The sequence below is a fragment of the Nitrospirota bacterium genome (genome assembly GCA_040757335.1).
GTDB lineage: Bacteria > Nitrospirota > Nitrospiria > 2-01-FULL-66-17 > 2-01-FULL-66-17 > JBFLXB01.
Genome location: JBFLXB010000020.1, coordinates 1 through 57,671, shown reverse-complemented (window position 1 = coordinate 57,671; position 57,671 = coordinate 1). Strand labels below are relative to the sequence as shown.

53 protein-coding genes and 1 pseudogene (1 of these 54 running past the window's edge) are annotated in these 57,671 nt (G+C 62.1%); 23 read left to right on the top strand and 31 right to left on the bottom strand.

The window, feature by feature from the left end:
• Both AB1451_11450 and AB1451_11445 read right to left on the bottom strand, forming a co-directional pair.
• Nucleotides 1-943: the 5' portion of an ATP-binding protein gene (locus AB1451_11450; GenBank protein ID MEW6683518.1), read on the bottom strand. The gene continues 500 nt to the left of window position 1, outside the view; only the first 943 of its 1,443 coding nucleotides appear in the window; the start codon lies at nucleotides 941-943; the stop codon falls past the left edge of the window.
• A gap of 167 nt (nucleotides 944-1,110) precedes the next feature.
• Complete coding sequence (locus AB1451_11445) at nucleotides 1,111-1,302, bottom strand: DUF1778 domain-containing protein (protein MEW6683517.1); 192 nt, start codon at nucleotides 1,300-1,302, stop codon at nucleotides 1,111-1,113.
• A 708-nt stretch (nucleotides 1,303-2,010) separates the two neighbouring features.
• Here AB1451_11445 and AB1451_11440 point away from each other — a divergent pair.
• The 6 genes from AB1451_11440 to AB1451_11415 all read left to right on the top strand — a co-directional run bounded on the left by AB1451_11440 (nucleotide 2,011) and on the right by AB1451_11415 (nucleotide 7,429).
• Nucleotides 2,011-2,307, top strand: coding sequence for an AbrB/MazE/SpoVT family DNA-binding domain-containing protein (locus tag AB1451_11440; protein MEW6683516.1), 297 nt, complete (start codon nucleotides 2,011-2,013; stop codon nucleotides 2,305-2,307).
• Nucleotides 2,304-2,549 (top strand): type II toxin-antitoxin system RelE/ParE family toxin, encoded by a 246-nt coding sequence (locus AB1451_11435; protein ID MEW6683515.1) that lies wholly within the window; start codon nucleotides 2,304-2,306, stop codon nucleotides 2,547-2,549. Before AB1451_11440 ends, AB1451_11435 begins: the two co-directional genes overlap by 4 nt.
• Before the next feature lie 329 nt (nucleotides 2,550-2,878).
• Entirely contained in the window at nucleotides 2,879-5,326 is a 2,448-nt protein-coding gene (locus AB1451_11430; protein MEW6683514.1) for a DEAD/DEAH box helicase family protein, read from the top strand.
• Entirely contained in the window at nucleotides 5,323-5,724 is a 402-nt protein-coding gene (locus AB1451_11425) for a hypothetical protein (protein MEW6683513.1), read from the top strand. Before AB1451_11430 ends, AB1451_11425 begins: the two co-directional genes overlap by 4 nt.
• 109 nt (nucleotides 5,725-5,833) lie before the next feature.
• The gene (locus tag AB1451_11420; GenBank protein MEW6683512.1) at nucleotides 5,834-6,982 is read left to right on the top strand and encodes a hypothetical protein; all 1,149 of its coding nucleotides are present in this window, start codon (nucleotides 5,834-5,836) and stop codon (nucleotides 6,980-6,982) included.
• 135 nt (nucleotides 6,983-7,117) lie between these two features.
• Nucleotides 7,118-7,429 carry a DUF433 domain-containing protein gene (locus AB1451_11415; protein ID MEW6683511.1) on the top strand — a complete coding sequence of 104 codons (312 nt, stop codon included), beginning with the start codon at nucleotides 7,118-7,120 and terminating at the stop codon, nucleotides 7,427-7,429.
• Nucleotides 7,430-7,852: 423 nt separating this feature from the next.
• On the opposite strand, the gene AB1451_11410 is transcribed toward AB1451_11415, so the two are convergent.
• Nucleotides 7,853-8,365: a hypothetical protein gene (locus AB1451_11410; protein MEW6683510.1), complete on the bottom strand. Its 513-nt coding sequence runs from the start codon at nucleotides 8,363-8,365 to the stop codon at nucleotides 7,853-7,855.
• Nucleotides 8,366-8,624: 259 nt separating this feature from the next.
• On the opposite strand from AB1451_11410, the gene AB1451_11405 reads away from it, so the two are divergent.
• From AB1451_11405 to AB1451_11395, 3 genes are all read left to right on the top strand, one after another.
• The gene (locus AB1451_11405) at nucleotides 8,625-9,164 is read left to right on the top strand and encodes an AraC family transcriptional regulator (protein MEW6683509.1); all 540 of its coding nucleotides are present in this window, start codon (nucleotides 8,625-8,627) and stop codon (nucleotides 9,162-9,164) included.
• A gap of 445 nt (nucleotides 9,165-9,609) precedes the next feature.
• Nucleotides 9,610-9,987, top strand: coding sequence for a cupredoxin domain-containing protein (locus AB1451_11400; protein MEW6683508.1), 378 nt, complete (start codon nucleotides 9,610-9,612; stop codon nucleotides 9,985-9,987).
• 255 nt (nucleotides 9,988-10,242) lie between these two features.
• On the top strand, nucleotides 10,243-12,342 hold the full coding sequence (locus tag AB1451_11395) for an FG-GAP-like repeat-containing protein (GenBank protein MEW6683507.1): 2,100 nt from the start codon (nucleotides 10,243-10,245) through the stop codon (nucleotides 12,340-12,342).
• Between the two features lie 84 nt (nucleotides 12,343-12,426).
• On the opposite strand, the gene AB1451_11390 is transcribed toward AB1451_11395, so the two are convergent.
• The 4 genes from AB1451_11390 to AB1451_11375 form a co-directional block, all read right to left on the bottom strand.
• Nucleotides 12,427-12,795 (bottom strand): hypothetical protein, encoded by a 369-nt coding sequence (locus AB1451_11390; protein ID MEW6683506.1) that lies wholly within the window; start codon nucleotides 12,793-12,795, stop codon nucleotides 12,427-12,429.
• Between the two features lie 43 nt (nucleotides 12,796-12,838).
• Complete coding sequence (locus tag AB1451_11385; protein ID MEW6683505.1) at nucleotides 12,839-15,382, bottom strand: ATP-binding protein; 2,544 nt, start codon at nucleotides 15,380-15,382, stop codon at nucleotides 12,839-12,841.
• Between the two features lie 62 nt (nucleotides 15,383-15,444).
• Nucleotides 15,445-16,158, bottom strand: a complete 714-nt coding sequence (locus AB1451_11380; protein MEW6683504.1) for a response regulator transcription factor — start codon at nucleotides 16,156-16,158, stop codon at nucleotides 15,445-15,447.
• Between the two features lie 570 nt (nucleotides 16,159-16,728).
• On the bottom strand, nucleotides 16,729-18,006 hold the full coding sequence (locus AB1451_11375) for a DUF481 domain-containing protein (protein MEW6683503.1): 1,278 nt from the start codon (nucleotides 18,004-18,006) through the stop codon (nucleotides 16,729-16,731).
• A gap of 242 nt (nucleotides 18,007-18,248) precedes the next feature.
• On the opposite strand from AB1451_11375, the gene AB1451_11370 reads away from it, so the two are divergent.
• Complete coding sequence (locus AB1451_11370) at nucleotides 18,249-20,594, top strand: AsmA-like C-terminal domain-containing protein (protein MEW6683502.1); 2,346 nt, start codon at nucleotides 18,249-18,251, stop codon at nucleotides 20,592-20,594.
• A 154-nt stretch (nucleotides 20,595-20,748) separates the two neighbouring features.
• Nucleotides 20,749-21,897, top strand: coding sequence for a BamA/TamA family outer membrane protein (locus tag AB1451_11365; protein MEW6683501.1), 1,149 nt, complete (start codon nucleotides 20,749-20,751; stop codon nucleotides 21,895-21,897).
• Here the strand turns inward: AB1451_11365 and AB1451_11360 are convergent.
• From AB1451_11360 to AB1451_11345, 4 genes and pseudogenes are all read right to left on the bottom strand, one after another.
• A complete protein-coding gene (locus AB1451_11360; GenBank protein MEW6683500.1) occupies nucleotides 21,894-22,688 on the bottom strand; it encodes a hypothetical protein in 795 nt (264 codons plus the stop codon). The genes AB1451_11365 and AB1451_11360 overlap by 4 nt on opposite strands.
• 35 nt (nucleotides 22,689-22,723) lie before the next feature.
• Nucleotides 22,724-23,065, bottom strand: coding sequence for an MliC family protein (locus AB1451_11355; GenBank protein ID MEW6683499.1), 342 nt, complete (start codon nucleotides 23,063-23,065; stop codon nucleotides 22,724-22,726).
• Between the two features lie 30 nt (nucleotides 23,066-23,095).
• On the bottom strand, nucleotides 23,096-24,016 hold the full coding sequence (locus AB1451_11350) for a transporter (GenBank protein MEW6683498.1): 921 nt from the start codon (nucleotides 24,014-24,016) through the stop codon (nucleotides 23,096-23,098).
• A gap of 206 nt (nucleotides 24,017-24,222) precedes the next feature.
• Nucleotides 24,223-24,753 (bottom strand): annotated as a pseudogene (locus AB1451_11345) (hypothetical protein).
• Between the two features lie 123 nt (nucleotides 24,754-24,876).
• Between AB1451_11345 and AB1451_11340 the strand changes: the two are divergent.
• On the top strand, nucleotides 24,877-25,098 hold the full coding sequence (locus tag AB1451_11340) for a hypothetical protein (GenBank protein MEW6683497.1): 222 nt from the start codon (nucleotides 24,877-24,879) through the stop codon (nucleotides 25,096-25,098).
• Here AB1451_11340 and AB1451_11335 read toward each other — a convergent pair.
• From AB1451_11335 to AB1451_11325, 3 genes are all read right to left on the bottom strand, one after another.
• Nucleotides 25,023-25,769, bottom strand: coding sequence for a phospholipase D-like domain-containing protein (locus AB1451_11335; protein ID MEW6683496.1), 747 nt, complete (start codon nucleotides 25,767-25,769; stop codon nucleotides 25,023-25,025). The genes AB1451_11340 and AB1451_11335 overlap by 76 nt on opposite strands.
• A gap of 48 nt (nucleotides 25,770-25,817) precedes the next feature.
• A complete protein-coding gene (locus tag AB1451_11330) occupies nucleotides 25,818-26,993 on the bottom strand; it encodes an ATP-binding protein (protein ID MEW6683495.1) in 1,176 nt (391 codons plus the stop codon).
• A gap of 67 nt (nucleotides 26,994-27,060) precedes the next feature.
• A complete protein-coding gene (locus AB1451_11325) occupies nucleotides 27,061-28,269 on the bottom strand; it encodes a patatin-like phospholipase family protein (GenBank protein MEW6683494.1) in 1,209 nt (402 codons plus the stop codon).
• A gap of 145 nt (nucleotides 28,270-28,414) precedes the next feature.
• Here AB1451_11325 and AB1451_11320 point away from each other — a divergent pair, with 145 nt between their 5' ends.
• The 3 genes from AB1451_11320 to AB1451_11310 all read left to right on the top strand — a co-directional run bounded on the left by AB1451_11320 (nucleotide 28,415) and on the right by AB1451_11310 (nucleotide 30,571).
• Nucleotides 28,415-29,548: an ATP-binding protein gene (locus tag AB1451_11320; GenBank protein MEW6683493.1), complete on the top strand. Its 1,134-nt coding sequence runs from the start codon at nucleotides 28,415-28,417 to the stop codon at nucleotides 29,546-29,548.
• Nucleotides 29,549-29,951: 403 nt separating this feature from the next.
• Nucleotides 29,952-30,182 (top strand): hypothetical protein, encoded by a 231-nt coding sequence (locus AB1451_11315; protein ID MEW6683492.1) that lies wholly within the window; start codon nucleotides 29,952-29,954, stop codon nucleotides 30,180-30,182.
• Nucleotides 30,179-30,571 (top strand): type II toxin-antitoxin system VapC family toxin, encoded by a 393-nt coding sequence (locus AB1451_11310; GenBank protein ID MEW6683491.1) that lies wholly within the window; start codon nucleotides 30,179-30,181, stop codon nucleotides 30,569-30,571. Before AB1451_11315 ends, AB1451_11310 begins: the two co-directional genes overlap by 4 nt.
• A 12-nt stretch (nucleotides 30,572-30,583) precedes the next feature.
• On the opposite strand, the gene AB1451_11305 is transcribed toward AB1451_11310, so the two are convergent.
• A complete protein-coding gene (locus AB1451_11305; protein ID MEW6683490.1) occupies nucleotides 30,584-32,737 on the bottom strand; it encodes a carbohydrate-binding family V/XII in 2,154 nt (717 codons plus the stop codon).
• A gap of 140 nt (nucleotides 32,738-32,877) precedes the next feature.
• Between AB1451_11305 and AB1451_11300 the strand changes: the two genes are divergently transcribed.
• The gene (locus tag AB1451_11300) at nucleotides 32,878-34,038 is read left to right on the top strand and encodes an ATP-binding protein (GenBank protein ID MEW6683489.1); all 1,161 of its coding nucleotides are present in this window, start codon (nucleotides 32,878-32,880) and stop codon (nucleotides 34,036-34,038) included.
• 262 nt (nucleotides 34,039-34,300) lie between these two features.
• Here the strand turns inward: AB1451_11300 and AB1451_11295 are convergent, their stop codons facing one another.
• Genes AB1451_11295 through AB1451_11285 form a run of 3 tightly spaced genes read right to left on the bottom strand, consistent with a single transcriptional unit; the run spans nucleotide 34,301 to nucleotide 38,076 of the window.
• The gene (locus AB1451_11295; protein ID MEW6683488.1) at nucleotides 34,301-36,202 is read right to left on the bottom strand and encodes a DUF3604 domain-containing protein; all 1,902 of its coding nucleotides are present in this window, start codon (nucleotides 36,200-36,202) and stop codon (nucleotides 34,301-34,303) included.
• A gap of 60 nt (nucleotides 36,203-36,262) precedes the next feature.
• On the bottom strand, nucleotides 36,263-37,243 hold the full coding sequence (locus tag AB1451_11290) for a HupE/UreJ family protein (protein MEW6683487.1): 981 nt from the start codon (nucleotides 37,241-37,243) through the stop codon (nucleotides 36,263-36,265).
• Nucleotides 37,240-38,076 (bottom strand): peptidylprolyl isomerase, encoded by an 837-nt coding sequence (locus AB1451_11285; protein ID MEW6683486.1) that lies wholly within the window; start codon nucleotides 38,074-38,076, stop codon nucleotides 37,240-37,242. Before AB1451_11285 ends, AB1451_11290 begins: the two co-directional genes overlap by 4 nt.
• A gap of 800 nt (nucleotides 38,077-38,876) precedes the next feature.
• On the opposite strand from AB1451_11285, the gene AB1451_11280 reads away from it, so the two are divergent.
• Together AB1451_11280 and AB1451_11275 are read left to right on the top strand one after the other, a co-directional pair.
• Nucleotides 38,877-39,140 (top strand): AbrB/MazE/SpoVT family DNA-binding domain-containing protein, encoded by a 264-nt coding sequence (locus tag AB1451_11280; GenBank protein ID MEW6683485.1) that lies wholly within the window; start codon nucleotides 38,877-38,879, stop codon nucleotides 39,138-39,140.
• A gap of 10 nt (nucleotides 39,141-39,150) precedes the next feature.
• Entirely contained in the window at nucleotides 39,151-39,582 is a 432-nt protein-coding gene (locus AB1451_11275; protein MEW6683484.1) for a putative toxin-antitoxin system toxin component, PIN family, read from the top strand.
• A 565-nt stretch (nucleotides 39,583-40,147) separates the two neighbouring features.
• Here AB1451_11275 and AB1451_11270 read toward each other — a convergent pair.
• The 7 genes from AB1451_11270 to AB1451_11240 all read right to left on the bottom strand — a co-directional run bounded on the left by AB1451_11270 (nucleotide 40,148) and on the right by AB1451_11240 (nucleotide 51,299).
• Entirely contained in the window at nucleotides 40,148-40,666 is a 519-nt protein-coding gene (locus tag AB1451_11270) for a BTAD domain-containing putative transcriptional regulator (protein MEW6683483.1), read from the bottom strand.
• 65 nt (nucleotides 40,667-40,731) lie between these two features.
• The gene (locus AB1451_11265) at nucleotides 40,732-40,935 is read right to left on the bottom strand and encodes a hypothetical protein (GenBank protein ID MEW6683482.1); all 204 of its coding nucleotides are present in this window, start codon (nucleotides 40,933-40,935) and stop codon (nucleotides 40,732-40,734) included.
• 47 nt (nucleotides 40,936-40,982) lie between these two features.
• Complete coding sequence (locus tag AB1451_11260; GenBank protein MEW6683481.1) at nucleotides 40,983-45,299, bottom strand: SBBP repeat-containing protein; 4,317 nt, start codon at nucleotides 45,297-45,299, stop codon at nucleotides 40,983-40,985.
• 25 nt (nucleotides 45,300-45,324) lie between these two features.
• The gene (locus AB1451_11255) at nucleotides 45,325-45,471 is read right to left on the bottom strand and encodes a hypothetical protein (GenBank protein MEW6683480.1); all 147 of its coding nucleotides are present in this window, start codon (nucleotides 45,469-45,471) and stop codon (nucleotides 45,325-45,327) included.
• Nucleotides 45,472-45,519: 48 nt separating this feature from the next.
• Nucleotides 45,520-46,554, bottom strand: coding sequence for a carboxypeptidase-like regulatory domain-containing protein (locus tag AB1451_11250; GenBank protein ID MEW6683479.1), 1,035 nt, complete (start codon nucleotides 46,552-46,554; stop codon nucleotides 45,520-45,522).
• A 96-nt stretch (nucleotides 46,555-46,650) separates the two neighbouring features.
• Entirely contained in the window at nucleotides 46,651-49,377 is a 2,727-nt protein-coding gene (locus AB1451_11245; protein ID MEW6683478.1) for a PKD domain-containing protein, read from the bottom strand.
• Nucleotides 49,378-49,985: 608 nt separating this feature from the next.
• Nucleotides 49,986-51,299, bottom strand: a complete 1,314-nt coding sequence (locus tag AB1451_11240; protein MEW6683477.1) for a PKD domain-containing protein — start codon at nucleotides 51,297-51,299, stop codon at nucleotides 49,986-49,988.
• A 332-nt stretch (nucleotides 51,300-51,631) separates the two neighbouring features.
• Here AB1451_11240 and AB1451_11235 point away from each other — a divergent pair, with 332 nt between their 5' ends.
• The 3 genes from AB1451_11235 to AB1451_11225 all read left to right on the top strand — a co-directional run bounded on the left by AB1451_11235 (nucleotide 51,632) and on the right by AB1451_11225 (nucleotide 52,632).
• Nucleotides 51,632-51,931: a type II toxin-antitoxin system Phd/YefM family antitoxin gene (locus tag AB1451_11235; protein ID MEW6683476.1), complete on the top strand. Its 300-nt coding sequence runs from the start codon at nucleotides 51,632-51,634 to the stop codon at nucleotides 51,929-51,931.
• Between the two features lie 66 nt (nucleotides 51,932-51,997).
• Nucleotides 51,998-52,243 (top strand): hypothetical protein, encoded by a 246-nt coding sequence (locus tag AB1451_11230; protein MEW6683475.1) that lies wholly within the window; start codon nucleotides 51,998-52,000, stop codon nucleotides 52,241-52,243.
• Nucleotides 52,240-52,632, top strand: coding sequence for a type II toxin-antitoxin system VapC family toxin (locus AB1451_11225; GenBank protein MEW6683474.1), 393 nt, complete (start codon nucleotides 52,240-52,242; stop codon nucleotides 52,630-52,632). The genes AB1451_11230 and AB1451_11225 overlap by 4 nt, the downstream gene beginning before the upstream one ends.
• Nucleotides 52,633-52,660: 28 nt before the next feature.
• On the opposite strand, the gene AB1451_11220 is transcribed toward AB1451_11225, so the two are convergent.
• A complete protein-coding gene (locus tag AB1451_11220) occupies nucleotides 52,661-52,819 on the bottom strand; it encodes a hypothetical protein (protein MEW6683473.1) in 159 nt (52 codons plus the stop codon).
• Nucleotides 52,820-52,920: 101 nt separating this feature from the next.
• Between AB1451_11220 and AB1451_11215 the strand changes: the two genes are divergently transcribed.
• Nucleotides 52,921-53,157, top strand: coding sequence for a hypothetical protein (locus AB1451_11215; GenBank protein MEW6683472.1), 237 nt, complete (start codon nucleotides 52,921-52,923; stop codon nucleotides 53,155-53,157).
• Entirely contained in the window at nucleotides 53,154-53,549 is a 396-nt protein-coding gene (locus AB1451_11210; protein ID MEW6683471.1) for a putative toxin-antitoxin system toxin component, PIN family, read from the top strand. Before AB1451_11215 ends, AB1451_11210 begins: the two co-directional genes overlap by 4 nt.
• A gap of 3 nt (nucleotides 53,550-53,552) precedes the next feature.
• Here the strand turns inward: AB1451_11210 and AB1451_11205 are convergent, their stop codons facing one another.
• The 5 genes from AB1451_11205 to AB1451_11185 form a co-directional block, all read right to left on the bottom strand.
• Nucleotides 53,553-54,722: an outer membrane protein transport protein gene (locus AB1451_11205; protein MEW6683470.1), complete on the bottom strand. Its 1,170-nt coding sequence runs from the start codon at nucleotides 54,720-54,722 to the stop codon at nucleotides 53,553-53,555.
• Between the two features lie 139 nt (nucleotides 54,723-54,861).
• Entirely contained in the window at nucleotides 54,862-55,128 is a 267-nt protein-coding gene (locus AB1451_11200) for a bacterial transcriptional activator domain-containing protein (protein MEW6683469.1), read from the bottom strand.
• 66 nt (nucleotides 55,129-55,194) lie between these two features.
• Entirely contained in the window at nucleotides 55,195-55,680 is a 486-nt protein-coding gene (locus AB1451_11195) for a DUF3368 domain-containing protein (protein MEW6683468.1), read from the bottom strand.
• Nucleotide 55,681: 1 nt separating this feature from the next.
• On the bottom strand, nucleotides 55,682-55,933 hold the full coding sequence (locus AB1451_11190) for a UPF0175 family protein (GenBank protein ID MEW6683467.1): 252 nt from the start codon (nucleotides 55,931-55,933) through the stop codon (nucleotides 55,682-55,684).
• A 136-nt stretch (nucleotides 55,934-56,069) separates the two neighbouring features.
• The gene (locus AB1451_11185) at nucleotides 56,070-57,491 is read right to left on the bottom strand and encodes a BTAD domain-containing putative transcriptional regulator (protein ID MEW6683466.1); all 1,422 of its coding nucleotides are present in this window, start codon (nucleotides 57,489-57,491) and stop codon (nucleotides 56,070-56,072) included.
• Between the last annotated feature and the right edge of the window lie 180 nt (nucleotides 57,492-57,671).

Sequence of the window (57,671 nt, the reverse complement as noted above, 5' to 3'; positions counted from 1 at the left end):
GGTTCGCCTGCTCAAGCAGCATGAGGTGGTTTGCCACGGTGCCAGTCGTGGTCTCCAGGGCCGTGGCCGCGGTCTTGTGCGCGAGAATGCCGCCGGTGTGCAGGCAGAGGTAGATGAACAGCTTCTCAAGGTCGTTGACGTTGCGTACGCCAAACAGCGCGGTCATATCGCGCTTGAGCACTCGCTCGACCACGTCCTCGCGTAAGAGGCGCTGACACAAGCTGATATCGTCCTGCTTGGCGGTTTCCGGAAACCCGCCGACCAGCAGGTAGCGTTGGAAGAACGGCAACAGCGGCCGCACACTTGCCGCGATTGTGGTCAGGGTCGCGGCGTCAGCCTCGAACAGGTCGCCTGGACGGAGCCTGGGATCGATCGCCGGTTCCGGTTCGCCGCGCAGACGGGTGAATTCGTAAAACGACAGCGTGGGCACCGGCACCGTGATCCAGCGTCCCACTCCGCTTTCGGCAAGCCGTTCCTTATGGACCACGCTGGCCGATCCCGTGGCCACGATGCGATAGTCCGGGTGGTGGTCGACGAGCAACTTGATCTCAGTTTCCCACTCGCGGGAGTACTGGATCTCATCCAGTAACAACGTGGTCGGCTGTCCCTCGGGATGGATGTGCTCGTGGTACACGGCGAGAATATTTCGCAACGAGAGGAGCTTGAGGATCGGATGATCCAGGCTCAAATACAGGATGCTCTTGGGGTCCTGGGCGTCCCTGATGAGCCCGTCGACGACCTGTTGCAAGATCGTTGTCTTGCCGACTCGTCGTGGACCGGAGAGCAGGATGGCGCGCTGCAGCGTGGGGTGCCCTAAGTAGCGACGACAGGCGTTGTAGGCGAGGCGCCGGAACTCGGGGACACGAACCGGTCTCCCGCTCCACCACGGATTAAAACCGTGCAGGACCGCGATAATCTCCGCCCGGTCAACAAGATCCTTCAATTCTCGCTCCCAACTCGATAAATACCACATTTTTCCAAGAAGTGAATGACACACTATGCACTTAATTATTAGAAAATCAAGTTATTGAGATGCCAGTGAGACTTTGAGGACGAACGAAAGGCGACTTTCAAAGCCGTTCCAGCTTTGAAAGAGAACCCCATATTTCTTCAAAGCCGCGCACGGTCCTTGTAGCGCTTCGCCGCCTGCCGGAGCGCCTTGCCGGGCGCGGCGGGCTGGAGCAGCGCCGCCACAAAGGCCTTGCGGTCATGCTCGCTCAGCGTCTGTACGGCGCTGACCCGCGCTTCAAGTCGTTTATACCGAGCCCCCTTCCCCGGCTTATCTCTGTCTTTCGTACTCATGGTGGTCCCCTTCCCACCGCTAAATATGCGGTGATATACCGTACAGGTCAAAGGAACGTCACGGTCAACTCCCTGTGGACAGGGGTTAGGGGGGGCAACGAGTAGGGCATTTGACACGGTGTCAATTGCCCCACCCGTTTGCCCCCCCGGAGATCCGATCACCGACCCAAGGGCTTCTTCCAGTTCCGTCAGCCTCGGCCCAGAGCATTAACGGACGACGTCCGACACGGGGTTCTCTTCCGCTTGTGTGCTGCAGGACAATCGGTGGCACGCTTTCGTCGTTCGCTGCCCGGGACGGACGGCAATGTTGATCATGGGCGCTTGGCCGGTACGAGGACAGGGGCGGTTGTTTGACCCGCAGTCCCGCCTGGAGCGTCTGCCAATAGCCCACGGCCAAGCACAGGGATCCAATGCTTCCGGCAGATCTTCTTGAGACCGACATCGGACAGATGAAAGCGTGCCGCGACCTTGGTCATGGGCTCGGCCCACACCAGAGCGTAGAGCTCTTCGCTGGAGAGACGCCTTATCTCAGGCGGCATTCACTTGGGGGCCCACCGCCAGTTCAAACGAACCGAACGCGGACCGCGACCCTTCTAACGTTTCGGAGCCGGTCAAGTCGCAGGCTCTGGCGCCATCGCCGCACCCCTTGACCTGGTCCGCAATCGTGGTAAAATCAGAAAGTCAAAAATTCTAACAGAGGAGCGATGCATGTCGATCGTCAAGGTCAAAGATAAGTTCCAAATAACGGTGCCGGTGAACCTCCGCGCGCGCCTTGCCCTGAAGGTGGGCGATCTTCTCGAAGCCGAGATCAAAAACGGCGTTTTGGAACTCTCCCCTAAAGACCTCGTGAACCGCGAGATCGATCTTGCGCGCGAGCAAATCAAGGCAGGCGAGTACCTCGGCCCGTTTAAAACCGCTGGGGAAGCCTCCCGCGCCCTGCGGCGCGTCGCGAAGTCCCCTCGTGCAAAGGCCAGCACGCCCGCCAGGCGCCACCGCACCGCGTGAGAGCCCTTTTCTCCCCTCGGGCGGCCGAGCAGTATGCCGCGCTCGCTGAAGACCTGAAAGCCAAGTTTGATAAACAACTTGGCTTTCTTCTTATGAATCTCCGGCACCCTTCACTGAAAGCCAAAAAATACGCGGAGCGTGCGGGGGTGTGGCAGGCCCGCGTTGACCGCAATTATCGGTTCTATTTCGAGATCCACGGGGACACGTACCACATTCTCGCCATCATTCCTCACCCCAAGTAAGGAATCCGCGATCGCGCACCGCTAACGCCCCTAAAAAGAGTCTCTTCGTCAGAACCCTGGGCAGGAGCATGAAGAGGACGCCTTCTAACACGGTGTCGCATGCCATTCTAATCTGGACGTTGGGTCCGGCTCCAGTATAGGACGCTTGTTCCAATCGACCAAGCATGGTGCCGTAGCCAGATGGCGAAGCGTTATTCGATTCTGTTCGCGGTCCGTGACCGCGCATCGGCAGCACTCCTGGGTCAATTGACGCGAGAGAGAAAACTCTTTAGGCTCCAGCCATCAACCGAGCACATCAGTCTGCACCCCGCTCAGTGCAACGAGGACAGGTGACTGCGCCAACCCCCAGACGCGAGGACGCGCTCCGTGAAGCCATCGCCAAGGAAGAAGCGCAGCTTGCCGAGTTGGAGCGAGCGCGGCAGGCGACGAAGGCGCGACTCGACTCTCTCAACGCCGACCTGGCGTCGTGCGATGCCGAGCTGGCCATCCGCGTGCGGTTGCCCGTCCTCCCACCCCCGGCGGCGCCCACGACGCCTCTTGAGAAGGTGGCGTTGTTTCGACAGCGGTTTCGTGGGCGGGAGGATGTCTATCCCAAGCTGTGGACCAACGCCAAGTCGGGCAAAACGGGATACGCGCCGGCTTGTTCCAATGAGTGGGTGCGTGGGGTCTGCGAGAAGCCGCGAGTCAAATGCGGCGAGTGCCCCAACCAGGCGTTCATCCCGGTTTCGGATCAGGCGATCCTCGATCACCTCCAGGGCCGTCACGTCATCGGCGTCTACCCCCTCCTCGCTGATGAGACCTGTTGGTTCCTCGCCGCGGATTTCGACAAGCGTTCCTGGACCGAGGATGTCGCCGCGTTTCGGGAGACCTGCCGGCATGCGGGCCTCTCGGTTGCGGTGGAGCGCTCGCGATCGGGGTGCGGCGCGCATGTCTGGTTCTTTTTCGCAGCACCCGTCGCCGCTCGCACTGCCCGCGCGATGGGCTGCGCCCTGATCACGGACACGATGGCGCGGCGCCATGAACTCAGCATGGAGTCGTATGACCGCTTGTTTCCGAACCAGGACACCATGCCGCGCGGCGGCTTCGGGAACTTGATCGCGTTGCCGTTTCAACACGAGCCGCGCCAGCGCGGCCACACGGTGTTCCTCGACGAGCAGCTGGTCCCCTACCCGGACGAGGACCAATGGGCCGCGCTCGCCTCGATCCCGCGGATCGATCCGCAGGCCGTCGAGCTGATCGCCCGAGAGGCCACGCACCAGGGGCGCGTGATCGGCGTGCGCATGGCCGAGGCGCCGGAGGACGATGACCACGAGCCGTGGGCGCGGCCCCCATCCGGTCGCCCGCTCGCCGCGCAGATCACGGGAACGCTTCCCACATCGATCCGAGCCGTGTTGGGCCAGCGCCTCTTCGTGGAGAAAGCAGGCTGTCCGCCCGCGCTGCTGAACCAGATCAAGCGCCTCGCGGCATTCCAGAATCCCGAGTTTTACAAAAAGCAGCAGATGCGGCTTTCCACGGTCACCACGCCCCGCGTAATCACCTGTGCGGAGGAGTTTCCCGAGCATCTCGCACTCCCTCGCGGTTGCCTCGGAGAGCTGGAAGACCTGCTTCGCGCCTACGAGATCTCGCTCACGGTTGACGATCAGCGGCTCATGGGTGACGAGGCCAGGTGGACATTCCACGGCGCGCTGACACCGGTCCAGGCCCAAGCGGCGGACGCCCTCCTCGCCCACGATCTCGGCGTCTTGGTCGCGCCACCAGGCGTGGGGAAGACGGTAGTCGGCACCTACCTCGTCGCGCAACGTGGTCGCAGCACGCTGGTCTTGGTCCATCGGCGTCCGCTCTTGGACCAGTGGGTCGCGCAACTGGCCCTGTTCCTGGGTATCGAGCCCAAGGCGATCGGCCAGATCGGCGGCGGCCGTCGCGCGCCCACTGGCCAGCTCGACGTGGCGATGATCCAGAGCCTCGTCCGGGAAGGGCGGGTGGATGATCTGGTCGCCGGGTACGGACACGTGATCGTGGATGAGTGCCACCATGTGCCCGCGGTCTCCTTCGAGCGCGTGCTCTCCGAGGTCAAGGCCCGCTTCGTGACCGGACTCACGGCCACACCCCAACGCCGGGATGGACACCACCCCATCGCCCAGATGCAGTTGGGGCCTGCTCGCTTCGTGGTCGATCCGAAGCATCACGCGGCGCGCCGGCCCTTCGCTCACCGGTTGATCGTCCGGGACACGGTGTTTCACGGGGTCGATTCCGAACCGACGCGTGGCATCCAGGCGCTGTACGCGCAGCTCGCGACCGACGAGGCGCGGAACGAATTGATCCTCAACGACGTGATCAGCGCTCTGCACGAAGGCCGGACACCCATGGTGCTGACAGAGCGCAAGGACCATTTGGACTACCTGGCCACTCGGCTCCGCCCGTTCACCCGCCATCTGATCGTGTTGCAGGGCGGGATGACGGGCAAAGCCCGGGAGGAAATGAGGACGCGGCTTGCCACGCTCCCGGGCGATGAGGAGCGCCTCGTGCTGGCGACGGGGCGTTACGCCGGGGAAGGCTTCGACGACGCGCGGCTGGACACGCTCTTCCTGGCCATGCCCATCTCGTGGAAGGGCACGCTGGTGCAGTATGCCGGCCGGCTGCACCGACTGCGTGTCGGCAAGACCGAGGTGCGCATCGTCGATTACGTAGACCGCCAGGTTCCCATGCTCGCTCGGATGTTCGAGAAACGCCTGCGGGGTTACCGAGCCATCGGATACACCGAAACGGAACACTCATGAGCCCCAAACCCAGAACCCGCTTCGCGCCAACGGCGCGACAGGCAAAGAGCTCCCTCCGCTCAGGTGGCGCAGCAACCCGCGGGCCGGCCCCGACCGGAACACGCCTGCGCAAACTGATCGAGGAAGCCACGGTCGACTGTTATAACGAGGCCGAGGAACTGACGGGCCTACTCACCATGATCCAGGAGCACCTTCAGGTCCCGTTCGAGACAACGGTCCTCGGCGCAACCGTGACGGTGGAGCGCGTGGATTTCAACGATGCGGACGAGATCGTGGCGTTCTGCCGACGCGGTCGCGAGCGCCAGCGGATCCCGGTCGTGGATCTACCCCTGCCTTCGCCGCCACCCCGGGGAGCCGAATGGATCGCCGCGTATCGACGCTGGCGGCGCGGTGGGTGACGGTTAACGGGCGGCACACACCTCCTCCCCCACACGACTACCCGCAGGCGCGGAGTGGATCGATGCCTTTCGGACTTGGCCCTAGTGGGTCACCGCATGGAGGATACCTGTGAGTGAGTACCAGTACTACGAGTTCCAAGCCATCGATCGGCCGCTGACCGAGCGCGAGATGCGCGAACTGCGCGCGTACTCCACGCGCGCCACGATCACGTCCACCCGCTTCGTCAATCACTACGAATGGGGCGGTTTCAAGGGCAACCCGTCACGGTGGATGGAACGGTACTTTGATGCGTTCCTTTTTCTGGCCAACTGGGGCACGCACGAACTGATGCTGCGCGTCCCCAAGACGTCGTTCGATCTCCGGACCGCCAGGCAATACTGCCGGAGCGAGTCGGCCGCCGTTCGGGCCAGCGGCGAGTTCGTCATTCTCGAGTTTTGTTCGGACGACGAGGAAGGCGAGTGGACAGACGACGGGAGCGGCTGGCTCTCCTCGCTCATCCCCTTGCGTCGGGATCTTGAAAGCGGTGACCACCGGGCACTCTACCTCGCGTGGCTGCTCGGTGTGCAGCGTGGGGCGCCCGACCACCACGCGACCGAGCCGCCGGTTCCTCCGGGCCTGCGCCAGGTGACCGCGCCGCTGACGGCGTTCGCGGAGTTCCTGCGAATCGACGGTGACCTCATCGCCGTCGCCGCTGAACACAGCCCAGATCTGAGCGGAGCGGTGTCATCGAAGGATTTCGCACGCTGGGTCCAGACGCTACCCGATTCCGACAAAACCGAATTCCTCGTACGACTCGCAGCGGGGGATCAGGCCCCGGTCCAAGCCGAGCTGCTGCGTCGATTTCAGAAGGGCCGCCAGGCCCTCCGCGCTGGCGGCGCCCCGAAACCGCGGACGGTCGCGCAGCTCCTGGCCGCCGCCAAACAACGCGCCGACGCGCGCAGGCGCGTCGAGGCCGCACGGGCTGCCCGCGAGCAACGCCGCCGTGAGCGCGAAGAGACTCAACGTCGCAGGCGGTATCTCGACGATTTGGCCAAGCGCGAGGACGAAACCTGGCACAAGGTCGATATCCTGATCGCGATGCGGCGGCCGCAGGACTACGACGAAGCCGTCAGGCTCCTCAAGGACCTTCAGGAGCTCGCGCAGCGGGACGGCCGCGGCTCAGACACCCGAGTACGCATCCAGGCGCTCTACGAGCGGCACGCGACGAAGCCCAGCTTCCTGGGAAGACTTCAAAAGTCTGGTCTCGTGAAGGGCTGACAATAACGGGCGACACCGGACAGGAAGTTAATAATAGGGGGGACAGGTGGTAACCCTGCTCCCCTGACCTACAAAGGTCTGCGGTGAGGGCCTAAGGACGCCCAGGCAGGACGTGTATTAAAGGACAAGTCGTCTGTGGTATTCTTGCTTCGTCTATATAGACGAGGACGCTCCGTGCCCCGGATCGGCCATCCCCTTATCACCAGCCACCCGCAGATTGGCGGAGGAAGCCCTGTGATCGCCGGGACGCGATTTCCCGTCCGATCGGTCATGATATACGTGTTGAAACACGGCCTCACCCCTGAGGAACTGGTCGAACAGTTTCCGTACCTGACGCTGGCCCAGACCCACGACGCGCTCGCGTATTATTACGACAATCGCGAGGAAGTCGATCGCGACCTCGCGGAGAATACCGAAGAGGCCGTGCGCCAGCGCTACTCGCTCTGAACCGAGACATCGTCCCGCGCCGACGTTCCGCAGCCCTCAGACGGACGCGAACCCATGCCCGTTGCCAGCCACTCCGATCTGCACATGTGGGTTAGGCGGTCAGCAGAAGGACTACCGCTCCGGATCGACCCAAGGAACAGTGACGCGGATGTTTTATGGATCAGCTTGCGCTGTGCCTAAATTGTGTCTGAACACGTCGAAATCGATCGAAACAGCCGGACGCGATCGAGCCAGATATAAATGCGAAGCGCCTTGATTTTCGTAGTGAATCGGGAAACCAGGCCACTTATCAAGAAACTGCGATTTTAGGTCCCAACGCCCTCATAACCCGAAGGTCGTGAGTTCAAATCTCACCCCCGCAACCAAACAAAGCAACGGGCTGGCTCTTCGGGGCCAGCCCGATTTTTTTGGGAATCTGCTCGCCTACAACAAGCTCACCTCTCGGTCGTACGCCTTCCTCTCCTCGGAGAATCCCCAATCAATCGCGTACAAGTCCGCGCGACGCTCGCAGGCTGCGCGGATGGAGGCCGGGCCCGAGGGATCGGATTCCGGCGAGACCACGATGCCCGAGGCGCGGCAAGCCGCAACGTACCCGAGTTCACGGGCAATGACCCAACGGACGGCCTGATCCGACAGTTGGTCCAGCACACGCCGATGCAGCGTGACCGTCCAGCACTCAACGGTCTCAAACCGCTCCGCCGCGGCTGAAGCCACCACGACGCACCCGCTCTGCGTCAAATGCACGTCCTCGGTCAGCTCGATTTCCCATTCGACGCTGGGCGCGTCGCCCTCCAACTCGCACGCCAGCCACCTCGGCGGCAATCGCTGCGAAACCTCGTTCGCGAGCTGCTGATAACGTGGAGGAAGACGCTTCATGGTGTCGGTCGGCTTCTCGCCGCGTGCCCCCAGTTTGATCCCTGGAACGGTGTAAACCACCGCGCATTGATCCACAATCGCAAACCGATGTTCGAGACCGAGACCCTGTGGCGTGAGTTGACGTTTCCAGCGTTTTCTTGACCACCTGCTCATAACCCCCTCACTTGGAGCATCGGGGTTGCGCCACCGCTGCGCCTGATGGCCTTGCGATTTCTGTACGCGATCTTTATCGACCCACGGACAGTTCTTATCGAGCGCTGACATCAGGGGGCTAGGCTGGTAACCAGAAAAGCTGCCACCCTTTGAGAAGGAGCTCGCCATGTTATCCACCCACAAACACTCCACCAAGACAGCCGGCCGCGTCGACCACGGGTCCCTCGGGTCGAGCCCGAAAACACCGTCCTCTCTGAGTCCGAAGATTTGGCGCGTAACCATGTTCCTCGATCAGTTTTTCGCGCGTCCCCTCTCCCTTCGCGATGCGGCCGCCGTAGTCGACCTTCATCCCGACTACCTCAGTCGCCGCTTCAAGTCCGAGACCGGGGTGGGGTTCCATGAGTACCTCGTGACGGTTCGCCTTCGACACGCGACAACCCTCCTCGTGACCTCGACCAAGAGCATCAAAGAGATCGCGTACGAGGTGGGCTTTCGCGCGCCCGAGGTGTTTTCCAAAGCCTTCGCGAGACACTTTTCCTGTGCGCCCAGCACCTATCGGAACCATAACCTCGTCTTCTACGGAACCCGGTCACCCCACGGCTCTCGGATCGATCCCGCGTTATCGACCGTCGATCCCGCGCAGGACCGATCCGATCTGACGGACTGCATCGTGGACTGCGAGGAACTCACCGGCGGTTGTGACTGAGCTCGTCTGAAGGGCGCTCTCCCAGGTTCATCCGCGGCCTCCCAACCCCGAACGTCAAGAACCAACCGAGAAGGTCTGCCGCAACCGCGAAAAGTCTGCCAACCACCGGCGTTTCAAATTGTAACTGGGCCGCAATAGGTTTACACCTTGACTTGCAAACAGGCGGTACCTCAACGCCCACTGGAACTTCCCATGAAACCAGGAGGCCCGCACATGGATCCTCAGCCTGGTCAGATGACTATCTGGTTGGTTGTACCTTCCGGACTCTCGATGGGTGATGAACTGACCGCCCTGCTGGTTGGCGCGGTCAGCGGCCTTTCAACGGCCGTCGTCGCAGCGCGCGAGATGAGCGGCCGCGAAGAGGGCCCACCCGCTCAGCGCCACAATGACGCCCCGCACGGCTTGGTTTCAGCATCCTGTCGTGGTGGGCAAAGGGGGTGATCGTATGTCTACGAACGGTCCGACGGCCCTGATAGTTGTCAGCGTCCTGCTCGCGGCGTGGGGGGTAGGTGACGTCGCTGACGCCCGGGCGGCAACGCTCAAGGTTCTGGTCAAGGCCGGCGTCGAAGAGTTTACCCCGCAGCGATTGACGATCCGAGCTGGAGACAAGGTGACGTGGGTCAATCAAGACGACGAACTTCACTCGCTGGTATCAGCCGGTCTGGTTTCACGCCAGTCCACCACTGAACCAAGCGAGCCCTTTATCAATACGCCTCTCCCGAGCGGGGCCAGCTATACACAGGTATTTACCCAGCCCGGGACCTATCACTACTTCTGCGCGAACCATATGCAAGTGTGGGGAGTCGTCGTGGCTGAAGAGTAACGCGACGGCCACCCAACGCGGGGATGACGCGGCGCGCTGGTGGGTTCGGGTCGCAAATCACAAGGAGACGAAAGGGAGGATGCCATGAATCCCGATGTCAGTTCGGCAACAGTGAGCCGCTGTGTTGCTCACGATCGACAAGGTGGATGCGGTGGGTTCTGCTGGAGGATAGGGTTAATCTACTTCGCGGCGGTGGGCTGGGCCGTAACGTTCTCGGTGCCGAGTGGGGCTCAACCCCTTTCCTTCGCCCCCCCGTTGAGCTACCCCGCCGGAGACAATCCGCAAGCGATAGCGGTCGGCGACCTCAACCAAGACGAAGAGGCCGACCTGGTGATTGCCAATTCCGGGAGCAACAACGTGTGGGTGCACCCCGGTAACGGGGACGGGTCGTTTCTCGATCCCACCCTGTGTGATGTCGGAACCACCCCTGTGGCCGTCGCTATCAGCGATCTTAACGGAGACGGGAAGCCGGATATTGTGGTGGCAAACGCCGACAGCGACGACGTGTCGGTCTTGTTGGGTACCGATGCCGGGCCGTGCAGCCCAGGGGCCAGTATCCCTACCGGGAATGGTCCGTATTCGGTCGCGATCGGCGATTTCAACCTGGACCAAAAGCCTGACCTGGCCACCGCCAATTTCTTCGGCAACTCCGTTTCGATCCTGCTGGGTGACGGCACGGGTGGCTTTTCCCCACGCAGCGATCTTGCCCGGGATCGTCCGGTTGGAAACGGAGCCGCGTCGGTTGCGATTGGGGATCTGAACGGTGACGAGAAGCCGGACGTGGTCGTCGCCAACTTCTACAACGACAGGGTCGCGATTCTGCTTGGGGATGGGATGGGCGACTTTGGACCGCCGACCGAGTTCAACGCGGGTCCAGGTCCGACGTTTGTGGCCATCCGGGATCTCAATTCCGACGACAAACCCGATCTTGCTGTCGCCACGGCCTATGCTCCCGCGGTGTCGCTTCTGTTCGGGGACGGGCTGGGGTCTTTTGCCGCGCCGACCACCGTTCCGGTCTTGACCGGGCCTCAGAGTATCGAGATCAGTGATTTCAACGGGGACGGCCTGGTGGATCTGGCCGTGGCCTACACGCTCCAGAACGTCGTGTCCATCCTGCCGGGCAATGGCGCCGGTATCTTCGGGCCCGCCATGCACTGCATCGGAGGGAGCGGGCTTTCGTCCTTCGATCTGTTGGCTTCGGGGCAGTTCAACCAGGACGATGCGTTGGATTTGGCGGTGGTCAATTCCAACAGCGACACGGTCTCGATCCTGCTCAACACCACTGATTCGGCGCTGCAGACCGCCGCAGTTCCTGATCTGCTGGTGTCGCAACTCTCCGCGTCAGTTTCCGGGAGCACCGTTTTGATCGGGGATACCCAGCAGAACATCGGGGCCCAAGCCGCAGGAGCCTTTTCCGTGGCATTCTACTTTGCCTCGAACCCGGCGTCCCCGGCTGGCGGGACCTCCATCGGAACGCGAAGCCTCACCGGGCTTGCGGCAAACGGGGCGGTGAACACCGCGTCGACCTCGTATGCGATCCCGGCCAACACGCCGACGGGCACGTACCACGTGTGCGCGATCACGGATTCCGGCGGAGCCGTCAATGAAGCCGACAAGACCAACAATTCCCGCTGCACGACGCAGACCTATCCAGTCGGCCCGGACCTCACCGTCTCCAGCGTCTCGGCCTCGCTCGCCGGCACGTACATCAACGTGTCGGACGTGGAACGCAACATCGGCAACCGGTGGGCGGAGCCATCGGTGGTGTCGTTCTATTTTGCAGCCAACCCCAACGCCCCCACCGCCGGCACGCTGATCGGGACCCGCAGCGTGTCCGGAATCAACGGCGGATCTCAGTACAACTCCGCAACCACGAAGTTTGCGATTCCCGATGCCACGCCAACCGGCACCTACTACGTCTGTGCCGCCGGTGATTCAGCCGGCGCCGTGGCCGAATTGGATGAGGGAAACAACACCCGGTGCGCGGCGGGCACCTTCACCATCGGTCCCGACCTCATCGTTACCAGGCTGAGCGCGGTGAAGTCGGGCGGAACGCTCTACGTGATCGACACGCAGCGCAATCTGGGAAACCGTCGAGCGGAGCCGTTCACGGTCTCGTTCTACCTGTCGTTCAACACGGTCCTGGACGCAGGGGATACGCCTCTCGGGAGCCGGAGTGTCCCGAGTTTGGCGGGCGGCGGAGCCTATCACTCGAAAACGACCCCGTTTCCGATTCCATCCGGACTCGCGGCGGGCAGCCGATACCTGCTCGCGATCAGCGATGCCGGAACCGTGGTGACGGAGTGGAACGAGGCCAACAACGCCAAGTACTCCGGCCCCTATCCCATCCCGTGACAGCAGTCCGGGAGGTCGGCGGGTGTCACCCGACCTCCCGGACCGTCATTGCGACTACTGTACCGGCCCGCCGGCCGGCTGAGATCACAGACGACCGGGACCAGAAACGCTGACAACTCCCGATGGGCGCGCCGACCGCGGAGCCAGGCGTGCGGCCTGGGGAGGAAGAGCCCCGAACTCCTCGTCGGGCTCTTCCTCCTCCGCCTGCGGCCGGCCGTCCCCGTCCTCCATGGACGGGAACATCTGCTCCCAAAACCGTTCTGCGGCGATTTGTGCCTTACTGCGGCGCGGCCGGTCGAACACCCGGTAGCCGCACAGCAGGCAACGCCATGATGCCTCGTCCTGGTCCCAGCAGAGTCCCACCACCGCCTGGTCCGCGCCGGCTCGACAATGGGGGCAGGCGAGTGACGCGCTGGTTGCGGCGACTCTCTTGATTGACTGGTGACGTTCCATCGCCGTTCTCCTCTTGCGATCCGGTACCGCCGCGTCCATCGCATCACAGGCGGCGTGTTGCTTCGGCCCGCGGTGCCCCGTTCTCCGACGGCTGCGAAACCGCGGGTTCAAGGTCGAGCCGCGTGGGAATGACGAACGTGAACCGGCAACCGTGTCCAACCCGGCTGGTGACGGCGACCGATCCGCCGTGCATCTCCACAAACCGCTTGACGATCGGCAACCCCAGCCCGGTGCCTCCGAATTCGCGGGTGAATGACGAATCCACCTGGGTGAACTCCTCGAAGATTCGCTCGGCATCCTCCTCCCTGATCCCGATCCCCTGATCAATCACCGAGACCTCGATTGCAGGGCGGCCGCCCATGATCGACTCGCGGGCTTCGATCTGGATGCGTCCGCCCTGCGGCGTAAACTTGATGGCGTTGCTCAGAAGGTTCAGCAGTATCTGTTTCACCTTGATCTGATCGGCCTGAACCATGAGCGGCTCGGGCCCCAGGGTGTGGGTCAGGACCTGGCGTTTTTGTGACGCGAGCGGGTCCACGGCTTTGAGACAGGTCGTGATGAGATGCCTCATCGAGAACTCGCCGAAGTGCAACTCCATCTTGCCGGCCCGGATTTTGGTGAGATCGAGGAGGTTGCTGACGATCTCGAGCAACAGCGTGCCGCTGTTGTGAATGCTGGTGACGGCCTCGCGCTGGTTGGCGGTCAGTTCCCCGGCCATCTTCGCCAACAAGGCTTCGGAGTACCCGAGGATCGAGGTCAACGGCGTTCGGAGTTCGTGGCTGATGTTGGAGAAGAACGACTCCTTGAATCGCTCGGCTTCCCGGAGTTGCTCGACCATCGCGCGGGTCCGGCTGTACAGGAGAGCATTTTCGACGGAGACGCTCAGTTGGGAACACATGGACTCCAACAGACCGAGGTGCTGCTGGCTGAACTGCCGCGGTCCCTGGCAGGCTCCGCTGAACACGCCCAACACCCGTCCCTTGGAGACCAAGGGGATGGCTACCCAGGCGGTGCATCCTTCCTTCGCGATGAGCCCCTCGCTGGGAGGGCCTTGGCTCGTGCCCTCGATGATCATCCGTCGGCCCGACCCGGCGACCTCGCCGATGGTCAGCTCCCCGGCCGCTACTTCCTTGTAGCGCTTGATGATCTCCGGGGGAACGCCGCGCGACGCCTGGAGCATCAGGCGGTCTTCCTCGGCGTTCCAAAGCCAAACGGCCCCGCTCTCGAACTCCATCACTTCCAGGATCTTTTCGAGGGCGTTGTCCACCGTGTCTTCCAGCTCCAGCGAGCGGTTGGTCGTGGCGGCGATCATGTTCAACGCGGACAACTGGCTGGTGCGCTCCATCACACGTTGCTCAAGCGTGGAATAGGATTCTCGCAGCTTACCGGTCATCTCGTTGAAGGCTCCGGCCAGCTCCTCAATCTCGTCGTTGGTCCGGATCGCGAGCGTGACGTCGAGGTTTCCCTTGCCGATTTGCTCGGCCCCTTGTTGAAGGAGTTGGATCGGCTTGGCCAGGCGTTTCGACAAGACGAGTCCCATCAACGCCACAAAACAGATTAGCACGATGCCGGATGACGTCGCGGACCACAGCAGCGAGTCGATCGGCTCGTACAGCTCCTCCGGATCTTGTCGGATGAAACTGTGCCACCGCTTCCCGGTCGAAGCGCTGGTGATGACCGAGGTTGCCGACACCGGCGCGAACCCGATGATGGAGCCGGTTCCGCCGTGCCCATCGTCGTCCGCCATGACCCAGTTGGGCACGGCTGATGTCAGGGTGGAGACCAACCCCTGATCCTTGAGCAGGGTGCCGGTCGGCAGGAACGGGCAGGTCAGGACCCGTCCGTCCGAGTCGATCAGCATCGCGTGACCCGACTTGCCGAACAGGATGGCGTGGATGGGGGCCTGGAGTAGTTCTCGCACATCGTGAACCACCGCCAACACGCCGATCGCCTTTTGGCTCTTCTCATCGATTACCGGGACTGCCATGATGATCGCGTAGGTTTGGTCCGCCTCGCTGAAAAACAGGTCGCCGATGTAGCTCTTGCCCAGGCCATTGTTGTAGGTCTCCCGCCACCACGATTGGTCGCTGTTCAAATAGTCCGGCGCGCCATTGGCGCTGGCCACGACCGCCCCCTGCTCGTCGGTCACGAAGAACGCGAGATACGGAACTGCCATCGTCCGGATGTACCCCCTCAACACGCTGGACGTGGGGCTCAGCAGGATCTGTTGTCGCAGCGAGTTGTGCTCTCCGCTCTCCCAGCGCTCGCGCCGCTCCGCCAACACGCGCGCCGCGTCGGAATCGGAGAGTCGCGCATAGGCCCTGTTCGCGGCGCTGAGATCCGCCAAGATCTCGCTCCGCGCCGCGAGATGCCGCTTCCCGTCGATCTCCCGTTCAATGACCATATCGATCTTGCGAGCCGCCTCGACGGCCAGTCCTTGGAAGTTCTGGCCCATCGCCTCGCGAAGATGGAGGGTCCCGGTCCAGTACGTCATCAGGAGACCCACGAGCACCGGGATGAAGCCCACCAACAGAAAGGCGAGGACGATCTTTTTCCTGAGGCCTTTCTTGGGCGCCTGGGAGGCCATGCGGTCTCCTTCTCTTCGGCAGGCCGCGTCCCCGCCCGTCGGCGAGACGCGGGCATTACGTGCTATTCCGAGTCGACCTCGGTGAACTTGTACCCGACACCCCGGACTGTGATGATGTATCGCGGGTGGGACGGGTCTTCTTCGATCTTGGCCCGCAGATTGCCGATGTGCACGTCGATCACTCGGTCCACCACGCTCACGTCTTCGTAGGCGTAGATCCGTTGGATCAATTGCTCGCGGGACAAGGCAATGCCCGGCGCATGCGCCAGCGCCTCGAGAATCTTGTACTCGTAGACGGTCAGCGCCACTTCCTGGCCCCCGACCATGACCTTGCGTTTCTCGAAGTCCACGTCCAAATCAACATGTCGAAGGCGTTTGGTCGCGGTATTGGGCCGGTGCAAGCTGCGCCGCAAGATGGCTTTCACGCGGGCGATGAGTTCTCGCGGACTGAAGGGTTTGGTCAGATAATCGTCGGCGCCGATGGCAAGGCCCAGGATCTTGTCGAATTCGTCGGCTTTGACCGTGAGAATGAGGATCGGGGTATCGGATCGCCGCCGGATGTCGCGGCACACTTCGATGCCGTCGATCTTGGGCAGCATCAGGTCCAGAATGATGAGGGCCGGCTCGTGTTTGGCAGCCAGGGCCAGCGCCTCTTCGCCGTCGGCGCCGGTCAGGGTGGCAAAACCTTCGTTGCGGAGGGCGCTGGCGATCAACGACGAGATCTGCGGATCATCGTCGACGATCAGAATGGGGTTCGCCGATCCTTTGGTCGTCAAGGACGCGACTCCCGCGTGGCACAGGTCAAGTCCATGCTACTCCCTTTCTCCCTCGGCTGTAAACACGGTCCTGGCCCTCTTCGGACAAGCGCACCTCGAACCCATTCTCGACGATCGTGGGTCCGACCCGGACGCCTTCACTGTTTACTGCTCGGAAGCAATCACCACCATCGAAACCGCCACCGCCCCAAACGCGGCCAGAATCAAGACCGACGCCAGAATCATCGACTCCATGTTGATCACCTCCTCAGGGAGCCAGTGTCGCGCTCAGATGGGTTGACCAAGCCATCATGCCGAGAAACCCCAACAGCATTGCGAGCCCGTAGGCTAGAGACCCCAGCGGTTGCATGTTCACCTCCGTAGACTTCGGGACAGCCCTGACTGACGGGTGCGAGCTTACTCCGCGGGCATTAGCCCGCGATAAAGCCGGCGTGAAGTTTGGTCAAGCTGGTGTTAAGAAACGGTAAGGCTGATCGCTACTGACTGGCGGGAGTGGATGTCAGGCAGTACGAGGATGAGCTAAGCTACCGTCGAAGGTAGAGGAACAACCTCGTCATTTCATCAGGGTCATCAGAATTCCACGCCCAACGACAGGCTCGAACGCACGTCGTTCCTTTTGGGCACGGTCCCGTCCGCCGCTGCTTGGGGATCCGACACGTGATCCCAGACCACTGACAGGTCCACGTCGAACACCTTGGTGAGGTCGATCTCCAGCGTGGCGACCGTATGATGCAATGCGCCTCCGGCTTCTTCGCTGACAAATTGGCCGGTGTACGAAAGGTTCAAGTCGGTACGTTTGGTAATGTCCGCCTCGGCGCTGGTACCAATCGCGAAGACCATCGTGTCCTCGGATTCGTTCTCCCCCGTCTCGACCGTTTCGAACCGGGTCCGCTGATAGCCCGGGCCCATGAAGACGTCCCACTCCAGATTCTGCCGGTGAACGATATCGTAGCCCAGCCCGACAACGCCGGTGACTCGGTAGGCCACATTGCTGAACGGATCGCTAAAGTATTCCAACACCGGGGCTCGGACGTAGAGGCGGCGGGACAGCCAATAGTCGAATACCGCCGTCACACGATGGTTGTTGGCCGACTCCACGCCTTCGAGTTCTTCCATAGCCCCCAGGTAATCCAGGGACAATCTGGTGGCGGGAGTGCGCCGGGTCAGGTCGGTTGTGATATTCAGGCCCTTGCTGTCGGTATTGCCGGTCAATGTCGTCAGGCCAATGCTGACCTTGCCCGACCAGTAGTCGATCTCGTGCGAGCCCGCGGGCGTGATGGCAATGAGTCGGGCTCGGTCGAACACGACCGGACCGTCCCTGCCCTGCACGGTGACCTTGTCCCTTGACACCTGCAAGCTGCCCTCGATACTCACCCGCTCATCCGAAAACGCGAAAATCTCGTTGAAGTGGGGCAGGAGTACGAAGTCTCCAAAAGGCGTCCCCTCCCCTGGTCGCTTATCGAACAAGACCTGATGGAGGTGCGGCGACCGAACCTGATAGACGTCTTCCCAGTCGAACTCCTGCCAGTCGAGCTCCTCGCTGTCGAACTCCAAGCTGTAGTCCTGCATCGACTTGAGGCTCCCTTTGAGCCATTCACCGGACTTGAGTTGAATCCAGTCGAATCGATCCGCTTCCGGATCAGGAGGTCGCCAGGGCACTGTCAGTCCGGACTGCCCGGGTGGCGAGGATGATGGCTCGGCGTTCGGCGGTTCTGAAGCCAGCTGGGCGAACGTGTCCGTCGGGAGGTCCACAAGCGACGACAGGGCGCGGGCGCTCCCGGGAATCAGCAGGATGATCCCCACCGCGATGACGCCGAGGCTCGTCTCTCCAGCCCCCAATTCGCTCACTTCAGGTTGGCCTTCTCCCAAGCCCGCACCTTCGCGCGGGCGGCGTCGAACGGCTCGTAGTCGCCTTTCCGCAGCTTCGTTTCATTCTGACACCCGGAGAGAATTTGGCCGTGGCTATACCACGGTGTCGTGAAGCCTGTCTACTAGTAGATCTACTAGCAGCTATCAGGACCGCAGGATCCGATGTATCGGCACCGTTGGTAGTGGTAACATGCGGCGACCAATTCCCGGACAGATCGATCATGAAACGGAGCGTACGCTGGATTCTCATTCCACTCCTACTGATCCCGCTGCTCTTTGTAGGCTTCACGATCCTTGCGGGCCGGCTGATCAATCAAGACGGGATTAAGAATCGCATCGAGACCGCAGTCTCTCGGGAGCTGGGGGGGCAGCTCCAGTACCAGCGCGTGGGACTCGCGATTTTTCCGCGGCCGCAGGTCGTGATCAGCCGGCTCTCCGTGACGATCCCGGGAAGCATGGCCGGCACATCCGAGTCCCTCAAGGTGGCGTTTGAACTGCTCCCCCTCTTCGTCGGCAAGGCGCGGCTCGCCGACGTGCGGCTCAGTCACCCCGACGTCACGCTGATTCTGGGAGACACGCCCTCGACGCGGGGAGACGCGGACACCGCACCATCCAATCGGCCCCTCGCCGCCGTCCTGGGATGGCTGGCCACTACCATGCCGAATTTGGCGATTCGGATCGACCACGGACGCCTGGTCTTCTCTCGCCAAGAGGAGCCCGCGTTTGTGCTCGACGATGCCTCGATCCGGATCGCGTTTTCACCAGAGGATGCCGCGCCATTTCGGATCACGGGAAACGCGCGCGGGGTCCTCACGAAGGAGGAGTTACCGGGACCGGTCACACTGCGGATTGGAACGTTTGACGCACGTCCGCACACCGTCTCGTTCACCGACAGCGAGGTACAGGCGCTCGACGGAGACTGGACCGTCTCAGGCCGGTTCGATGACTACCTGACCACGCACCCCGCTGCCGACTTCACGATCGCGGGATCCATCGGCCCCGACACGATGCAGTGGATCCGCACCGCGACGTCCCTCCCGGAGGAACTGCTGCTCCGCACGCCGGTGTCCGTCTCGTCGGCGCACCTGGCCTGGAAATCGGGCGGCACTGTGCAGGTCAAGGGGTCGGCATCGGTGCAGCGTGACGTGTCAATCGCGTTCAATGTTCAACGATCCCCGGATTATTTCACCATCGACGAGCTCGGCGTGCGGGATAAGGACTCGCAGGCGGCCTTCACGTTGGACCTCCGGAACCGGGTGCTGCGTCTCTCATTCGCCGGACATCTGGCACACTCGACCTTGGCCCGCGTCTTCGAGCAACAGCGCGTGGAGTTCGGTTCGCTGGCGGGCGATTTCCGAACGCAAATCGCGTTGGATCGTCCACGCGACTCCACCGCACAGGGTCGACTGGAGGGAGACCGGTTGGTCCTCCCGATCCAGACACGGATTCCGGTGTTCATCGACCGGGTCGTCGCGCAGGCAACGGAAGGCACGGTCTCGGTTGATCCTCTCGTGATCACGATCGACGGCATCCAACACACCGTCCGCGGCCAGATTTCAGCCGACGCCGAGCAATGGCTCCTGGATCTGCACGTTGACCGGCTCGACTGGGGGACGATCGCGCAATTCTTCGGCTCCAGGACCGCCGACTCCGACACCGCCGGATCGGAGCCGGCCCGCGATGCGACAGCGGGGGAGCCGGTTCGAGCGACCATCCGCGTCTCTGCCGGGTCGTTCACGGCCGGAGGCTGGACCGCGGAGCCGGCCCGCGCGGACGTCGCCATCGGACCTGATCCCCCCCACATCACCCTTCATGAGGCCATCGTGTGCGGCATCACGGTCGCGGGGTCGGCCACGATCGCCGGGGACGCAACCCGGATCGCCATCACGTCGTCGACGAAGAACCAGAACCTCGAACCCACCCTGACGTGCCTGGTCGGCAAGCCCATGCGGGTAACCGGCACGTTCGATCTGTCGGGCAAGCTGGACTCCACGGGAGCCGGCAAGACCCTGGTGGACCACCTCGGCGGCACCGTCGCGCTATCAATCAAGGGTGGACGCTTCTACGCGGATTCCGCCGTGGTCAGAATCCTCTCGTACCTGAACCTCACCGAGCTGCTGCGAGGCGCCTTCCCCGACCCCGGATCAGACGGCCTTGCCTACAAGAGTGTGGTTGTGCGTGGCACCGCGCAGCGAGGTCGCCTAGTAATTAGCGAGGCGGTGGTGACGAGTTCGACTGCGCAGATGGCGGCAACCGGATCACTCGACCTGCGAAAGCAGACGTTTGACATCACCGTGCTTGTCGCCCCGTTGACTACGGTGGACGCCGTAGTCAAGAGAATCCCTCTGGTACGGGAGATTCTGGGGGGCTCGCTGGTGACCATCCCGGTTCGCGTGACCGGTCCATTCGATGATCCGAAAGTGGACGCGGTTCCGCCGGGCGCGGTTGCCAAAGAGCTTGGCGGGATCATGGAGCGCACGCTCAAACTCCCGTTCAAAATCATGGCCCCGGTGATCCCGGGAGGGAAGAAGCCGAAAGAGGTCGAAGGCGCTCGTGGTACGGATTGAAGGTCTAGCCCAGGGGATTATTGATGTGCGTAGGCGTACGACCACCGCCATGCCACCGCCACCCAACCGGGGCGAGGTTCACTGCGCCGCTCGGGCACGAATTCGACGTAGAGTCTGTCGGTTTGCCACCCTAATAAGCCTGCCGCTCATCGCGATGCCGATTACCGTCGCCATGGCAGGCGACCCCGCGACCGACCCGGTAAGCCGCCAAATCGAGGACGTGACGCGACCCGTCAGCGGCATCATGCCAGAGTCGCTGAAGACCGAACTCGTGGTCATGCCCATGCCGCTGTCGAATCCCACGATCGGCACCGGCCTTGCCTTTGCCACCATGATTCTCTACAGGCTCGACGAGCAGTCCCCGCCTTCGAGCACCACGGTCGGCGGCGCCTACACCAACAGCGGGACCTGGGGCGCCGGCGTCAGCCAGAAAACATTTTTCGATCAGGACCGGTACCGCTTCAACCTGATCGCGGGGTATGCCGACGCCAACATCGACTTTTACGGAATCGGAACGAGTGCCGGAGATCGCGGCACCGGAATTCCGATCTCGCAATCCGGCACCGTGGCGCTGCCCGAGCTGTCGGTCCGCGCCGTCTCGGACGCGTACATCGGTCTGCGATACCGCTATCTCGCCGTCACCACGAGCTCCTCGCAATGGGATCAGCTCGTCGACGACCTTGGAGACCTCCTTCCCGGAACGGCCGGCTCGATCCCGCAGGATATCCGGACCGTAAGCGCCGGGCCAGGGGTGGCGATCAGCTACGACTCGCGCGACAACCCGTTGAACGCCTACCGAGGTACCAGCCTGAACCTTCTTACCGACTTCATGCGCGAAGGGTTCGGCAGCGACCACGACTACACCCTGTTCAAGTTGACCGCCACGAACTATCGCGGTCTCGGGGATCGGGGGGTGTTGGCCCTGCAGGGGTTTGCCTGCGCCACCAACGGCGACACCGTTCTACGAGTTGTGTATGCTGGGCACCAGCCAGAATCTTCGCGGGTACGTGGGCGGCCAGTATCGCGACCACCTGTTATTGAGTGGTCAGGTCGAATACCGCCACCGGCTTCCCCGTCGCCTTGGCGTCACGATTTTCGCCGGATTGGGAGAGGTAGCGCCGACATGGAGCGCCTTTTCCACCGACGATATGCTCCCAAGCTGGGGGCTCGGACTGCGCTGGATGGCCGCGGAGAAACACCGCGTCAACGTGTCCGTCGACTATGCGCGCGGTTACGATTCCGAGGGCTGGTACTTCTACATCGGAGAATGGTTCTGACACCCGTCGCGTTGCCACGCGGCTAGAAGTACATCGACAGGTAAGCCAGAAATCCCCGGTAGTTACTGCGCTCCAACAGCAGGGCGTCGTCCCCTTCGAGCTCCAACCCGTTGGCGTAATGATTGATTCCCAGTCCCACGCCGAAGTGCTCGGTGAACCGATACTCGGTCGCGATCAGCGCGTCCGTCAGTTGTCCTCTCATGTTGAACGCGTTAAAAAAGAAATACTGCGCGGATACCTTTGCGGTCCAACGCGGGGTGATGTGATAGTCCATCAGGAAGCCGAACACGGGCAAGGGCGCCGTGACACTCTCGGCTTCGGACTGACCGGTTGAGTCGGACAACGCCACCCGTACGAGGGATGTATAGAAGCCTGCCGACACGCCGAGTTCCACATCATCATTGTGGTAAAAGGAGTACGTGTACCCGAGCTTCACGACCCCGGTGTCGATCTCGCTGTTGATCACGTCGTTGACGGCAAAACTCTCGTCACCCCACTGAATGGTCAGATCCAAATCGCGTACACCTTCCCGCTGAATCCGGTAATAGGACGCGTCCACGCGGTGCCGGGGATTGAAACGGTAGTATCCGTCCACTCGCGCCACGTTGGCGCTGGAATCTCCGCCGAGCGTGTCCCCGAAATCAATGGTCGTACCCACTGGCGCTCCGACCGCGTCGAGGCGGAGCGTCGTGTCGTAATTGCGCACGAGAAAGCCTCCGGCTCGGAGCATCCATGTATCGGGCACTTCCTCGGCCCACGTCTCGTTCGCCGCCAGCCCGATCACTGCGACGACCACAATCCACAATCCTCTTGCCATCATCCACTCCTGATCAATGGCTTGACCACGCGAGCTTACCGGGGCGAGGACACCGACGTGCACTTTCGGAACAAGACCTCGCTGTCAGATTCAATCAGGGCCTGGTTGCCCTTCATCCACAGGACCTTTCCGCCGTCGGTAAACGTCGCGCCGCTCGCGGAGATGGTGCGCTTCATAGTCCACTCCTGCTCGTCAAACTTCACCACAGCCGAGTTCTGATCCGGAGCCACTGTCACCTGGAACGTCTTCCCACCCTCGCACTGGTAGCGATAGGCACCCTGGATCGGATACGGCTTCGGCTGAACGCAACCGGCCAGCGCTCCGCCGATTAGTGTGAGAGCCAGAGCGTAGGCCCACAGTCGCGCATCTTGAGGCATCTCATACTCCTTATGTGAGATCATTGGCCGCTAGAACCACAGCAACTGCCACGCAACCCCCATCGTATCGAAGTTGGAGCCGATGCGGGTCGAGACTCCCCGCGCCCAGGTAAGCTTCACGGACTGGCTAACTGTCACCGGGACCGACAGAGTGATTCCTCCGCGGGTATTGTTTTGCCGGTCGTCCTGAACCGCGCCGTCAACCGTCGTCGACCCGCCCGAGTAGTAGGTGAAGTCGAAGGCCGCCCACAGGCGCGGACGGATCGTGTATACCACATGGGTCTGGAGCGAGGCAAGCGGATCCTGTTTCCGTACCTGGCCGCCGAAAAAGTCGTCGTTTTCCGTGAACAGCCACACGCCCGCGTAGAATTCGAGGTTCCAAGCTCCCAGGGGCTGCGAGAGCCCCACCTCCGGCTTGAACGCCCAGCGGTTGGTTCCCAGGTTGATCAACTTTGAGGAGTCGTACTCGCCGAACGGGGCGATGACGATGACGCTTGCGCCCAGGGTGGTTGCCTGTTGATGACGCGCGAATTCTTGCGGTGTCAGCGCCGGCCCCCCGATCACGTTCACGCTAAGCCGAAATTGCGGGTCGCCGAATCCGGACCGATCAACGGTTCGATTGACCTCCTGCACGTCGCCAGAGACCGTGGCCCACGCGTACGGAGTCGTCAATGTCACACTGGCTTGCCGGCCGAGCAGGCCGAAGGTGCGACCGTAGTAAGGTACCGCGCTGTGGACTCGGGCATGGATGTTCGTAATCGGCACGGAGGGGTCCGTGACTGCGCCCCCGCTCGAATAGGCGTAGCCCAAGCCGAGGAAGTTCGCGCCAACGGGCGAGGGCGAATAGGCCCGGGGTTCGAGCTGCTGGGCCGCCGCCGGCCCTGCGCTGACGAGCAGGCCCGTAAGGACAACCAGCCATACGGTATGTGATCGCACATTTGTGCATTCCACGACTGCCCGAATTCCTGATCGACTACCGTTCACGGCGGGCGTAATAGAGGTACGCACCAACCGTGAAGAAATTGGTCGCAACTGCGGTGACGTTCACATGGCCGGCCGGACGTCGGACATGGCGTCGCTCATAAGGAACGCTCCTGGAACAGGTCGCACTCCGCAGTCTTCCCATCGGACGGCCTCATCGCGCGTCTCGTCCAACCCTATCGCGCTTTGTCCTCCGCCTTGTCAGCCGCCTTCATTGCCTTTAGCTCGATCGTCACGTCTTCTTTTTGGGCGTCGGTCCCTTTCACGCTCCCAGCATCCGGGGTGCCCTTCTTGAACGCGGCGTGCTTGCCGCCCTCCAGCGCCCGCTTGGCATCCAGAAGGCCGTAGAGCTGGATGGACTTGGCCACGAGCCCGGTCCACCCGGTTTGATGGCTCGCGCCCAGCCCGGCGCCGTTGTCGCCGTGGAAGTATTCGTAGAAGAGGAGATGGTCTCGCCAGAGAGGATTGGTCTGGAACTTTTCCGTGCCGCCATAGACTGGCCGCTGCCCCTGTTCATTACGCAGGAAGATCCGGCTCAGCCGATCCGCGATCTCCTTGGAAACCTCAAAGAGGTTCATCATCTTCCCTGACCCAGTGGGGCACTCGATCTTGAAGTTGTCACCGTAGTACAGGTAGAAATTGAGCAACGCCCGGATGATCATCGCGTTCACCGGCATCCAGACCGGGCCCCGCCAGTTGGAGTTGCCGCGGCCGAGGACCTGGCGCGACGCCGCGAGGCACTGCGCGCGTATCGGGAGGCGCAGGAAGACTCGGCCTATGCGCAGGCGCTGAAGAACTCTGCCCTGGCCACGCAATTGCGGCAGGGCAAGGTGTCCTTCGTCTGGGGCCGCGCGTGGCTGGGCTACGATCATCCCCGCAAGGTGGCGACCGACCCCGCGGACACCTCCACGCACCTCGGTCCGCAGATCGGGAAGGTCATCGCTCTCACGCGCCGCGAGCTGCTGATCATCTCCCCCTATTTCGTGCCGGGCAAGGAGACGCGAACGTTTGTCAACGCCGTGATCGGGAACGCCGCCGCGCTGTTCCAGTAGAGATCGAACGCCGACGACACCTCGCTGACCACAGGGCCGATGGCCAGCACATCGAGATCGCCGAAGTCCAGATCGGGCCGAGCCTCGAAGTACTCGTCGCCAACGTTGCGCCCGCCCACGATGGTGGCGTGGTTGTCGGCGGTAAACGATTTGTTGTGCATGCGGCGGTTGACGCGCCCGAAGTCGAGCAGCATGCCCAGGCCCCGCGCCGTGCGCAGCGCGATTGGGTTGAACAGGCGGACCTCGATGTTCGGATGCGCGTCGAGCGCCACCAGCGCGTCGTCCTTGGCCGCGGTACCAAGGTCGTCCAGCAGCAGGCGCACTCTCACCCTGCGCTCCGCGGCGCGCACCAGCGCCTCCGCGAGCAGGCGGCCGGTCGTATCGCCGTGCCAGATGTAGTACTGCGCATCCAGGCTCTTCTGCGCCGCCTCGGCCAGGACGATGCGAGCGACGAACGCGTCCAACCCCCGCTCGAGCGCGAGAAATCCCGACTCCCCGGGGTGCTCCGCAACGAGCGGCACGAACGCCCGCCCGAGCAACGTATCGTTGGTCTCGGTCAATGCCGACGATTCGGTACGGGGGTAACCGGTCGGCAGTGAGACACAGGCGCTCAGACCCAGCGCCGCGAGCGCCACCAACGGCCGAGTGCGTCTCTCAGTGTACGGTGACACGGGGATCTGCATTGTCGATCGGCGCGCCATGCCGCGAGCACGGTTCCGTTACGGCTTTTCCAAGAATCCCTGCCAGGAGAGCGCCCGCACGCCCGGCGCCACCGCCGGTGTTCCGGCGCCTGACTTCGGCGCCTGGTGAACCAGAAACATGTCCACGGCGGCCCGCTTGGGGCACTTCTTCTTCATCGCCTGAGCCAGCCTCTGCATGGGCGCCGCCATCGCCGGCGTGATCGTCTTGCTGGCCTTGCACTCCACCAACGAAACGGATCCTCCACGCCCCGGCACCACGAAGTCCACTTCCAATCCCTGTTCGTCCCGGAAGTGATACAGTTCACGCCGCCCGCCCGCATTGACCTGACCTTTGACGATTTCCGACGCGATGAAACCCTCGAACAGCGTGCCCAGGAACAGCGACTTGGCCAATTCGGCTGCCGTGTCGATTCCCAGCAGATGACAAGCAAGGCCGGAGTCGGCGATATACACTTTCGGCGATTTGATCAGCCGTTTGCCGAAGTTCTGATAGTACGGGGGAACGATCAGAATCTGCGCCGTCATCTCCAGTACCCCGAGCCATTGCGTGATCGTCGGCACGCTGACGCCGACTGGCGCGGCCAGATCGGTCTTGTTCAACACCTGCCCGTGCCGGCTCGCCAGTAACGCCAGAAACCGCCTGAACGTGGCGAGGTCCCTGACCGCCGTAACCGCTCGCACGTCCCGCTCCAGGTAGGTCTGGAGGTAGGAGCTAAACCACAGCCTCGCGCCGCCCGGTCTCGCCACGGCCTCGGGATAGCCCCCGTGCAGCAGCGTGACCTTCGGCGTCTCGCGCACGGACAGCGGGTACAACTGAAACACCGCCGCGCGGCCGGCCATCGATTCCGATACGCCCCGCATCAACGGCGCCTCTTGCGAGCCCGTCAGCACCCACTGGCCGGCGCGCCGCGGCCGGCGATCGATACGCGAGCGGACCAACGCGAAAACCTCGGGGACGTTCTGTACCTCGTCGAGGATCGCGGGCGTCTTCACGGCATCGAGAAATCCCTGCGGGTCGGCCCGGAGCCGCGCCACGATGTCCGGATCTTCCAGCAGGAAATAACTGGCCCTGGGGAACAGGTGCCGGAGCAGCCAGGTCTTCCCGGCCCGGCGGGGCCCTGTGAGGATGACCGCGGGAAAGTCTTTGACGGCTTTCCGGATCTGAGCCTCTAAGCGGCGTCGAACGTATCTCATAGTTGAGATTTATAAACTTACTCTTTAGATTTCTCAAGTTCTATCCTGACGCCCGCCGCGATTGTTCTCACGGCGGCTCTGTCCGCCACTTGGTGGGATCGGCGCCCATTTGCTCGCCCAGATCAGCCAAGGTGTTCATCACCTCGATCTGAAACGTGCCGGGCTTGGGCGGCACCCACTCGTCAGGGACCGCCATCACGCGCACCTGTATTTCTCCGCTGTGCTTGAGATTCGCGATTTCCGCCAGTGCAAAGAGGTGGCGCATGGAATTGACGGTGGAAGTCTGGGTGGACATGATCGTGGCGCGGGTCATGATGTCGGGCCAGCGCCCTTTCGTCACTTGGGGCGGAAAACGGAACTGGTTGTTGAAGATGACCCAGTAACGCAGGAGCGGCATCGGCTCACCGGGATGTCTCGCCTCCCACAACGCGGGCAGGCTGTCCTCTTGACGCACTCGCCCGCCGTATAGAATGTTCCCGGTGATGGCGCCGTCCACGTAGAGGTACTCACCGATGTCCCGTGCCGGGAAAATACCGGGTATGCCCGCGCTGGCCAGCAGGATCTTGTGCACCCAGTCGGGATCGTTCTTGGCCAGCGCCGTCTTGGCCTCGGCCACGATGTCCCACGCATGCATGCTGCCGAAGTCGATGTTCGTGGTGTTCACCAGCAGTCCGCGACCGTTGCCGTCCTGCGCCGCGATGCGCTCCAGCATCGGACGGTCCAGCGCCGTGCGCACTTCGCGTTCCAGACCGGGCAGCGCAAAGAACGACGGGTTGTTCGGCAAGAAGAACAACGTACCGCGCGAGACCGCCCAGTCCTTCTGGGGATGGCGATACAGTTGGACCACGCGGTCATAGGATTCATTGTCGCCCAGGAACGCAAAGGGAGCGATCAACGCCCCCGTGCTGACGCCCGTGACCACGTCGAACTGCGGCCGCGCCAGCTCGCCCTTGACCTTCCCCCAGCCCTTCAACACACCGGCGCCGAACGCGCCCCAGTCCCCGCCGCCCGAGATGACGAGGACGTCGATGGTCTTCCACTTGGTCACCTTCACACCCTGCGCTGAGGCTTCGGTTTCGCGCTCGACACGCTCCAACAGCTTCTGCATGAACTGGCGGGTTTGTTTGGCTCTCGCCACGTCATCGATCTGCCGAGCCGCGAACAGATCCTGCACTGTCCGATCCGGTCGCCGCGGCGCCGAGGCACAGCCGACGACCACGGTTCCGATGACCACAACCAACGCGACGGTAAGCAATTTCACAACAATCGTTCGCATGCGATCACCTTTCGTTGTAACCCGACTCTATTCGTTGTAACCCGACTCTATCCAGTCCGCCACCGACGGTGTGATGAGATATATGAAGTGCCTCTCAGATTTCGTACTTGACAAAAAGTCACACTAAATGCAAAGTACGATATTCATGATAACCCGACCCTTTTGGCAAGCACGCATTGAGAGCGCCTGGCGGGAAGCCCCCATTGTCTGGCTCTCCGGCGTCCGGCGCTCCGGCAAGACCACCCTGGCGCAGAGCCTCGGCGCCGAGCAGACGTTCTATGTCAACTGCGACCTGCCGGCGGTCGAAGACATGGTGCGCGATCCGGTCCTGTTCTACCGCAACTGTCCCAAGCCGGCGGTCATTTTCGACGAGATCCACCAACTGCGCGACCCCAGCCGCGTGCTGAAGGTCGGGGCCGACCTGTTCCCCCATCTCCGGATCCTGGCCACCGGCTCCTCCACGCTGGCTGCCAGCAGGAAGTTTCGCGACACCCTCACGGGACGAAAGCGTGAGCTGCATCTGGTGCCCGTGTTGTGGACCGAGCTCGGCGCCTTCGGGGCTACTCTGCTGAAACGCCTGTACCACGGCGGTCTCCCCCAGACGCTGCTCGCCGACGCGAAGATGCCGTCGTTCTACCGCGAATGGATGGACTCCTTCTTTGCGCGGGACATCCAGCGGCTCTTCGCCTTCCGAGACATCACCCGCTTCAACGCGCTCTTCGAGTACGTCCTGCGCCAGAGCGGGGGGCAACTGGAGCAGACGCGGGCCGCCGCGGCCCTCGGCATCTCGCGGCCCACCGTCGAGAGCCATCTGCGGGCTCTGGAGATCACGCAGGCCATCACCCGCGTGCGCCCCTTCCACGGCGGCGGCCAGAAGGAGCTGGTGAAGATGCCCAAGGTCTACGGATTCGACTCGGGCTTCGTGAGCTTCGCGCGCGGCTGGGAGCCGCTGCGCCCCGAGGACTACGGCGTGCTTTGGGAGCACATCGTGCTGGAGCACCTGCAGGCGCATGTCCCGAACCTGCCGATCCGCTACTGGCGAGATAAAGCCGGGCGCGAGGTGGACTTCGTCCTCGTACGTCCCCGCGATGTGGTGGATGCCATCGAGTGCAAGTGGAACCCCTCGGAGTTCGCCCCGGGGGCCCTGGAGATATTCCGATCGCACTACCCGAAAGGCAAGAACTATCTCGTCACACCACACCACGGTCCCGCCTATGTGAAGCGATTCAACCGGCTCGAAGTCACGGTCTGCAACCCGCAGGGCATTCCGGCTCCTTGAGGCCGGCGGTCCAAGGACACGAGATTGACCACAACCGATGCGAGGGTAAACAATTTCGCGAACAATCGTTCGCACGCGATGACCTTTCGTTGTAGCTCGCTCCATCCAGTCCGCTTTAGAATTCTCAAGACTCCCTGGCGCCTGACGCGGGTGCGGCGGGACTGGGCAGCGCGTCAGGTCGGCACGGAGCTCCTGGACACCCGTCCCGCTAACGCGCGGCGAGTTTCAGCTCGCTGCCCACGCCGTCATCGCCGGCCGGCGCGCCCGTGTTCGGATCCGTGATCCCGGTGGAATGGAAACCGATGTCCTCATGGGGTCCGCCCCGAATTCCTTCCGGCTGTCATTACGCGCCGCATGGCCTCACGATATTGACATGTGGATAACATGCAGTCATAATACGCGCATGTCCAAGATGATCCAGCTTCGTCACGTCCCCGACGAACTCCATCGCAAACTCAAGGCCAGAGCGGCTCTCGCAGGACTTTCGTTGTCCGATTACCTCCTTGAGGAGGTCAGGCGCGTCGCAGAACGCCCCACGGTCGGCGAATTGATCAACCGACTCGAGCGCCGAACGTCGGTTACCCCCAAAGTTCCTCCGGCCAAGGCCGTCAGGGCCGAACGCGAGCCCCGGTGATCGTTGTCGACGCCTCGGCGATGCTTGAAGTCCTGCTCAATACCCCTTCTGCACCGCTGGTCCGTGAGCGGCTTTTTGCCGCGAACGAGACCCTTCATGCTCCTCATCTGCTGGATGTTGAAGTCGCGCAGGTGCTTCGCCGCTATGCCCTGAGCGGCCAACTCGATCCCGCTCGGGGACTCGAGGCGCTGGAAGACCTCACCGATTTCCCGATGACCCGTTACCCTCATGACCCGTTTCTCCCCCGGATCTGGGAGCTGCGTCACAACGTCACTGCCTACGACGCGGCCTATCTTGTCCTGGCAGAGGCCCTTGCCGCACCGTTGGTAACCCGCGATGCGGGTCTTGCCGCGGCCGCCGGACATCACGCAGAAATCGAACTCATTTAGCTGCGTGGCCGCCTACCGTCTGCGCCCGCCTCCGCCTCCTGCACGCGGCGCCGGGCGCATGCGCTCCTGCGCGGCGCCTGACTGCCGCGCTTGGTACGACCGATTCATGTCGGCCCGGTCGAACGACGGCGTTGAAGGCGTTGGGGCGGGGCGCGTTTCGCGCGAGGGCGGCGTTTGCGGCTGGCGTGGCTCAGGCGTCCGGTCGTCCACGGAAGGCTCGGGCTTCCAGACGCCTTGGTCGCGCGTTTCCCATTGATCGCCGGTGCGCCGCGCCACGTTGCCGTTGCGATCCGCGTACACGTTGTTGTCTCGCCCGGTCGCTGGTCGGGGCTGTTGGAGGTCGCGGGTTGCGGTGGCGCGGTCCGCTACGCGCGCGCGGTTCTCCGGTCGGTTGTACAGATTATTGTTCTGGCCGGGGCGAGCGCGGTCGCCTGCGGCAGCCATTCGGTCGCTGACGTTTGCGCGATTGCCGGCGTTGATGGTGTTGCCGATGTTGATGTCACCATGGTGGACTACCATCGGCGGACGATACCCGCCCCCGTACCAGCCGCCGCAACAGCGATACGGAGGATAGGGGCCGTAGCCGCCGCCCCAGCTCACGCCGAAGCTGAAGAATCCGTTGGTCCAACTCACGCCGAAGTTCCAGCCGGTCCACGGGTTGTACCCGACATGGAAACCCCACGTGGGCGGCCGCGGGTAGTAGTAGACGGGACCCCAATACGGGGGGTAGTACCAGCCGGTGCCGTACACCGGCACGCCGTAATAGGGGTAAGACCAGAGGTAGCCTGACGTGTATCCCACGTACACCACCTCCGGTGTGGAATCGTAGATGGTGACGTAGGTCACGTTGTACACGGGCGAACTAGGTGGAATCTTGTCGATTTCCTCCTTCGGAACCTTGTCCGCCACGGTCCAAGGACCGGTGGGGGACGCGGACGTGAACCACACGCCGTTGTCCACCGCGTAATAGCGCTGGTTGATCTCCAGCACCTGCGCGCCGGTGTTGACCGCATAGGACACGTTGGTGCCCGCGATCTTCTCGAACTTCGGCGCGCCGTCGTATTGGACCTCCAGCTTCGCCTCGCTGCGCTTGATGGCGGCGGTCTGGGGAATCGCGGCGGCGAGCACGGCTTCCTCGGCTTCCGGTGTTCCCGCGACCGAGGTGCGCACGCCCCCGATCGGCGAGTCCGGAGGGATGTCCTTGAAGCTCACGGGGAGTTGATCGGGCCGCACGAACGACCAGGGGCCCTTCTGCGTCTTGGCGCGATACCAGCGGCCTGAAAGCAGCACGTACATCTGTTGGTCCGAGATGGCGCGCAGCCACGGTGTTTCGGTGTTTTCGACGTAGAGCAGCTTGTCCCCCGCCAGCGCCTTCCACTTGGGCGTGCCGTCGGTGGCGATCAGTTCCGTGGGCTTGGTTGCGACCACGATCTTCGGCGGCTTCGCGGGTGCCGGGATGTCCTTGTCCGGCGGGGGCAGCATCTTGACCAGATCCGCGGGCGGCGATTGCGTGGGCGCGAACGGACCCCATGGGTCGTCTGCGCTGTACCAGAGCGTCCCGCTGCTCAAATAGACCCGCTTCGTCTTCGCGTCGCGCGCGACCGCGAACGGCGTATTGAGCGCGCGCTCGTAGCCGCTGTTCTCGATCGCTCGAAAGCGCGGCGCGCCGTCGTAGAGCAGCAGCACCGCGAGCTCCTCGCTGAACACAATCGCAGGCGGATCGTTCTTCAGCGAGGCGAGACTGCGTTGCTCGCGCTCCGCGCTCGCGAGGCTCGCGGAAAGCCGCTCCAGTGAAATCTCAAAGCCCGCCTTGGGCACCGCGTTGTTGACGATCTCCGTGAACCGGGCCTGGCCCGCTTCGGTCGAGTCCGGCCAGCGCACCTTGGTCACGTGCAGGTCGCGCACGAGCGCCGTGCCCTCGTCCTGGTCCGTGTCAATCTTTGCGGAGAACCAAAACGCCCCGAAGACCGGCTCAGGTTTGTCTTTGAGCTCGATCGCCGTCGCGGCCCGTCCAGTCAACACATTGCCGCTGAGCTTCTCCGGCTGCAGTTGGTAGACGAATATCTTTCCCTCCGGCGCGTCGATCTCCTGCGGCCAGTCGACCGCCTCGGCCGCGTCAGTCCAGATCCCCAGCGCGACGATCGCGCAGGCGACGACTTTCTTCATGTACGGTTTCCCCCGTTGCCTCTGTTGACCCGCCTGCTTCGAGCTACGCGCGATCGCATTGCCCGGAGACAGAACGGGCCAAGATGATCACCAGGAAAAACGGGAGTTAGACTCCTGATTTTCGTGGTAAGATATGCGCCATGCTCGCTCGTTCCCGACACCTGGCCGTCCTGCAGCGTCTGCTCAGACAGTTTCCGGTTGTGGGCCTGATCGGCGCACGACAGGTGGGCAAGAGCACGCTCGCGCGCGCGTTGGCCGAGCAAACCGGCGACCGTACGACGTTCTTCGATCTCGAAGACCCTCGGGCCTTGGCGCGGCTCGACACGCCCATGCTTGCCCTGGAAGGGCTCAAGGGCCTGGTCGTGCTCGACGAGATCCAGCGACGTCCTGACCTGTTTCCCGTGTTGCGCGTGCTCGCGGATCGACGCCCTCGACCCGCTCGCTTCATTGTGCTCGGCAGTGCTTCCCCGCCGCTCTTGCGCCAGAGCTCCGAAACGCTCGCTGGACGCATCGCGTACCACGAACTCTCCGGGTTCGATCTGTCCGAAGTCGGACTGCGCGCGATCGACCGTCTGTGGCTGCGAGGCGGATTCCCGCTGTCGTTTACCGCCAAAACGGATGCGGCGAGTTTCCTCTGGCGCCGACAGTTCATCGCGACCTTCATCGAGCGGGAGATTTCGGAGTTGGAACTTCGCCTCTCGCCCGCGGTCATCGGGCGCTTCTGGAACATGCTGGCTCACTATCACGGGCAGACCTGGAATGGGGCCGAACTCGCCCGGGCGTTCGGCGTGTCGGAAAAGACCGTGCGCGCCTATCTCGATTTTCTGGTCGCGACGTTTGTCGCATTTCGACTGCCGCCCTGGCACGAGAGCGCCGGCAAGCGCGCGGTCAAAGCGCCCAAGGTCTACCTCTCGGACAGCGGGCTGCTGCATGCCATGCTCGGCGTGGGTACGCGCGATGACCTGCTCGGTCATCCCAAACGGGGCGCGTCCTGGGAAGGTTTCGCGATCGGCCAAATCATCAACCGCCTCGGCGCCCATCCTCGGGAGTGCTTCTTTTGGGGTCTCCATTCCGGAGCGGAACTCGACCTTCTGATTGCACGCGGCCGGGTGCGCCTGGGCTTCGAAGTGAAACACACCGACGCGCCCCAAGTGACCCCCTCGATGCGCTCCGCACTCGCCAACCTCCGTCTGTCTCACCTTTACGTCATCCATGCGGGCAAAGACACTTTCTCAATGGGGCCAAAGACAACCGCGCTGCCCCTTGGTCGGGTGTGGACGGACCTCGCCGACCTCAAGTGACGTTGGGTGAACGCCGCAATCGCATCGCAATTAGGAGCCGCACTCACGGTTCGCCGGAGAAGAACGCGTCCTCCAGATAGACCCCGGCATCATTGCCACCGCCGCACACATTGATCGCGGGCTTGTTGCCAAATCCACAGGTCGTCAATTCGCTTCGCCTTCTCCATGGGTTGAACCGTTAGTCGCAGGGTCCCAGAGTCACAGAGTCGAAGGGGTCAAACATGTTCGACTCGTCGACCCTGCGACTCTTCGACCTCTCCATTTACTTCCCCGGCGAGTACCAGATCGGCGACGTATAGGCCCGTTCCTGCGTGGTCATCGGTACCTCCTTCGGCAACGTGACCTTGAAGTATTTCGCGTCATAGGCCGTCCAGCGCGGCGTTGGGATTTCGATGACGCGGGCGTAGTAAAAGGCGCGTTGGGTGGGGTCGAAATCCGGATCCGTCCACACCGTGATCAGCTCCGGGTCGCCGATCGTGTTGGTCCAAAGTGCATTCTGCACATCCACGGTATTGCCGACCGGCGGCAACTTGCCGGTTTTCGCATCCGGCTTGCGCCCGCCCGACCACACGACGTCGTGGACCTTCTCGTGCACCTCGCCCTTGGCGTCCAGCCAGCCTTTGATGATCTGGATGCGATCCAGATTCGCGCCGATCGGGTCCTTGAGGGCGGCGACGAGAAACGTCGGCGACTTCCCTTTCGGGGCATCGCGCAAATCACCGCCCATGGGTACGCCCTTGGTGTAGCCAACGGCCGCCGGCAGCCGGCTCAGTGCGTCCGTGGCCTCGAAGTCCCAGCCGCCGAAGAAGCGCACCATCATGCGCGGGCCGGTGGTGGCGTAGACCTCCTTGCGCTTCATCGCATCCCACAGCGCCTCGCGCGTGTTTTCCGTAGCCCAGACCGCCGCATAACCCGAGGCGGCGAGTTCCCACGACATCACTGTCTTGTCGCCGGACTTCGTGAACACGTGCGTTGTCCGCTCGGCGCTTGGCTCGTAGGGTGGGGCTTTGGAGAAGAAGTTTTCTTCTTCCACTGCCGAGATGCCGGTATGCGCATCGGTGCTGCCGATCATGCCGAACTTGAAGGGGTTGACACCGAGCTGCTGTTCAAGTTTCAAGCCGTTCTTGAGTGAGGCGCGCGCGTATTCGGATTGGAAATATTCGTCCTTGTGCAACTTGGTGCCGTTGAGGTTCATCTTGTCCCAGGCCTCATAACCCGCGAACTCGTCATTGGGGGACAGAAACCTGTGCGACTCGCTGTCGCCCTTCTGCTGGGTGACCTCGACCACCGGCTCCCAGCGGGCGCGCGCCTCGGCGTACTTGCGGGTGAGCGGATTGCCCAGGAAATCGGCCAGCGCGAACATTCGCCCGCCGCTGACATTGCCATTGTGCGGAATCGCCAACACCCGGCCGCCCGTCTTCTCCTCGTAGGCGGCCAGCACCTTCCACAGATCTTCCACGTTTTCGCTGTCGGTGGCCGAGAAGGGGAAGGACTGGATGGCCTTGTCCGCGCCGTCACGAAAGATGACGTTGCGGTGCAGGTTGTCGCCGTCCGGCATGCTGGTCCACTCGTAACCAATGAAGGCGGTGAACTTGCCCGGCTCATTGAACCGGTCGGCGGTCTTGATGTAGGGCTCCCAGACCGAGCGGATGAACGCCGGATCGGTCATCACCTTCGGCAGCTTGTTGGCAGAAAGCGCGCCGATCATGTCCCATGCGGCCTTGACCGCCGTGTCGCCGCCGGCGGCGATCATATCGTGCCATTGCTTGACTTGCGGATCGGCCAACAGCGCGGGATTGCCCTTGATGACCTCGACCATGCCGCCGAAGGCTTCGGCGTGATCGCTGACCACCAGGAAGTCGAGCGGACGCGACAGCTTCGCCGGCTGGCCGGTGGAGGTCGTCACTTCCTCGCCCCGGGCGAAGCGATAGGCGGTGTCCGGCCCCACCTTCGCGCCGACGGCACCGGCATCGAGCGAGATCGCGGTGTGCAGGTGCGTGTCGCCGAAGTAGGGCCGCGTGGGGAAGTTGCGCCCTGCGTACGGCGAATAACCCGGCTTCTTGAAGGCCTGTCCGACAGCCTCTTTGTCGATCGCGCCCAGGTCGGTCTGTAGTTCCTGCTCCGCGGCAAATGCCGGCACCACGAAGGCGACGACGAGCACCATCGGGAGCATCGCTTTCCATATCTTCTGTCTGAGCATGGTCATTGGCTCCTTGTTGGTTATTTAAAATGATGCGATTCGCTGAATGACCCAAAACATGGCCACGCTGCCGATGGCATAGGCCGGCACCAGCTTCGCCCAGAGCGGGATCGGCATGCGGGTGCGTCGGATGATGGCGATAACGGCCAGCACGGCGGCGACAAACATCAGCTGGCCGGCCTCAACGCCGAGATTAAAAAAGAGCAGCGCAATCGGGATCTGTCCCTGCGGCAGACCGATTTCGCTTAAGGCGCCGGCAAAGCCGAAACCGTGCAGCAGCCCGAACGTGAACGCCACGATCCAGGGCGCACGGGCCGTCAGTCCCTCCCGCCCGGCACGCGCGTGAACGATCTCAGCGGCCACGAAGACGATCGACAGTGCAATGACCGCCTCGACCGGCGCCTGCGGCACGTGCACGAACCCGAGCGTCGCCAGCGCCAGCGTGACGCTGTGCGCCACGGTGAAGGCGGTGACGGTTTTGACCAGACGCCGGGTCCCGTTGGCAATCAGCAGAAGCGCGAGCACGAACAGCAGGTGGTCCACACCAAGCAGGATGTGCTCGACCCCGAGCGTGAGATAGATGCCCGCCACCGTCAGACCTGATTGACTCGCGGGAATCACCGCCACGGGTCGACCCGGCGTCAACCGTTGCGTCCAGGTCGTACCATCGGCGAATTCGATACGCACCAGGGCGTCGGTCATCGTCGCTTCGAGCCCGTCAATGCGCACCGATTGGCCGCGCAAGGGGTTGATCGCTTTCAACCGCCACGTCTGCACCTCAGCGGCGCCGGACTGTCGCTCCGTGACAGGCGTGAGCGGCTCAGTGCGCCCGGAGAATTCCGGCGACAGCGCCAACCGCAACTCCCCTTGCATTGGCGTTTTCCAGAGCACGCGAAACTCACCGGCCCGTTCCTCGTGCAGCTGAAGATAGGCCGGGCGGACTTCATGAGCCCAGACCGGACCGGCGGCCATCAACAGCAGCGCCATCGCGACCGCCCGATTCATCTCACTATCTCCGTCAGCGGCCAGATCAATGGTTTGACGCTTTCATCCAATTGGATATCGTATTTTTTGAACAGCGAGGCAAAAAACTGTTTGTTCGCCTGGGTCTGCTGCGCGTGACGCCACTCTTCCGCCACCTGTGCGCGCACCTCCTCGAACGGGCGCGGCTCGGCGGCCTCCCTCACGTCGATCCAGACGAGATGAAACCCGTAACCAGACTTCACCGGGCCCTGCCAGGAACCGGACTGCAGGGTGAACACCCTATCGGTAAACTCCGGCCCGAAGAGACTGGTCACCGTCTGCTCATCCACCCCGGTGTAGTCGCGCTCCAGTAACGTCCGCTCGCCCGGCTCGGCCGCGGGGTCAGCTGCAAGCGCCTTCAGCCCCTGCTGGGAGGCCGATTCGGTTTTGAAATAGAGTTGGGAAAACGAAATGCGAGCTGGCGTGACGTATCGCACGCGGTCAATATCATACAACCGGCGCAACTCTTCCTCGGCCGGTTCGGCAAGCTGCGCCGTGTCCTGGACGAGAAACTCCATCTTCTGCGCCAACCGACGGCGCACGACGGTGTCGTTCTCGTCCAACCCAAGTTCCTGCGCTTCGCGGGCGAGAAGCTCCTCCTTCAGGTAGTCCGTCACGAGGCCGCGGAGCTCCCGTTCGTCGGGCGGCCGCTGCCACTGACGCGCCCACGTCTCCTTGAGCCAGTCCACCTCCGCCGCCGTGATGCGCACGACGCGCGGTTCCGCCTCCCCGCGATTGAGCCAGGCATAAGCCGAAAACAGCAGCCCGCCAATAAGGAGAAAATGGAGCAATGGTTCCTTGAGCCAGCGCTTCACCGTTACGGAATGCTTTCTCGGGCCGATGGTTGAACGACGCGGACGGTTGCGTTGGCGGATTATCGTCGCAAACGGCACCACATTTCAATGACTCTCGGTGCCAGATCACTATTGACCTACAGAGCGAGGCTGGTCGGAAGGTCCGGTCTGACCTTTTGGTGCTGCTCAATCAACCCAGTGTGACAACGGAAGACTGTCTCAACAGAGGGGGTCACCCCAGCCGAGTGTGCTAATTCGTGTTAGAAATCATCGAGAAGGACAAGAACTCTTGGAATCCGTAGAATCAGCAGAATCAAGCCACGCCGCTGTTTTGACAACGAAAACGGGGAAACCGTCGCAACATCAAGCCCCAAGCCACAACCCGTGTTGTCCGTTCGCAATCAGCAGGTCACCGGCTCGATCCCGGTACCCTCCACCATTTCAAAGACTTAGAAGCCTGATGACCTGCTGAGTATAAAATCAGCAGGTCACGGCTTATGGTCATTTTCCCCTGCCGCGAGATAGGCAACGCCGCTACAAAGCTCATTCACGGCGACGTGCGAAAATACTTCTTCACCCTGGAATACGCACGATTGCGCCCAGCGCAAGAATATGTCGTGAAGCGTGGACCGGTCGCCCGTTAGACGATAGTCCTTTCTGGACGGTGAATGCCTGGAGGCGCGATATCGGTGGCTCAGCGGGCCCACGGCCACCAGTCTTCAGTCCTTCGGGATCAGATCGCGGCTCCGCTTGATTCCTACAACGATCAGCATTATACTGAATTTCAGATTGATCGGATAGTCTGAACTGGAGGAATCGCGATGGCGGTGGTCAAGGTCTGGGGCAGGGGACAACTGACGATTCCGGCTTCGCTACGGAAGGAACTGCGATTGGACGAGGAGACGACGCTGAGCGTAGTCAGGGCCGGAGACGCGCTCGTGTTGACGCCCAAGAAGTTGATCGGCGACGCTGTGGCCAAGAAAGCCGCTCGGGAACTGAAAAAAGAGGGACTGACGCTCGAGGATCTGTTGCGCGATTTGGAGAAACAGCGGCGCCGGTACAACCGAGAACGGTATGGAGGCTAAGCGATGGCGGGTGTTCCTCGATACCAGCGCCCTGATTGCGGGCCTGATCTCGCAGACGGGCGCGGCGCGCGAGGTCCTGCGCCTGTGCGAGGCCGGCGTCGTCGAAACGTTGGTGTCTCCACAAGTCCTGACCGAAGCCGACCGCAACCTCTCCGAGAAGCTGCCCGGATTGGTGGCTGACTATCGCCTGTTGATCCAGTCGATCGCGCCTACCCTTGTCGACGATCCAGCTCCTACGGAGGTCTCCCGTCTTTCCGGCGTGATCCATTCCAATGATGCGCCGATCCTGGCAGCGGCCATTGAGGCCGAGGCCGATTATCTCGTGACTTGGAATACGAAGCACTTCCACCAACCAAGAGTGCGGCAAGCCGTTCGCTTTCAGATCGTGACGCCCGGCGAGTTTCTCCTTGCATTCCGAAACGCATTGTCCGAAGGCCCTTGATACCGCGGCCAGCGGGAGCTACCGAATCTTTCGGCGACCCTCATGGCCGTAAGACCCGAAGATTGTTTCAACAGAGGGTTCACCCCACCAGCTTGTGCTAAATTAGCAATCGTCGAAAAAGCCAAGCACTCTTGGAATCCGTAGAATCCCTGAAATCGAACAACGTCGCTGTTTTGCCAAAGAAAACGGGGAAACCGTCGCAACATCAAGCCCGAAGCCACAACCCGTGTTGTCCGTTCGCAATCAGCAGGTCACCGGTTCGATCCCGGTACCCTCCACCAATTTCAAAGACTTAGAAGCTGATGACCTGCCACGTACACCCAGCAGGTTACCAGCACCTCCCTCTCTCATAATTTCAAATCACTTGTGAGCCCTGTAGCTCGGCTTCCCGTCGACTGCACTGAGATCGCGCAACGCCAATCGGGCGATCAAGAACTCCTCGCGGGCCTGGTCGGGCACAATGGTGGTGGCTTCAACCACCTCTTTTGATGTTGTCTGAAGCGAGCCTTGAACTGACACGAACGCCGGTTTTGGCGTCGCGCAGGAGAACCCGCAATACCTCTGTTCACCGCCCCACCGATTGCCGTTCCACCCAGAGCCGTTGCCGACGGAGGGCGTGGCGCTTGGCTTCTACCCACGCCAATCCGTGACAACCGGGCAAGTATTCGCCTCGGTAGAGGGCCTTGGCTTCCTTCAGACGATCTTGGGCCGACGCCATCTGGCCAAACACACCCAGACGCTGGGCCTGACGAACCGCTTCCTCGAAGGCCCAACAGTCCACCCAGCAGGATGTAGCGTTGAGCGACAGACGTGCTCCGACGACCGTGATCAATCGCGATCCCGTTGGCTCTGATCGGCCCAAGGTCTCCTGGAGGCGATGGAGCGCCGCGTAGAGCTTGCTTACGCGCTCGTCGTCGCCGTACTTCGGCCACAGCAGTTGTGCGAGCTCGGATCGCGGGACCTGCTGGCCGCCCAGCGTGACCAGCGCCAAGAGCACCTCCAGCTCCTTGGGATCACGCCACCCTTCATTCGGGATGATGCGCCCGTGGAGGAGGATCTCGCATCGGCCAAGGGACTGAATCACCAGTGCCGGTGACCTCCCGGCGTGAGCTTGGGCCATTACACGGTCGTCAACACGAAATGCGATGCTCACTCGCCTGGATGGGGCGGCGGACTCCCCTTTCTCGGCCTGGTCGATTTCACTCTGACACGTTTTTCCAACAAGATGGCCCACAGCTCCTCCATGCCGTGAAAGGGGGTCTGGTGCCCGCGCCGGACATCCTCCACCACGCCCACCAGACTGTCCGTCGGCGTCTTGGTACGCTGGTAAATGCGCACAACAAAGCTCTCCATTTTGACACTCCGGTTCTCACTGAAAATGCCGTAATCACCTCGTCCGGCTACAGGCATCCCAGCACCGCCGTGACCTGATTGGCGGCGGCGTTGAGTTGGCTCGCCTGATCCGGGGTAATCGCCTTGCCCGATTGGGCCTGGGCTTCGTTACTGAACGCATTGAGCAGGTTGCACGCCGACGGGAGATCTCCGCCCTGGGCCGCGGTGAGGGCGTCTTGGGCGTTCTGCAGCTTGGCATCCAGGCTGTTCTCGATCCCCTGCTTGAGATTGAAGCTTTGAACGAGCCCCACGAGGGCCGCGATTTGCTCGGGCGCTCCCTGAACGATCACCTGGAACTGTACGCTGGCGCTGTTTCCCGCAACATCACTTGCCATGCACGTCACGGTGGTGGTCCCGATCGGGAAGGTGCTGCCCGAGGAAGGTGTACACGTCACCCCCGGGGCTGAATCGCGATTGTCGGTCGCCGAGGCGCTGTAGCTGACCACCGCCCCCGCCGGGCTGGTGGCGTTCGTGGTGATCGTGCCCGGGACAGTCAGAACCGGCGGGGTTGTGTCTGCCACCGGTTCCGCCACAATGAAGGGCGATAAACTTGACACCTCTCCACAGATCATGTTCGTGGTCGTATCGTTCGTCGTGGTGACGTCCGTCCAGGCGTCGGCTTCGTAATGGAGCAGGCGAAGCGCCGTCGGATCACTGTACTGTACCGGGTCATAGTTGAGACACACGGTCACGGGAGCGGTGTACGCCGCTGTCGTGGTGATGTCGTAGTAGGTGGGTGGATCGCCGAGTTGGAAGCCGGCCGGAGGCGTGGGACCGGTGCTGTTCGTGGTCACGGTGGTCTTGCCAGGGACAGTGACCGAGGCGAAGGTCACGGTCATGCCGCTATCAGGAGATACTTGTACATTACTTCCGACGGGGGTATTCCGTTGCTCACAGAGTGAATGTCGGTCAGCGTTTCCGTGGGCGATATTGGCCCGAGCCTCCGGAGAGAGTTGGGCCAAGATCCCCCGCCAGAAGGTAATCAGCCCGGCGTACGCTTTCGGCGCTTTCGGATAAGGGGCATCCACATCGGTGCCGATCACAAAACGGTGGGAATACTGTTCAAGCAGGGCCTTCCAATCGGGTTTCAGCATTCCCGAGTCATCGACAATTCCGAAAAACCCTCCCTGCCGAAGATCCCGATACGAGAGCTCAACGTAGAGGTTTGGGTGACGCTCCAGTAGTCGGTTGAACCAAATCGGCGACGAGTCCGGCGATGGTGCCGGTGGTTCATCAAAAAAACTGTCGTCTGGACTGGTAACAATGGGGAGTTCCCAAAACCCTGACGGGTTATCATAAAACCCGGCATGAGCCCAGATCCAAATTCCCTTGCGACCGTCAAATTCCATGTCCAGCAGCCGCTCCATCTGCGCCACGGAGGCTTGGGTTGCTTCCATATGAACATTCAAAGGAATCTGGAATGCCGCCGACAAGGCCCACAAGCGCTGCATGAGCGGTGAATCCGCTGGGTACACAGATGGATGGCTGAAGGGATCAGTGTCTGGACCACCGGGGTGAGAGTTTTGATTATTTGGAAAGAGCTCGCCAATTCCAGAGAAGCGTCCCAGACGAAGGTTCGCTTCGAGGCCTGAAAGATAGGTCAACATGTTCGCGCTGAGAGTTCCAGCGTTCGCATCCCCCAGGTCCAACTTGTCGTCAAAGGTGATTTTGCGAAGAACGTCCATGCCGCCATAGGGAATGTACCGCCCCGAATCAATCGCGTCGATCGCGGTTTCGAAATCCAGGACTCCTCTGTCATCAACAATCGGGGCTCCGCTGTCATCCATGGCAAATGGAAATACCCCCCCATTGCATGCTCGCACCACTCCAACTTCATCAAACACGTCCACGAGGACCTGAGGGTCCCGGGCCCAGTCCGGGTGACCATGAAAGTGCAGATCGATGATCGGGAGCGCGTCCGCTTCGGCCTTCGTTTGGGCCGGGGTTCGGCCGAACTTGGCCACGAATGCGTCGGTCGCTCCGCCGTTGAAGGCCCTCCCGTAGGCATCCGGGAACTCCGAAGAAGAGGGCGGGAAATTCGGAAAATCCTTAGAAGATGTTCGCCCCGTGGCGTAGACATTGCCCCACCCATCGACGGCGACGCCGTGCCCGATATCGTCTCCGCTTCCTCCCAGGTACGTGGAATAGCTGAGATCGGCGCAGTCGTTGTACCGTCTTCCGGCGATCTCGCAGGGATCGTTCGGGAGAGTGTTATCGAGTCGCAGCTTCACGAGATATCCGTCCCGCGTGACGTCGCAGGTCCCGTCGGTCCCGCACCTCCGATCATAGGCATCGAGTGTGGTCGGAAAATCCGCAGAGGTGGTCCCGCCGTTGACGTAGACGCTGCCTGATGACGGGTCAACCACGAGGTTATGGCCGTCTTCGATTCCCTCACCCCCCAGGAACGTCGCATAGAAAAATCCGAAGGTGTTCAGCGCCACCACGAACTGGTCCACTCCGCCATTAAAGTCGGTATCGAACGCGCCGGGGGTCGTCGGGAAATCCGACGATGAGGTCCGACCCGTGACGTAGACCTTCCATTCCGAGAGCAGGTCGATCCCGATGCTTCGGTCCTCCTCGCTGCCGCCCAGGTAGGTGAAATACTCAAGGGCGCTTCCCGCCGCATTCAACTTGGCCACGTAGCCGTCGAATTTCCCGGTGTCGCTGCACGGCGCCGTCACCGTTCCGCAGTCGAGATCGTACGCGGAGACCGTCGCGAGACCAGGAGAGAGGGTGTCGCCGGTCAGGTAGGCGTTGCCGGCCGCGTCCAGCGCAATGCCCCCGCCGACATCGCCGCCGCTGCCACCCAGGTAGGTGGAGTACACCAGGCCGGTGCCATCGGAAGTCAACTGGGCCACAAAGGCATCGCCCCATGAGCCGTTGTACTTTTCGTCAAAGGCCCCCGGTGTCGTCGGAAAGCCGGGATCCGCATAGTCAGGAGGATCGGACTCAACCGTTCCGATCACATAGGCGTTGCCCCTCGCGTTCACCTGAATATCGTGGCCGGCGTCCTGGCCGCTTCCGCCCAGGTACGTCGAGTACACCAAACCGGTCCCGTCACGATTCAGTTTCACAACGAACGCGTCGTAGCGCCCGCCGTTGCAGAGCGTATCCGTGCCGCAGGTCCTTTGGTAGGCGCCGTCCGTAGTGGGGAAATCCGGGGACGTGGTCTCGCCGGTGAGATAGGCATTGCCTTGCGGATCGACGGTGATCGCGTGGCCGCCATCGTAGCCGCTTCCCCCGAGGTAGGTGGCGTAGACGAGACCGGTCCCTGCCGGATTGAGCTTTGCCACGAACACGTCGTGTGCCCCCCGGGCGCCGAATGTGGCTGAGTCGACGCCGATGTTCAGCGACGTCGTGGAACCGGTCACATAGGCGTAACCCAGTGCATCCGCTTCGATGGCCGCATCGATGGCCCAATCCAGACCGAACGCCTCGCCGTCTTCGTCGCCGCTCCCGCCCAGAAACGTGGCATAGACGAGGGTCGGGTCGATGACCAGGGCATGGTTCCTGTCATAGGAGGCGACCTCGAAGGTGTAGGCAACGGCCGGGGATGGGTCCTGGCGAGCCGCAGGCGCTGCCATCTCATTCCGGGTTGCCGCGGTCGCTGCGCTCGTCGCCCCGACAGGTTCGAGGACTTTGAATTGCGCCGAGACCGCCACCCGTTTCCCATCGATGTCCTGATACACGACGGGCTTTTTCTGCAGGACCGTGCTCCCTTTCAGCCGAATCTCCAAATCCCCGGCCTCAGTCACCCGCAACGCCTCGACTCCCTCATACGCCAACCTGACCGTGGACGGGTCCGCGCCGGGTTTGACGATGACGTCGTACTCCAGTTGCCGATTGGTCCCGTAGAACTTCAGGTCGATGCCGGGATAGATCTCCTGATACACCACGGCGTGATAGGTGGGGATCCCGCTCCGCCACTTCGTGTGATCCCGGCCCACGAAGTAATTCACGGTCCCTTCCTGCAAGCCCTCCCCCAGGATCGTGGGCTTCTTGTTGCCGCCAACGGCAACAAGTTTGATGGTCTCCGACCCGCGGCGGTTGACCAAGGACAGGGAGATCCCATCTTTCATAAACGACGTGGCGTGACCACTTCCCTGCTCATAAAACAGCACCCGCTGATCCACTTGCCCCTTGTTCTGGATAAAGGAGAGCGGTAGGTTGCCGTACGCCCGTTGAATCTGGGCGGTCGAAGCCTTACCCACGGCAGCGTGCTTCTCAGGTACTTCTTGCTGAGCCAACGGGGTGGAAGCGTTGGGAGGGATGATCAGACCTCCCCCGAGCACACCCAGGATGACCAGCTTTTTCACAGGCGTCATTGGAGATCCTCCTTGCCCATCTCGATCAGCACCCTTCGCCAGGCGGGAGCTGAGCGAGCAGCTTGGCGATGATGTTGTTCGCGTACTCGGTCAACAACCCGGCCGCCGCGTCGGAAATCTTCTTGCCGCTCTGGGCCGCGATTTGATTCTTGAACGCGCCCAGCTCGTTCACCGCCGCACAGAGGCTCTCTTTGGTGGATGCGCTCCACTCAAAAGCCCTCTAACTGCAACCCAGTGTCGTTCTAATATTGGTGGCTGACTGGCGCAAGGCATCCGCTTCCTCTGGGCTAAGCTGGCCGGTCTTTTCCTGTATATCCACCCGCGTGATAAAGGAAGCAAGTTGGGCACACACCCCCGCATCGTTATTGGGAGTATCATCGGTCAGTAGATCCACAGCCCGAATCAACGGAGTGGCTAATACCGCCTCCACGTTGGCAGGTATATCCAAATCTGTGACCATGCCTGTCAGATTCTCAGTCAGTTGCTCCGCCGGGATACGGTCCAGAAATCCGTTGACGGTCTGCGTCGTCCCCGCTGGATCAACTCTGAGCACAGTACCCGCACAAAAGACATCATGATCACGAGTTAAGTCGCTCTCACCGGAGTATTCAGAGAAAAAGATGCCCGTTGGATCAGAAAATCTAATCCTGATTAGGTCGGTACCCACCACTTGAAACGCGATTCTGTAACGCCCGTCGGCATCCGTAATGCTCGTCCCGGAACTAATAGGCACTGTCTGCGCGTTATCTGAAAGAAAAACAGCGACTTGGACGCCCTGGAGAGGAACACCGGTCTCAGCATCAACCACGGTACCATGGATAGCCCCTTGGACAGGCCCTTCGGGCGCCGGGAGAGGCTCCGCGAGTTGCATGTCTTCTGTCTTCAGGCCGGTTCTCGTATCCGGGAGGACACTGACTACGGCCCCCCCACAAAACTCGTCACGCTCTGTATCACCGTAGAACTCTGGAGATAGAAGCCGCCCAAATTGGTCTGAGCCAGCAAATCGAACCCGGTATGAACCGGAAGGGATATTGGGGCTATTGAAGGTCCCATTATAATCGGTAGCAGTGGTGGCCGCCTCAACTGCATTCTTGCTGTCCAGGATAGTGACTTGGATACCGCGAATCCCGGCACCACCGGCATCCACGACAGTACCGGTGATGATTTGGTCTGCACCAGCTACGGGAACCCCAATGCAGAGACACAACATGAATAATGGGAAACCCCCGATTACCGTTGCTATTGATCTTTTCATCGCCGGTCCTCCATCCTTATGTTGGTTTATGCTTTCTATCCCCGAACAGTCTGTGGCTTACAAAACACCCGTCACGCTGGCCGCCTGAGCTACCCGTCACGGCAAGCGGCCGACTAGTTGGATAGCTTCCATGACCAATGGATAAACCATCGCTTGCTCGTCACAATCGATGATCCAGTCGTTCTTGTCGGGGCTTCCGGTGGTGGCACAACCGTCGGTCTTCCCCAGGATGTCGTTTTGCAACTTATCCAACGCCTCCTGGTACAGCCCCTGTTCGATCAGGCCCAACACGGAGTTGATCTTGTTGGTCAGCGCGTTGACCAGGTTGCTGTTTTTGAACACGCCGGGGTCCAGGTTGTTGATCGTGGTGATGGCGTCGATCAGCTTGTTCGTGGTCTCGCTCTGAACGGTGGTGGCGACGATGGTGACGTTGGCCGGGTCGCTCGCCGCCAGGCCGTCGTGGACCACAAGGCTCACGACATACGTGCCGGCTGCGTCCGCGACAAACGACGCCAGCATAGCGGTCGCGTCCACCAGCGCCGCACTGCTCCCGGCGGGAGCCGAGACCAGGCTCCATTGATACGTCAAGGGATCGCCATTGGCATCGGCACTGTCCCCGCCATACAGCACCACGGTGTCACCCACCAGGACGGCCTGATTGCCTCCGGCGTTGGCCACGGGCTTGACGTTCGTAAAGCTCACCGTGATGGCATCCGGGTCGCTCGCGCTCCACGGATCGCTCACCACCAACTCGATCACATAGTCGCCCTGCGTATCGACCACGAAGGTGGGGCTGGCCGCGATCGAGTCCGACAGCACAGCACTGCTGCCCTCCGGGCGCTGAACCACGGTCCAGGCGTAGGTCAGGGGATCGCCATCGTCGTCGTAGCTTTGGCTGCCGTTCAGTTGGACCGTGGAATCGAGCACGATGACCGCCAGATCCGGTCCTGCATCCGCTACCGGCTTGGTGTTGGACGTGCTGATGCTGACGGTATCCGGCGCGCTTTGGAGCCCGAGGCTGTCGGCCACGATCAGATCCAGGGTGTAGCCGCCGGGCACGTCCGCCGTGAAGGACGGGTTCACGGCCGTAGGTTTTGAAAGGACCGCTGTACTGCCTGTCGGCTTGGAGGCGAGGGTCCAGGAATAGCTTAGAGGATAGTGTCCGTCGGGATCGGTGCTTTGACTCCCGTCCAGAGTCACCACGGTACCGGCGTGACCGGATTGGTCGGGACCGGCATTGGCGAGAGGCGGCGTGTCATGCAGATCGCGGATTTCGGTGGACGAAAGGGCGTAGTTGTAGATCCGGACCTCGTCGATCGCCCCTGAAAAGAAGTCGGAGAGGGAGTAGTACCCGCCCGCCCCGATCGTCACGGGAGCATTGTTCAACAAGGGCGGGGCAAAATACGGAGGTTGAATTTCCAACTGCAACGCGCCGTCGAAATAGGTTCTCGATCCTCCGGCATCAATGGTCACGGCCATATTGAAATATCGGTTGAGGGGTACGGGGCGGTTGGACACCAACGACGAGAAGTTCCCACCGCCGATTTGATGAACATAGGAGGCCTTGCCGGGGTGAAAGGGATGATCGTCGGCCAGGATCCTCAACGTGTAGTTGCCGAAGAACGGCCCTTTGGACAGGATCCAGTTCTCTTTTGAAGAGTCGGGAACCTTGAGCGTCGCGAGGATGGTGAAGGACGACAGATCAAACCGAAATTCGTTGGGGAGCAGCACATAATCATCCACCCCGTCCAGCAGCAGCGCCCCGCTGGCGTTGCCCGCCCAGTCCGCCGTGAACGAGCCGCCAAACAGGGTGCCGTGGTTACCCTTCCCGCTGATATCGTCCGCTGAGCCGTTGAAGTCGTAGTGGGCAATCAGCGGGTCAGGAGGCGGTAATGCGAACGCCGACACGTACACGTCCTGGTTGCCGTCTCGCGAATCAACGTAGGCCACGTGATTGCCGAAGACATTGTTGAGCCGCTGATCCGCCGGATGCGACGTCACCTGGAACGTCTCGCCGGTGCTGATACGGTACAGATAGATCTCGAAGTTGCCCGAGGCGTTCGATTCGAAGGCGATGAGGTCGCCGTCGATGGTCGGGGACAGGTTCGCGGCGCCGGCGTGTCCGAGCGTCCGGCGCTCCCCGGTGTCCACGTTATAGGCCTCGATCGTGGTGGGGGTGCCGGTGTTACCGACGACAGCCTGCCACGTTACCCAGCTCCCGCTGGTGGACGGGAATGCCTCCTGCAAACCAGGGTCCGCCGCAATCGTCACCCGGGCGCCGCTACGCATGTCGTAGGCGGTAACGTCGAAGTGCACGTCGGGCAGCGAGTCGATGCGCTCCATCCACGTTACAAGGTTGGCGCCGATCTCGAGGTTCGAAGCCGGCGGAATCGGCCCGGCGATTTCGATGGGGCGTTCGCCACGGGCCAGGCCGTCTAGGTCCAGCAGCATCACTCGCGTCGAGGCGGCAGCGCCTTCGACCCAGGCGACCTTACGGTCGTGAACCCGGGCTTCGAAGATCTCCGTGAGCTGCGAGAGCACCGTGGTCATACCGCTGGCGATCTCGTAGAGCTTCACTTCGCCCATGCGGCTCGTCGTGCTGAGGTACGAGGTATAGACGATGTAGTCGCCGCTCACGTCGTTGAGCTGGTCGTTCGTGCCCCCTTCGCTGACCAGGACGGGGCTGCCGAGGAGCCTGGTGTCGCTCACGCGCTGGTAGAAGACCTGGCCGACGCCGCCAGAGAGGCTCGTGTAGACCACCAGGCTGCTCGCGTTGTCGGCGCCCAGGGTCGGCGTCGTCTCCGTGGCCGTGGACCGCGTCACCTGGAGCTCGGTCGTAGCGAGTTGCGCCCAGGCCATGCGAGCGGGAGACAGGGCCGCCACAACGAGGACGCACAGGGCGAGTCGGCTAACCCACGGAGCATGTCGCATATCTGTTCGGTCCATCGGTCTCATCTCCCTTCTGGGTATGGGAAAGTCGGCAGATCATTGCTCTTGTCGAACAATGTCCCCGCGCAATGCCGGCCACGCATCCTGTGGCTCCTGTCGCCTAAGGCCGAAGGGGCGCCGAGGTCTGGGCGCGGATATTGTTGTGTCCATCCCCTTCCCCGGTTAAGTACGTGTGTTGGTGGTTCTCGAACGCATCGATCCGGCTGCGCAGTTGGTCCACATCACCGAGGGACGGACATGGCCTGAATGCCCGCATCCCTGGAATTCGTCGGGCAGCGAAACCAGCCCTAACCGGCCATCGTCCGCCGACCCCACACCAGCCCGGCTAGAAAGGAAGGGCTGTTCCAGACATTTTTCGTATAGTGTTCGCGTATTCCGGTTCGAATTCATTGTGTTTCTCCTTGAAAAAGAGTTCTGTGGCTCAGAGCCATGGGAGGACGAGCCCTCACTTGACACTCCTGGGAGCACCGTGATCAAAGTAGCTACTCCTCCCCGCCTACCCGGTGATACCGGTACTGCTTCGCCCCGTGGGCGGTCATCAGAATGTTTTCCACCACCACGGCATCGCCGATACGGAGCTCCACGGTCAGGCCGTTGGCCAGATCGAGCGTGGGCAGCAGCACGTTCTGGCGGTGCACGGTCAGGCGGCCCGCGCCGAAGTCGATCTTGACCCGCATGTCGCGCGTCTTGAGCTTGTAGGCGGTCGCCACGCCGTCGTCGATATCGTCCTCGTCGTCCGTCGACGCGAACCGAAAGTCGGAGAACGGGGCGGCAACGATGGGCACGCCGTCGACCAGAACGGCCAGGATGTCGTCAGGTGCGGGCAGCGGGGCGCTGACGTCGGCCTTGATGGACACATCCGCGATCCTGCCACCGGGTTTCTTGAGATCGATCTTGGCCTTGTCAATGGACAGCGCGATCGCGGGCGACACCGTGATAAGCAGCGAGGCCGTGACCTCGGCATGTCCATCCGAGACGGTGAGCAGGACGGTGTAGGTGCCCGCCGCGGCGAAGACGTGGCTCGGGTTGGCGTCGGCGCTCGTGCCGCCGTCGCCGAAGTCCCAGGCGAAGCTGAGTGGATCGCCGTCCGGATCCGACGCACGGGCCGAGAATTGCACGGCCAGCGGCGCGGCACCTGATACCGGAGATGCGACAGGGCTCACGGTGGGTGCCGCATTGGGCTCCGTTACCGTGATCTCGAGTGCGTCTTCACCGACGAGGCCAGTGGCGCTGAACACCACCAAGTGAGCGATGTAGACGCCAGATTGCAAGTAAGTGTGCACCGGTGAAATGTCCACCGACGGCAGCGATGCGTCGCCGAAGATCCAACGGTAGGTCAATGCTGCTCCCTGCGGATCATGACTTTGCGACGCATCGAACTGGACAGTGAGAGGGGCCGGCCCTGTCGTTACGTTCGCTGTTGCCACTGCCACTGGCGGTAGAATCGGAACCACGTGGATCACCATGCTATCCGGGGCGCCCCACGCCACAGAGTCGGCAGCAGCGACGGTCAGGACATAGTCTCCAACCATGTCCGTATCGAAAATTGGATTGGGCTCAGTCGGATCCGATAAAGTCGCCGAGCTGCCGCTAGGAGCCGAGTCGATCATCCAGCTCCAGTACGCGATCGCATCGCCGTCCGGATCGATAGCTGTCGCCTGGAGGAGCGTAATCTGCCCAAGGAAGATCGTCTGATCCGCCCCCGCGGTAACCACCGGAGGCTGATTGACCTGCGCCCAGGCCGAGAACGGCACGAGCGCCGTAGCGAACAACGTCGCTGCGATCCGATTCCGCATCATTCTCGAAAGCATGGCTTCCTCCAATTCGGCATGGCCTGATCGCCTTCGCGTCCACAGCGTGCCGCCATTCTGGATTCGCCATCCGGCAGTAGAGGCGAATCGTTCCCGTGTTTTGCGCTTTTGTATCAGACCACGTCTTACATACGTCTTACAGATGCCGAAGTTTTTGCTTCATTCGCTTTTTCAAGGTCTTAGCGCTCAAGGATTTGGGGTCCCTTCTCGCCTTGGCCGTGCTTCCCCGGTTTTTTCACCAAAATGGGCGACGCTCCTCCATGCCGTGAAAGGAAGTTGGGCGGTCCGGTGCTCGGTCGGGACGGCCTAGACGCGAGATGAAAAAGCCCGCGGATACCACCGACAAAATCCCGGCCCTCCAGGCCCGGACCCGTTTCGGCGAAATCCTCAAGAACGTCCAGTCAGGACACGCCCGTTACCTCGTGGAACAAGGGGGGATTCCGGTCGCCGGAATCATCAGCGCCGAGGAGTTTCAGCGGCTGATCCAGGAACGCGAGGCCAGATTTCACGTCATCGATGAGATTCGAGCCGGGCTACCGCCTGTCTCGGAGGAGGAGGTCGTCACGGACGTGGCCTCTGCGGTCGCGGCGGTTCGAGCCAAACGGCGTGGATCCTGACGGTGAGTTGAACGGCTTGGCAGTCCTCGTTATACTGGCAACTACCACTCTCACAGCGAGGGAACTATGCGGGAGACACTGACAGGCACCATCCACGGGAAACATATCGACCTCGAACAGGGATCCAGGCTCCCCGATGGGTCGCGCGTCTCCGTATCAGTCGAGCCGCTGCGGCGTGTCGATGAGGAGGGACGGCGGGCGATCCTCGCGCTCGCGGGCGTCTGGAGGGACGATGCGTCGCTTCCGGAGATTTTCAGGGAGATCGCTGAAGAACGCCGCGCGCATCAGGGGCGGGATCTCTCGATCCCGTGATTCTGCTCGACACCAACATCCTCGTTGCTTATCTTAACGGCTCTCCCGGCGTCGCACAGCGTTTGGTCGATCATCTTGGAGACATCGCCGTCCCCGCGCTGGTGGCCGCTGAACTCTATTATGGGGCGTCCGCCTCGGCTCGTGCCGTCGAGAACCTGGACAAGCTTGAGCGACTATTTCGCAGCCTCCCTATCGTCACTTTCGACCTCGATGCCGCGCGAACGTTCGGCGCGCTAAAAGCGGCGCTACGCCAGCGGGGTCGCCCGACCGGTGAGACCGACGCTTGGATCGCGGCGATCGCCCTCGCCCACGACGCAACGCTCGTCACTCACAACACGAAGGATTTTGCCCAGATTCCGGGATTACGCCTGGCGGACTGGCTCGCCTGACCACTCTAGTCCGCCGAATTCGCCCCGACTACCACACCCGGCTGAACGTCAGGTGCAGCGACGTGAACTCGGCGTGGATCGAGTCGTTCTTGACACCAATCAGGATGGTGAGCGGGCTATTGATGCGCCGAGGAGCCCAGGCCGAATTGCTGAATGCCTGGCGCGATCGGCGTTTTCTGGTCGTCACATCCCCCTTTCTTCTGAACCAAGTTGAAGCGCCAGATGGGTCCGGTTGACAGAGGTCCGGTTTCAAGAGTAGGATTTTTTCATACCACAGGGGATCGAGTCATGGGGACCGCCGTCAAGAAAACGATTTCGCTTCCATCCGACCTGGCAAAGGACGCCGAGCGGATCGCACAATCCGAGGGGAAAACCCTGAGTGCCGTGATTCAGGACGCCCTTCGGCTTGCCCGGCGCACTCGCCTCAACAAGGAGTTCCAGGGAATCCAGGGCTACTGGAGCCGACTCGCGAAGGAACGGGGCATTCTGACCGACAAAGACCTTGAGCGATTTCTCACCGAGTGAGAGTCGTCTTCGACACCAACATCTTTGTCTCCGCCTTTGCGATCCCTGGAAGCCGTGCCGAGGAGGCGATCCGCCGGGTGGTGAACGGTCACGACTCCCTGATCATCTCCAAGGCGATTCTTGAGGAACTGCTCACCACGCTTTCGAGAAAATTCAGCCGCGACCAGGAAGAGCTCGCCCACGTGGCGGTGTTTTTGGCGGAGATCGGCACGCTCGTCCATCCGAAACGCCGCGTGAGGATTCTCAAGGACGATCCGGACAACCGCGTGCTGGAATGCGCCGTGACGGGACGTGCTGACGCGGTGGTTACCGGAGATCGGGCGATGCTCTCCTTGGGCCGGTACCACGACATTCCGATTCTCACCTTGGCCCGATACTTAGCGCCGCCCTGATGCCTACCACACCCGGCTGAGCGTCATATGCAGCGACGTGAACTCGTAGGATTCTTCGGCGTTTGGGCCGAAGGGCAGGCTGGGGTTGGTGTACGTGACCGAGTTCTTGAACGCGTACTCGATCCCTCCATCGATCCGCCACTTGGCTCCCAGTTGATAGCCGCCGCCGAACGTCGCGTGGTGCTCGCCCGTGGGGGCCAACAAGGGGTTGATGGTCTCCGGAGACAAGGGATGCCGGGCGTAGTTGTAGCCCGCCCGAATCACGGAGCGCGTTGTGGGCTCGTACGCGAGGCCGAGGGCGAGCACGTACTGATCCCGCCAGTTCTGATCTTGCGTGACGTTGATGGTCGCGGGCGCGGACGGGTTGTCGGGATCGCGAGCCTCCAGGGTGGATCGCTTCACGGCTCCTGACCAATCGATCCAGTTCACCTCCCCGGCCAGCAACCACTGGTCGGTCGGCTCAAACGCGAGGCCGATGCCGAACTCCTGGGGTTGGTCGATGCCTTCGGCCGACACGGACCGGTATGTCACGGGTCCGAGGCCCGCGGCCGACATGTTCACGATCATGCGCCCGTCGTCGAACTTCAGGGGCACGGCGCTGGTATACGCCACGCCCACCCGCACGCGCTCGCTCGCGCGGTAGAGCAAGCCGACCTTTGCGCCGATGTTGACGGTCTCCAGGTCTTTGAGCTCGGAGCCGAAGAAGGATTGCGTCGGGTCGGGATCCACATAGGAGGTGTTCGGAAAGAACTTCTGCTCGAAGCTCGAATAGGTGACGAGCAGCGAGGCGCCCACCGAGAGCGCGTCGTTGACCTCAAACGCCACAGCCGGCGTCAACCGCGCGATCAGGAAGGCCACGGACAATTCATCGCGCGTACCGAAGGCGGTGTTCAGCGCGTCGTGTTCCACGCCCGATCCCCCTTGGGCAAAGAGGCCGATCCCCACCGTGGTGCGATCGCCCAGGCGATGGCCATATCCGAAGTTGGCAAGCTTGGCCGGCGGACTCGAGAGCTTCGCGTCATTGCCGAACGTATCGGCATGTCGAAAGCCATCCAAGACAAACCCGACGCCAAAGTACAGATCGAACCGGCGATTGTCGATCTGGTTGAGTCCGGCCGGATTGGTATTCGCCGCGGTGGTGTCGCGGGCGACCGCCAGATCAGCCCCGCCCATGATGTACGACTCCCCGCCAAACCCGATCAGGTTGAGCCCGTTCGAAGCCCAGGCCGGGCTCGCGAGCGCGAGATAGGCGAACCATACGAAGCGGACAGGGTAGGATGGAGAAATCCAACTGCGCGACGACGATCGCGCATCACGAGGGGTGACTCACGGATGCTCGTATCTGCTGATGAATCGTCTCAGTCGTCGGAGACGGCGGGATCTGGAGCTGGGCGTGCAACGTCTCGCGGCAGCGGCGATACGTCGCCAGCGCCTCGGCCCGCCGTCCCAGCGTCTCATACCCCAGCATCAGGCGCTGGTAGAACGGTTCCACCAGCCGGAACAGACGCGGCCGCGGCAGCACCACGGAAAGCCGCGGGCGGCTGATCTTGGCGATGGAGCGTCCGCGTTGTCCCGCCATCACTCACCTCGCCCCCGCCGGGTCCCAGTTCCTGCCGCCGATCTTGATAATTGCTGGCCGTAAGGCCTACGAATTCGTCTGCTCGCCCGCCAGTTTGAGCACGGCGGCGCGAGTCTCAGGAGCCAGGCGAAACCGCAATGCGTCCAGTTGCTCGACATACTCCCGGATGGATGACACGCGGCCGGTCCGCTTGGCGTCCAGTAACACACCAAGCGTTCCCGTCACCCGAATGTCCAACGCGCTTGCGACCCTCCTGGCCAGCGCATCGTCGAGGATGACCACGGCGTCCCGCAACTCCAATGCCAACATCAACACCTCCGTTTCACCCGGCCCCAGATCGGTGACCAGGGGCAAAGCGGAGACGCTGGCCGGACGCCGGACAACCATCCAGTCACACGCCGCCGGATCCGGGAGGTTCAGACCCACCGCTCGTCCTTGTGCCAGTTCTTCCACCACCGCCTGCGGCACGATGACGCGTCCCGCGAAGGCCGGCAACAGATGCAGCAACCCGATTTGATGCAAATACTGAATGGGCGAGGTGTTGCAGATCACCTCAGGCAATGCGCGATTCCCTCTGGAGCTGATCCTCCGTCAAGCGAAAGGTGTCGATGCCGTAGTCGGCGAGTTTGGTCAGGAACACGGTCCGGGGCACGCCGGCCAACCGGGCCGCCGCCCCGGAGGATAAGCGTCCGAGCTCGAACAGTTTCATCGCCGCGGCCATCCGCAGCGCCTCGCCCATCGCTTCCGGCGCGAGCTTCAGGGCCAGCAGTGTTTCTTCCGGAATGTCCACCGTAATCCGGCTCATCGTCCGTCTCCTTTCACATTTCGTGGGCCTCAGAAATCGTAGACACCTTCAGGATAGTGAACTTGGAGGTAAATCACAAGACGACGAGCCAGCCGCCTCCGGACGTGAGACCCGAGTTGGAGTTTGATTCCGCGCATCACGAGGGTTGGCTCGCGCCCGCTCGTATCTGCTGGTGAATCGTCTCAGTGGCCGGCGACGGCGGAATCTGGAGCTGGGCGTGCAGGGTCTCGCGGCAGCGGCGATACGTCGCCAGCGCCTCGGCCCGGCGGCCCAAGGTCTGATACCCCAGCATCAGGCGCTGGTAGAACGGCTCCACCAAGGGATCGAGGTCGATGCCGCGCTGATAGCACGCCACCGCCCGTTCCCAGTCCTTGCCGCGCTCCCAGCACCGCCCCAGTTCGCCCAGCAGCGCGACCAGCCGGCCATGAATCTTCTCGCGCCGACTCACGGCCCAGGCCGCGTCGCTCTCCTCGCGCAGAAAGGGGCCGGGGTACAACCGGAATAGCTTCTCGGCGGTGGCACACACCGCCTCGGAATCCGGCGACGGTCTCTTAAGCGTCTGATCCAGATCTCGAATGAGCCGTTCGACGCTCCACAGATCCACCCACACCCGCTTCGGATCCAGCGTGAGTCGTCCATCCGCAAGGGCTATCGCCTCCTCCCCCAGCAGCTTTCTCAGACGATGTAACGTGGTATCGAACGCCCGCCGGGCCGTATCCCCATCCGCCTCGGGCCACAGCGCTTCGGCCAGCTCGCTCTGGCCCACGTCACGCCCGCCGTGCGCGATCAGCGCCTTGAGCAACGCCAGCGGTTTGCCGTGTTGGCTGCGCCGGCCCATCGACAATGGTTGATCATCGAGCAGGATTGAGAACCGGCCCAAGGTATAGACCTTGACCGGCCACGGCCACGTCTCGATCGCATACGGCGGCGAATCGGGAACCAGATGCCGCTTTCTGATCAGATCCCGGACATAGTCCACCTCGATGCCATGCTCCAGCGCCTTCGCGCACAGCCGCGCCATCACCGACGGCCGCCACCATGGGTGGTTCACGTAGCCCTGCTCGCGGCCGATCACCATCGCCCGAAGCAGGGCGGATAGCCCTCGTTCCACTGCCTGCTTCTCCGGTTTGCGATTCTGTTTACGGTCCGACAGATCCAGGTCCATCTGGGCCTGAGCGAATAAGGCCAGTTGAACAAAGTGCTGACAGTTCGTTTCCTGGGCAAGACGAGACGCCTTCTCGAGATGCGGCCCGACCTCTTCTTGCCGGCCACATTCCAGCAGCGCCTGCATCAGCGCAAGGTGGCATTGCGTCTCGACAAAGGGCCATTCGCGCGCATGTCCCAGGGCGTCCGTAGCGTGCCGGAGAGCCTCTGACGGATTTCCGGTCAATATGGCCTGACAACCACGATGTAACTGGTGACTCGACAGAAACATTGGTTGCCCGCCTGGCACAAGCTCACTCGCGTTTGCCAAGTATTGCTTTGCGTCATCCCACCGGCCCATGGACAACGTGGCGTACACCGCCTGGGCGACGAGCCAATAATCGTGGTAATGCACGCCACTCTCTTGCCCGAGGTTTAAGCCTCTTTCCACGGCGTGAAGGCAAGCTGCTAGGAGGCTGTCGGACTTGAGCGTGTTGAGCGCAGTATTGGCCGGACTCGTACGGTCCGCAGGCGCTGAGGGGCCGTCAGCGGCCCCTCAGCGGGCCCCAGGCCGGTCCCTGGTCGGGTCATCCGC

What these genes read in the sequence shown, in the direction of transcription:
- AB1451_11320 (MEW6683493.1), top strand. Translation starts at nt 28,415, where the DNA reads ATGATAACCCGACCCTTTTGGCAAGCACGCATTGAGAGCGCCTGGCGG.
- AB1451_11265 (MEW6683482.1), bottom strand. Translation starts at nt 40,935, where the DNA reads ATGGAGAGCTTTGTTGTGCGCATTTACCAGCGTACCAAGACGCCGACG.
- AB1451_11200 (MEW6683469.1), bottom strand. Translation starts at nt 55,128, where the DNA reads ATGGCGGGACAACGCGGACGCTCCATCGCCAAGATCAGCCGCCCGCGG.
- AB1451_11355 (MEW6683499.1), bottom strand. Translation starts at nt 23,065, where the DNA reads ATGCCTCAAGATGCGCGACTGTGGGCCTACGCTCTGGCTCTCACACTA.
- AB1451_11205 (MEW6683470.1), bottom strand. Translation starts at nt 54,722, where the DNA reads ATGGGCGGGGCTGATCTGGCGGTCGCCCGCGACACCACCGCGGCGAAT.
- AB1451_11235 (MEW6683476.1), top strand. Translation starts at nt 51,632, where the DNA reads ATGAAAAAGCCCGCGGATACCACCGACAAAATCCCGGCCCTCCAGGCC.
- AB1451_11325 (MEW6683494.1), bottom strand. Translation starts at nt 28,269, where the DNA reads ATGCGAACGATTGTTGTGAAATTGCTTACCGTCGCGTTGGTTGTGGTC.
- AB1451_11360 (MEW6683500.1), bottom strand. Translation starts at nt 22,688, where the DNA reads ATGGCAAGAGGATTGTGGATTGTGGTCGTCGCAGTGATCGGGCTGGCG.
- AB1451_11230 (MEW6683475.1), top strand. Translation starts at nt 51,998, where the DNA reads ATGCGGGAGACACTGACAGGCACCATCCACGGGAAACATATCGACCTC.
- AB1451_11295 (MEW6683488.1), bottom strand. Translation starts at nt 36,202, where the DNA reads ATGGTGCTCGTCGTCGCCTTCGTGGTGCCGGCATTTGCCGCGGAGCAG.
- AB1451_11400 (MEW6683508.1), top strand. Translation starts at nt 9,610, where the DNA reads ATGTCTACGAACGGTCCGACGGCCCTGATAGTTGTCAGCGTCCTGCTC.
- AB1451_11445 (MEW6683517.1), bottom strand. Translation starts at nt 1,302, where the DNA reads ATGAGTACGAAAGACAGAGATAAGCCGGGGAAGGGGGCTCGGTATAAA.
- AB1451_11240 (MEW6683477.1), bottom strand. Translation starts at nt 51,299, where the DNA reads ATGCGGAATCGGATCGCAGCGACGTTGTTCGCTACGGCGCTCGTGCCG.
- AB1451_11300 (MEW6683489.1), top strand. Translation starts at nt 32,878, where the DNA reads ATGCTCGCTCGTTCCCGACACCTGGCCGTCCTGCAGCGTCTGCTCAGA.
- AB1451_11365 (MEW6683501.1), top strand. Translation starts at nt 20,749, where the DNA reads ATGCCGATTACCGTCGCCATGGCAGGCGACCCCGCGACCGACCCGGTA.
- AB1451_11370 (MEW6683502.1), top strand. Translation starts at nt 18,249, where the DNA reads ATGAAACGGAGCGTACGCTGGATTCTCATTCCACTCCTACTGATCCCG.
- AB1451_11190 (MEW6683467.1), bottom strand. Translation starts at nt 55,933, where the DNA reads ATGAGCCGGATTACGGTGGACATTCCGGAAGAAACACTGCTGGCCCTG.
- AB1451_11405 (MEW6683509.1), top strand. Translation starts at nt 8,625, where the DNA reads ATGTTATCCACCCACAAACACTCCACCAAGACAGCCGGCCGCGTCGAC.
- AB1451_11390 (MEW6683506.1), bottom strand. Translation starts at nt 12,795, where the DNA reads ATGGAACGTCACCAGTCAATCAAGAGAGTCGCCGCAACCAGCGCGTCA.
- AB1451_11330 (MEW6683495.1), bottom strand. Translation starts at nt 26,993, where the DNA reads ATGAGATACGTTCGACGCCGCTTAGAGGCTCAGATCCGGAAAGCCGTC.
- AB1451_11250 (MEW6683479.1), bottom strand. Translation starts at nt 46,554, where the DNA reads ATGAAAAGATCAATAGCAACGGTAATCGGGGGTTTCCCATTATTCATG.
- AB1451_11440 (MEW6683516.1), top strand. Translation starts at nt 2,011, where the DNA reads ATGTCGATCGTCAAGGTCAAAGATAAGTTCCAAATAACGGTGCCGGTG.
- AB1451_11215 (MEW6683472.1), top strand. Translation starts at nt 52,921, where the DNA reads ATGGGGACCGCCGTCAAGAAAACGATTTCGCTTCCATCCGACCTGGCA.
- AB1451_11385 (MEW6683505.1), bottom strand. Translation starts at nt 15,382, where the DNA reads ATGGCCTCCCAGGCGCCCAAGAAAGGCCTCAGGAAAAAGATCGTCCTC.
- AB1451_11290 (MEW6683487.1), bottom strand. Translation starts at nt 37,243, where the DNA reads ATGAATCGGGCGGTCGCGATGGCGCTGCTGTTGATGGCCGCCGGTCCG.
- AB1451_11315 (MEW6683492.1), top strand. Translation starts at nt 29,952, where the DNA reads ATGTCCAAGATGATCCAGCTTCGTCACGTCCCCGACGAACTCCATCGC.
- AB1451_11260 (MEW6683481.1), bottom strand. Translation starts at nt 45,299, where the DNA reads ATGACGCCTGTGAAAAAGCTGGTCATCCTGGGTGTGCTCGGGGGAGGT.
- AB1451_11280 (MEW6683485.1), top strand. Translation starts at nt 38,877, where the DNA reads ATGGCGGTGGTCAAGGTCTGGGGCAGGGGACAACTGACGATTCCGGCT.
- AB1451_11425 (MEW6683513.1), top strand. Translation starts at nt 5,323, where the DNA reads ATGAGCCCCAAACCCAGAACCCGCTTCGCGCCAACGGCGCGACAGGCA.
- AB1451_11305 (MEW6683490.1), bottom strand. Translation starts at nt 32,737, where the DNA reads ATGAAGAAAGTCGTCGCCTGCGCGATCGTCGCGCTGGGGATCTGGACT.